The sequence below is a fragment of the Arthrobacter sp. FW306-1B-F12A genome (genome assembly GCF_058781865.1).
On sequence record NZ_JBYSXD010000001.1, the window covers coordinates 113,572 to 169,128 of the forward strand.

Below are 55,557 nucleotides of genomic sequence, written 5' to 3' on the forward strand. Positions count from 1 at the left end.
TCCGGGAAGCAGCAGAAGCAATCGCGGTGTCATGGTTGAGCACGGACAAGATGTACGTTTCCAGGATGCAGGCTTCCGCGAACGTTGATTCGACGATCAGGATGGGCGAGCCGGGGAAGTAGGCCTCGCCCTCCGGATAGCCCCAGATGTCGCCGGAAAACCTGTAGTCGGCGAGGAAGTCCAGTGTTTGCCTGTCAACGACTTTGTGCTGATCGAGGAACGCGAGCTCGGCATCGCCGAAACGGAAGTCCTTGATTCCCTCAAGCAGCCGGCCGGTGCCGGCGACGATGCCGTAGCGGCGGCCGTCGGGCAGGCGGCGGGCGAAGGCCTCGAAGACCGAGCGCCGGTGCGCCGCGCCCGAATGGAGGGCGGCTTCCAGCATTGTCAGCTCGTAGTGATCGGTATACAACGACGTGCGGGGGTGGTCCCAGGCGACGGATCTACTCACGAATTCACTCTAGTCCCCACCGCCTCCCACGTCTCGCTTCGCTCAACGCGGGGCCCTCGGCGGTGTGGGCCCACCCACCGCCTCCCACGTCTCGCTTCGCTCAACGCGGGGCCCTCGGCGGTGTGGGCCCGTCATTAGCTCGCCCATCCATCACCATTAGAATGGACAGATGACCACTACCGTCGCCCCCGGCATTTATGCAGCCACCTGCACAGTGACAGACGCAGGCTTAAAGGGAGAAGAACGGACGGACATCTCGGAGCAGTCGTCCACCGACCTCCTCAGTGCTGCTGATATCCCTTGGAACCTGGTGGTCTGGAACGACCCCGTCAATCTCATGAGCTATGTGAGCTACGTGTTCCAGAGCTACTTCGGCTATTCCGAGGCCAAATCCAACAAACTCATGCTCGAGGTCCACAAGAAGGGCCGTTCCATCGTGGCGCACGGAGGCAAGGAACAAGTGGAGCAGCACGCGGTTGCCATGCACGGCTACGGTCTGTGGGCAACGGTTGAAAAGGCAAGCAGCAGCGGCGACGGCCGGGGACGCAAGGGCGGCGCACGTGGCTAAGGCTTTCAAGTACGGACTCAAGGGCATCACCGGCTATCTTGAGCCCGCCGAGCGCGAACTCCTGCGCGGACTCGTGGATGATGTCATTTCGATGCTGGAACCGGAGCTGTCCAGCAACGAAGATCCCCTGACGGCTTTGATCGGCCTGGATATGAACGTCAAGGAACCGTCCGATCGCGCCCTTTTGCGGCTCTTGCCGAACGTTATGAAGAATGACGACGCCGCGTCCCTCGAGTTCCGCCAGCTCACCGAGCGCTCGCTGCGGGAAGGAAAAATCGGCGCCCTTCGAGCCGCTGCCATGGGCCTGGACCGCAACGAGCTCGTCCTCACCCCGGAGGAGGCGAAGCTCTGGTCCATGGCCCTCAACGATGTTCGTTTGGTGCTGGCGGAGCGCCTCGATATCCGCGACGAAGCGGATGCCGACCATGTCCATGCCATGCAGGACTGGTCCCAGGCCGAAGACGTGGAGAGCTACCTGGCGCTCGTCTACAACTTCACCACGTGGCTCCAGGAATCGTTGGTCCAGGCCATGATGGCCTCGATGGACCGGAAGCCCTGAGTGGGGCTTGTGGGCGTCCGTGTGACAAAACAGACACGAGGCCCCCGCCACATGTCGTCGCTGCAGCACATGCCTTGGCTTATTCTCTAAGAATCATGAACTCAGCATCGGACGCGGTATCGGATGGGGAGAGCGCCGCAGCGGCGTTGGAATCCCAGCGCACGCCGGAAACACTGAACAGCACAGCACCCAACCCCTTGCTGGGATCACGCCCCATCGGTGTCTTCGATTCCGGAGTCGGCGGACTCACCGTGGCACGGTCCATCATCGACCAATTGCCCCATGAGTCGATCATCTACGTGGGAGACACAGCCAACGGACCCTACGGGCCGCTCCCCATCGCCGAAGTCCGGGCCAATGCCCTCGGCGTCATGGACGAGCTCGTGGACTCCGGCGTGAAACTCCTGACCATCGCCTGCAACTCAGCCTCGGCCGCCGTCTTGCGCGATGCCCGCGAACGCTACACGGCCCGCTACGGGATTCCCGTCATCGAGGTCATCCAACCCGCAGTCCGCCGGGCGGTGGCCGCGACGAGATCCGGCAGGATCGGCGTGATCGGGACATCGGCCACAGTGGGTTCCCGCGCTTACGAGGACACCTTTGCCGCAGCCCCGGACCTCAGCATCACCTCGGTAGCCTGCCCCGAATTCGTGAGTTTCGTGGAGGCCGGCATTACGACCGGCCCCGAGCTGCTGGCCGCGGCCCACGAATACCTGGAACCGCTCAGGGAAGCCGGCGTGGACACCGTGGTGCTCGGCTGCACGCACTATCCCTTGCTTACTGGCGTGATCTCCTACGTCATGGGGGACGACGTCACTCTTGTGTCGAGTGCCGAAGAGACCGCCAAAGACGTTTACCGCGCCTTGGCCACCCACGGGATCCAGCGGACCGATGCCGGCTTGCCCCGGCACGACTTCATGGCCACCGGCGACGCCGTCCAGTTTGAGACCCTGGCGCGCCGTTTCCTCGGCCCGGAGGTCCTGTCCGTGCGCCACGTGGACCATGTGGCCGCCCAGTACCCGACCGGAAGCCTCGCCCGCATCACCCCGGAAATGTTGGAGGCCGCCCGCGCGGGCGGCCATCATGCGAGGACGTCCAATTTCGTTGACCCCGCAGCCTTCACAGTGAACGAATTCGGCGCGGCCCGCGGAGGCCGCATCCAGTGAAACTGACCATTGTTGGCTGCACGGGTTCCTTCCCTGGTCCCGGCTCTCCGGCGTCGTGCTATCTGCTGACCGCGCACGACGGTGAACGCCAGTGGAAGATCGTCATGGACCTCGGCAGCGGTGCCCTCGGGGCCATCCAGCGGTACACGGACCTCGAAGACATCGACGCTATCTTCCTGACCCACCTGCACCCGGACCATTGCATGGACCTCTGCGGACTGCACGTAGCCGTCCGCTGGAAGCCGGGCGGTTGGGGACGGGACAGGATCCCAGTCTGGGGTCCCGCCGCGACGGCCGACCGCATGGCCACCGCCTACGGCCTTGAGCTGGACCCCGGAATGCACGAGGAATTCGACTTCAGCAACTGGAGCGAACGGCAATCCGTGCAGCTCGGACCCTTCATCGTGACCCCGTATGCCGTGAACCACCCGGTGGAAGAGGCCTACGCCTTGCGCGTCGAGGTCACCGAGCCGGACAAAGAAGGCAAAGCGGTCAGCAGGGTCCTCACGTACTCGGGGGACACCGACTCGTGCCAGGGCCTTGAGGACGCGGCGCGCAACGCCGATCTCTTCCTCTGCGAGGCCGCCTTCGAAGAAGGGCGCGACGACGACATCAAGGATGTGCACTTGACCGGCAAGCGCGCGGGCCAGGCAGCGACAGCCGCCGGAGCCCGACGCCTCCTGTTGACCCACATCCCGGTCTGGACATCGCAGACCAAGGTCATGGCCGAGGCGCGGCCCGAGTTCGCCGGCGATGTCGCCGTCGCGGTTGCCGGAGTCCACTACACCGTCTGAACCCGCAGTCCAGCGGAGGCCGGGGGATCGCTAAGCTTGCAGTATGACTTCCGAAGCCACATCTGTCCCCGTCATCCGTGCCGACGGCCGCACACCCGATCAACTCCGTCCCATCAGCATCACCCGCGGTTGGTCCAAGCAGGCCGAAGGTTCGGCCCTGATCGAATTCGGCAACACCCGGGTGCTGTGCACGGCTTCCCTGACCGAGGGCGTTCCGCGCTGGCTCAAGGGCGAAGGCCGCGGCTGGGTCACGGCCGAATACGCCATGCTGCCGCGGGCCACGAACACGCGTTCCGACCGTGAGTCCGTCAAGGGCAGGATCGGCGGACGCACCCACGAAATTTCGCGTCTGATCGGCCGCTCGCTGCGTTCCATCATCGACACCAAGGCCTTGGGCGAGAACACGATCGTCCTGGACTGCGATGTCCTGCAGGCCGACGGCGGCACCCGCACCGCCGCGATCACCGGGGCCTACGTGGCGCTCGCCGAAGCGATCCGCTTCGCCCGCGAGAACAAGATGATCGCCAAGAACGCACAGCCGCTGATCGACACCATCGCTGCCGTTTCTGTGGGAATCATCGACGGTATCCCGATGCTGGACCTGCCCTATGTCGAGGACGTGCGCGCCGAAACCGACATGAACGTGGTGGTCACGGGCTCCGGCAAGTTCGTGGAAGTCCAGGGCACCGCCGAGGGAGCCCCCTTCGACCGCGATGAACTGAATGCCTTGCTGGACCTTGCCCTTATCGGCACGGGCGAGTTGGCAGCCATCCAGCGTGAGACCCTGGCCGAGGCCCCGTGAGCGGGGCAACTGCGCCGCGGCTCGTCCTCGCCACGCACAACAAGGGAAAACTGCGCGAACTCAGGGAACTCCTCAGGGGGCAGGTTCCGGGACTCGACGTCGATACGCAAGTGATTGACGCGGCCGCGGCCGGTGCTCCCGATGTTGCCGAGACCGGCGTGACGTTTGCCGAGAACTCCCTGCTCAAAGCACGGGCCGTGGCTGAAGCCACGGGAATAGTGGCGATTGCCGATGACTCGGGGCTGGCCGTGGACGTCCTGGGTGGAGCTCCGGGTATCTTCTCGGCACGCTGGTCCGGCCGGCACGGTGACGACGCCGCCAACCTGCAGCTCTTGCTGGCGCAACTCTCGGACGTCCCCGACGCGCACCGGGGAGCCGCGTTCGTCTGCGCGGCGGCACTCGCTGTACCGGCCGCCGTCGACGGCGGGGCACGCGAGGTGGTCGAGTACGGCCAGTTGGAAGGCACTCTCTTGCATGAGCCCCGCGGCGCGGGTGGATTCGGTTACGACCCCGTGCTCCAGCCGCAGGGACTGGACCGCAGTTGCGCGGAGCTGAGTTCCGAGGAGAAGAACGCCATCAGCCACCGTGGCAAGGCGTTCAGGGCGCTGCTCCCGGCCATCGTGGACGCCCTTCGCTAGAACTTGCGCCAGCATCAACGAGAGAGGCACCCCGCAGACAAAGTGCGGGGTGCCTCTTCTGTTGAAGCAGCGGGCCTAGCGCTCGCCGTGCTTTCCGGCTTCGCGTCCGTCGACCAATTCTTCGGCGGGTTCTGCTCCGCCGTTCGTTGCCTTGCGCTTGGCCAGCAAGCCGCGGATGACTTCCACGGCCACGGGGACCACCGAGATCAGGACGATGACCACGAAGATGATGTCGAGGTTGTCCCGGACCCACGGAACTTTGTCGCCGAGCAGGTAGCCGAGCAGCGTGACGCCACCGCCCCAGAGCACCGCCCCGATGACGTTGAAAATGAAGAACTTGCGCTTGTCCATTTGCGCGACGCCAACAATCACCGGGACGAAGGTGCGGATGATGGGCACGAAGCGGGCCAGGATCAGGGCCTTGCCGCCGTGCTTTTCGAAGAAGGCGTGCGCACTCTCGACGTTTTCCCGCTTGAACAGCTTGGAATCAGGCTTGTTGAAGATGGCCGGTCCGGCTTTGGAACCGATGAGGTAGCCACTCTGGTTGCCGAGGATCGCGGACACGATGATGAGGGCCGCGAGTGCCCAGATGTTGAATTTGATGGTATCCGTGGCGACGAGGAGCCCAGCGGTGAAAAGCATCGAGTCGCCGGGCAGGAAGAAGCCCACCAGGAGTCCCGTCTCGGCGAACACGATGCCGCACACGAGAAGGACTACCCATGGCGCCAAGGCGGGGTCGGCCAGGAAGATCTGGGGGTTCAACCAGTCGGGCAGGAGCGCGGACATATGCGGCTGCACCGGTCCTGCACCCACCAAAGCGGATACGGCAAAGTCGTTCATCGCAGAAAGGGTCACCCTTCAAGGGTACGGGACAACCGCCGTCGGGCCCTTGACACATCCGGTGGGGGTGTCTGACAGACACTGCCTCCACTCGCCCGACATGCGTAGCGTGGTGGACGTGGGCAGAAATGACGAGAACTTCTGCGTCCGCAGCTAACTGAGCATGAATGACGAGGAAGAACTTTTTGATGCGCGACGTAGCTATACCCGAAACAGCGGCGACGGCCGCTCCTGCGTCAGCCCCGGTGTTCCCGTGGGGCGGTCTCCTGATCCTCGCGGCAGCAGGCTTCACCGCGGTGACTACGGAACTCCTCCCGTCCGGGCTGCTGCCCCAGATCAGCCGGGACCTGGGAGTAGACGAATCGGCCGTAGGTTCCCTGACTGCCGCCTATGCGGCAGTTATCGTCTTCACGGCGCTTCCGTTGTCCAGGCTGCTCGGCGGACGAGTTCCCCGCAAGGCGTTGTTGATCGGCACCGTGCTCGCGTTCGCACTCAGCAATGTCCTGTTGGCGTCGAGCCCGAGCCTGGGATTGGCAGTTGCCGCGAGGCTCCTCGGAGGCGTGGCCCACGGGATGCTGTGGTCAAGCATGGCCCCCTACGTTGCCAGGATCGTCCCGGCGCACTCAGTAGGAAGAGCAATGGCCATGGTCTTCAGCGGTAACAGCATCGCGCTCGCCGTCGGCGCTCCGATCGGCACGCTCATGGGCTCGGTCCTCACCTGGCGCGCCTCTTTCCTGATCCTGGCCGGAGTCGGCGCGGTTCTCGCTTTGCTGGCCATTTGGGTACTCCCCGCAGCCCCCGACGAGGACGGCCATGCGACGCCGACCCTCCGCGGAGCCCTGAAGCTGCCCGGCGTGATCGCCGTGGCCACAGCGTGGCCACTCTTGCTTTTGGGCCACTTCACGCTCTTCACCTACATAGCGCCTTTCCTCCACGTCTCCGGACTGCCGGATGCCTTCACGAGCATTTCGTTGTCCGTGGTGGGGGCTGCCAGCCTCGTGGGGATCTGGATCGCCGGCCTCACCGCCGATTCCCATCCGCGGCGCTCCCTGATTTCCGCGGTCGCCCTGCTGGTGCTGGCCTTCGGCCTCTTGCCGCTGCTTGGCGGCACGTGGGTGGGTGAGCTTGTGCTGGTGACCGTGTGGGGAACCGCCTTCGGGGCCATCGGCATCTACAACCAGGCAGCTATCCTTCGCGCCGGCGGAGAGCACAAGGACGCCGCGAACGGCTTGACCGTGGTGACCATTCAACTGGGCATCGCCGTGGGCGCCGGATATGGCGCCCTGGCCCTGACCACTGTCGGCGCGCTGTGGGTGCCCTTAGCCGCAGCCGTCCCGACGGCGGCAGCGCTCGCAATCATCCTGGCGAGCCGCCGCGGCGGCTACCCCGCCGGTCCCCGGGAGACGAAACTGATGAGACGTCGGTAAGTCCGACCGGTGCTGCGCACGGCGTCGCAGGCACGGCCCGCATCGGGGAAGAGAAGATAAGCATGCTGATAATCTTGTGTCCAGGCGGCTGCGTTGACGTATTTCCCAGCCGCGGACCACACGTCTGGCCACAATCGGAGGAACGAGATGAACGTCCTGATCAAACTACTTGGCCTGGTGGTGGGCATGGGCGCCGGAGTTGCGGCGAACAAAGCCCTCGAGGCCATCTGGAGCAAGTCGACCGGAAAGCCCGCGCCGAAGGATGCGACCAATCTGGAGGACTCCTTGCCTGGAGTGCTGCTGTTCGCCTTCGCCGGGGGCGCGGTAGGGGCGGTCATCCATGTCCTGACCCAAAGAACAACCAAGAAGGCCCTGACCAAGCTGCAGGAGACGGCGGACGAGGTCTGAAAGACGCTCCGGGGCAGGGGGCGGCCGTCACCGGCGCCATTGGGGCCGCTTTCCACCTGTAACCTTGACCAGTGGCATTGGACTTTACGGCGATCGACTTTGAAACTGCGAACGGCTTCAGGGGTTCTCCGTGCTCGGTCGGCCTGAGCAAGGTCCGCGGCGGCGTCGTGGTGGAGGAAGCCTCCTGGCTCATGCGGCCGCCGGAAAACCACGACCACTTCGAGTACCACAACACCCGGATCCACGGCATTCGAGCCGAGGACGTCGCCGGGGCTCCGCGCTTCGGCGAACTCTTCCCTGAAATCGGGGCTTTCATCGGCGGGGATATCCTTGCCGCCCACAATGCCGCGTTCGATCTGGGCGTGATCCGTTCCGGACTCGAAGTTTCCGGCCTGCCTGGCCCCGCTTACGAGTACGTCTGCACGGTGATGTTGTCCCGGCGCTGCTACTCCTTGGTATCCAATTCGTTGCCCTACGCCGCGGAGGAGGCGGGCGTGCCCCTCGTGAACCATCACGACGCCGCGGAGGACGCCCGGGCCTGCGCCGGAATCCTGGTGGACATCGCGCACAGGAACAACGCCAACAGCATCGCAGAGCTCTACTTGTCCCTCGGCCTGGCCATTCCCAAACAGCAGGCCTTCCAGCCAGGAGACGGACTGTCCAAGCAAACGCTCGCTGCGCTCGCGGGGGCCAGTGGAGGGCGCGACGCGGCCGCGGGCCGGTCCGGCGTCGGGAATGGTGCCGGCCAGCTTGGACGCGCCTGGAGCAATTGGCCTGAGGAAGGCGACAATCCGGAGCCCAACCCTGCAGCGGAACCGGGCCACCCCCTGTTCGGGCAAACGGTCGTTTTTACAGGTGAGCTTGCGATTGCCCGGCCGGAAGCGAAACAGCGGGCAGCGGAGATGGGTGCGCGTCCGGAGAGCCGCGTGACCGGGAGGACCACGGTCCTGGTGGTGGGCGACGGCTTCGTGGCAGGCGATCTCCGGAACGGTCGCCTCACTGGCAAAGCCAAAAGGGTCCTGGAATTGCACAGCCGCGGCCAGCAGATCGAGGTGCTGTCCGAGGGGGAGTTCCTGCAGATGGTCGGCGGACGCTAGCCGCGCCAATATTCACACGGAGCAACAAAGCTTCCCGTTGTGTCGCGGCGCTCCTAGCCTTGAGCCATGACACAGGGAAGACAGGCTGACACTGCAGCGTTCGCCGTAGGAACGCCGGCTCCGGCGGCCACCGGATGGCGCGCCGTCTTCGCTTTCCCCAATCCGGTCAACGAATACGCCGCGAGGATCACGGCCGGCCTGGTGGTTGTTGCCGCAGTGGCCACCCTCGTGAGCGGCGTCGGCTGGGGACTCGTGCTGATCGCGGCCGGCTTCTGGCTGCGGGTGTTGTTCGGGCCGAGGATCTCGCCGTTTGCCTTGCTATCCGTCAAGGTTTTGGCTCCCCGAGTTGGCCCCGCCAAACTCGTCCCGGGGCCGCCCAAGCGTTTCGCACAGGGAATCGGCGCGGTGCTCAGCACGGCGGCCGTGGTCCTGTTCTTCGCCGGTTTCGCCTTAGGTGCCTGGATCCTGCTCGCCTTGCTGATCGTCGCGGCGTCCCTCGAATCGTTTGTGGGATTCTGCCTGGGCTGCGCCATTTTCGGGATCCTGCAGAGGCGCGGACTCATTCCCGCGGACGTCTGCGAAGCGTGCAACAATATCGCGCTTCGCAGGCTTTGAACCGTTTGGCTCTTAGCCCACTGTGACGGCGATGAGCCGTTGCGCCATCCCGCGGATCACTTCCGGGGCTTCAAGGGCTTCAAGCCAGTCCGACGGCAGTGCCTCTTCGCCGTGGAGCGCCCCAAGGATATTGCCTGCGATCGAGGCGGTGGAGTCGCTGTCACCGCTGTGGTTCAGCGCCACGGTTATGGCTTGGCGGAAATGGGCGGCCGGATCACTCCGTGTCTCCGCTGCCCGCGCGGTCGCCAGCACCGCATAGAGCCCGACGGCGAGTGCCTCCTCCGCGACCCAGCCCTCGCCCAGTTGCGCGGTGAGTTCTTCCGGGCTGAGCAGCGTGCCGGTGGAAGACAGTTCCAGCGCCTCCCGGAGGCGCCCCAGGAGCTCGGGGGCTGGATCCGGCAGTGCTGACACCACGCTCAGGGCATGCTCAGCCGCAGTCCGCACATCTGAGCCCGCGGTCACCTTGTGCACGAGCACGCTGAAGGCACCCGCGCTTTGCCGTGCCGAAGGGTGCCCGTGGGTCAAGCACGCGGCATCGGTGCTCAGCTTGTAGACCGCGGCCTCGGAAATATGCGGGACCAGGCCAAAGGGAGCCGAGCGCATGACCGTGCCGCAGCCCTTCGATTCCGGATTGACGGGCCGGAACTTGGTTCCCATCTCGCCCGTAGAGAGTCCGCTCAGGCACGCCTTTCCCGGGTGCCTGCGGTGCCGGAGCACTTCTTGGCCGTCGATCCACCGCGGTTGGGGAACGGGGGCGGATGCCGGCAACGCGACGCCCTGGCTCGCGAGCCATCGCAGGTAAGCCAGCCAGAGACATGCAGTTTCATCCGCGGCTACGCCGTCGTTGGCCCACTCCAGGGCTTCCACGAGGCCGTCGACGGTGTACAGCGTCATCTGGGTGTCGTCCGAAAAGTGGGTGCCGCCGTCGAGCTGGCCGAAAGAGGTGAGGCCCGCTGCGCCGAAGCGGGTGCGGATCGTGGCTACGTCGTCGAACTCGACGGCGTAGCCGAGCGAATCGCCCAAGGCACCGCCCAGCAGGCAGCCGTTAACCCGGGACTCGAAGGATGGCACGGCGGAGGGGGATGGTTCAGCGCTCATAGTGGTAATTTACCGTGGCTGCCCGGCCGGTCTTCACCTGCCCGCTGATACGGTGGCTCGTGAACCAGGAGGCATGATGCGTGAACCCGCGTGGCGGAAAACCGGAAAGACCCCGGACTACAGATTCTCCCTCGCAAATGAGCGGACCTTCCTCGCGTGGATCCGTACGTCGTTGGCCCTGTTGGCCGGTGCCGTCGCCATCGACCAGCTTGCTCCGAACATCGCGCCCCAGCCCGTGCGCATCGTTTTGTGCGTCGTTCTTTCCATGATCGGCGCGGGCCTCGCGACGCTCGCCTACCGCCGGTGGGCGCAGATGGAGGCGGCCATGCGGAACGACCAGGCCCTGCCGTTCTCACGGGTCATGCTGCTCATGACCATCGTGGTTGCGGTGGCGGCATTCACTTTTGCCGTGCTGATCCTGGTGGCGCGTTGACCGTTGAATCCAGGGATCCGGGGCTGCAGCCGGAGCGTACAACGCTCGCTTGGCGCCGGACCCTGATTTCGCTTCTGGTGGTGGATCTCTTCATCTGGCGCAGGTGGTTGACGGCCAAATCCGGTGCGGGGCAATTGCCCACCGGGATACCGGGGCTCGACTACCAGGGAATCTGCGCCTTGACCGCCGCCGCAGCGACGATCGTCCTCGGCTGCGTTGTGTGGGCCAGGTCCCACCAGTTGCACCATGGCGCGGAGGAAGCGTCGGCTGTCTTGATGCTTGCAAGCGCCGTGTCCATCATCGCGCTTGCCTGCGCTGCGGTCGCCGCAATCGCCTTGGGCGGCTAGGCTCGGATTCAGGAAGCGTCCAGACTCGGCTGACAGGATGCTGCGGGGCAAGAAAGCGGTCCGCCGCACGGCTTCTTGCCTTGCCCGGAGTGTCCGCCTCCGCAACAGACCACCCGAACTTCGAACAAAGGAATCCCTCGACATGACCACAACTGTGTCCGCTCCCTCCTCCCGCGGAACCCGGCTCCTAGCCCGGGCGTCCGCTGAAGCTCTGGGGACGCTGTTCCTTGTGGTTATTGGCTTGGGTGTGTTGATCTTCATCAACCCCCAGGCGGTTCCGATGCCGGCGTCGCTGGCCAGCGGCCTGACCGTCACTGCTGCCATGTTGGCCTTCGGTTACCTGTCCGGCGGCCACTTCAACCCGGCCATCACGGTTGGTCACCTGGTTGCCGGCCGGATGAAGCTTGTGGATGGGGCCGCGTACCTGGGGGCCCAGATTGTGGGCGCTTTGCTGGGCGCGTTGGCGATTTTCGCCGTCGTCCGAACTGTACCGGGGATCACGGACAGCCGGACTGTGTTTGACACGGCGACCTCCGGCTTCGGTACGCACTCCAGCTTCCAGGTTCCCGTGACCGGCGTGATGCTCATTGAGGTCCTCGGCGCCGCGCTCCTGGTAGGGGTCTTCCTGGGTGTCACCGCTCGACGCAATCCCAGCAAGCTCGCAGCACCGTTCGCGGTCGGCCTGACAGTCGCGGTCTTGCTGCAGCTTGGCCAATCCACGGGCAACCTTGCCTTCAACCCCGCACGTGCCACTGCCTCCGCCATCTTCAGCTCGAGCTGGGCAGTGGAGCAGCTCTGGCTCTTCTGGGTCGCACCGCTGGTCGGAGCGGCGATCGCAGGCCTCATCTTCCGCGGTTTCGGCGAAACCACCCCGGTTGCCGTGGCTGAGGTCGAGGAGCCGTTGCCGGCCGACGGCTGGGAGGAAAAGTCCGACGACGACGCTGAAGCGGCTGTCCCGGAAAGCGCGGCCGAGGTTTCCACGCCCGCTGCGGAGTCCGCCGTGGCACCCGTCGAAGAGAAGCCCGACGTCGACCCGGCCCGCGATTTCTTCGACGGCAAGCGGGGCTGACGCAGGAATTCAGCTGTCCGGAAGGCCCTGTTACGGCCGGTGCCGCCGCGCCGCACCAATAATGTCGGGGCCTCCAGTTAGCTTGAAAACATGAGGCTTTTGCACACTTCGGATTGGCACCTGGGACGCTCGTTCCATGGCGTCGGGATGCTTGACGCCCAGCGCAACTTCATTGAGCAATTGCTCGCAGTCGTCCGGGAACAGTCGGTGGACGTCGTCTTGATCGCGGGCGACGTCTACGACCGCGCCCTTCCGGGTCTGGACGTCGTGAAGCTCCTCGACGACGCCCTCGTACGGATCACGGATGCTGGAGCCAAGGTGGTGCTGACCAGCGGCAACCACGATTCCGCGATCCGCCTTGGTTTCGCTTCACGCCTGCTGGAGCGCGGGGGAGTCCATGTGCGGACCCGCGTAGAGGATCTCGATTCGCCTGTCCTGTTTCCCCTGGATAGCGACCACGGTGCAGCTCAGCCGGGTGCGCCCGTGGTTGCCGTCTATGGAATTCCGTACCTTGAACCGCGGCTTGTCGCCGAACGGCTCGGCACCCAAACCCCGAGCCACTTTGACGTCACGCAGGCCGCGGTGGAGCTCATCTGTGAGGACATTGCCCGGAGAAGCGAAGCAGGGCCGGTGCACTCCGTTGTGCTGGCACACACCTTCGCGAGCGGCGGCATCACCTCGGACAGCGAACGCGATTTGAGCATCGGCGGTTTGGGGGCTGTGCCCCTGGATCTCTTTGATGGCTTCGGCTACACGGCCCTCGGACATCTGCACGGGCGGCAGGAACTTTCGGAGCGCGTCCGGTATTCGGGTTCGCCGCTGGCGTATTCGTTCTCCGAGGCCAGGCATCGGAAGGGTGCGTGGCTGATTGATATCGGCGTCGGCGGTGTTGAGAGCGTCGAGGAAGTTCTGTGGAAAGCACCACGGGAGCTGGCGATTCTCCGGGGGAAGCTCGCTGAGCTTCTGGAGTCGGAGGAGCATTCCTGGGCTGAGACTGCGTATTGCCAAGTCACCCTCACAGACTCCTCGCGGCCTGCGCAGGCCATGGAACAGCTGCGTGCCCGGTTCCCGGACACGCTGGTGCTGGGCTTTGACCCTGAAGACGCCGCGGGAAAGGTCAAAGCCAGCTACAGCAGCCGGCTTGCGGAGGCCGAAGACGATCTTGGTGTTTGCTGCGGCTTCCTCGACCATGTGCGCGGGAGGCCGGCTGATGAGACTGAACTTTCCGCCCTTCGTGAAGCCTTGGAAGCGGTCCGGTTGGAAGGGGCAGAGCTGTGAGAATCCACCGCCTTGAAATTGAGGCTTTCGGGCCGTTTGCCGGGGTTCAATCGATTGATTTCGATCTGTTGGGCGCCCAGGGCCTGTTCCTCTTGAACGGTGCCACCGGCGCGGGAAAGACGAGCGTGCTCGACGCCATCTGCTTTGCGTTGTACGGCTCGGTACCGGGCGCCCGCCAGGACGGAAAACGCTTGCGCAGCGACCACGCGGAACCGGCTGCGGAGCCGCGGGTCGTTTGCGAATTTTCGGCGCGCGGAAGACGCTTTGAGGTCACCCGCTCACCGGCGTGGGACAGGCCAAGTGCCCGTGGACGCAAGGGCTTCACCACCCAGCAGGCCAAGACCCTCCTGCGTGAACGGGTTGATGGCTCGTGGGAAGAAAAGACCTCCCGCAACGACGAAGCCGGCATGGAAATCGGAGATGTCCTGGGGATGGATCGGGAACAATTCACCAGGGTGGTCATGCTCCCGCAGGGAGACTTCGCGGCTTTCCTGCGTTCCAAGGCGTCCGACCGGCTGGATCTTCTGCAGAAGCTCTTCGGAACCCAGCGTTTTGAAGCGATCGAGCAGCAGTTGGCACTCCAAGCAAACGCCGCGCGCGCAGAAGTGCAGGACAACCAGAACGGACTTAAGCTGCTCGTGCAGCGGGCAGAGTCCGAGTTCGCGCAACTCGGCATTGACGAGGCGGCTGACCCGGATCTTGATGACGCAGGCTCCAACGATTCCACGCCCGAACTCCGGCTCGGGACCCTCGAGGCCCGGGCCCGTGCCGAATCTCTCAAGCGGCAACAAGCCGCCGGTTCTGCCGAAGCCGTCCGGCTTCAGCTTGCCGACAAGCTCAACTCCGCGCGGGAACGGGTCCAACGGCACGCGAAGCTCGACGCCGCCACTTGCCGGCGCGAAGTCCTCGCCACACGTGCGGCTGAAGTGCAGGAATTCCGCGAGCGGCTTGGACGCCACCGTAAAGCCGCCGTCCTCGGCGGACAGCTCGACGCCGTCGACCGCGCTGCCAAGGCCTTAGACATCGCGGGCGCGAAGGCGGAGTCGGCGACGGCGAAGCTGCTTGCCGCCTCTCTTGACGCAAGCGAGCCGGGCACGTCGCTGGCGAGGATTCAAGAGACCATGGCTGTCGTTGAGGCCCGGGTCGGGGACGAACAGAAGCTCGAGGACATCACTGCCAGGCTTGATGCCCTCGACGTCGCTGCACGGCAGCGCGAGTCGGCCAAGGCAGAGCGGTCCCTTGCTCTGGCCGGGCTTCGCTCGGATGCGGCTGTTTTGGAAGGTGAGCTGGGCCCGCTGGAAGCGGCCGCTGTGGAGCTGCCCCTCCGGGAAAGCGAAGCGGCAGCAGCGCAGAACACCGTCAAAACCGTAGCCCGTTACACAAGCGCCCTGGATTCCCAGTCCGCGGCAGTGAAGCGTCACGCTTTTGCACGCGCGCTTTCCCAGGACCTCCGGCAACTCTGGCTGGATCTCCGCGAATCCCGGCTGGCCAATGCCGCCGCCGAACTCGCCGCAAAGCTGAACGACGGCGATCCATGCCCCGTCTGCGGAAGCGCCGAACACCCGTCCCCGGCAGCCGCAGGGCTAACCGCACTGGCCCTTGCGGAGGAAGAGCAATCCGCCCACGAACGCTACGACGAAAGCGAGCATGAACTTCTCCAAGCGGCAGGCGAGCTGGCGGCCGCCGAGCAGGAAGTTGCCGTGCTCACCGCCCAGGGCGGAGGCATCGATCCCAAGGAAGCCGCTTCGGCGGAGGCCCTGGCCAAAGACGCCCTGGCCTTGGCGCGTTCCGCCGTCGACAGCCTCAAACGTGGCAAGGCAGAGCTCGCCCGCATGACGGAGCGGATTGCCCGCTTGGAGGAAGAACAAGTCCAAGAGGACACCGCTGCGGCGCAGGCCGGGTCCACCATGGCCCTGCTGGGTGAGCAACGTGAGTCCCTGGAGACCTTGCTTTGCGGGCTGCGTGATGGCTTCGACACGCTGCACGAGCGGATCGATGCCCTGACCGGGCATCGCGAACTCCTGCAGTCCGCTGTCGCCGCCGGAGTGCAACTTGAACGTGCCCGGGAGGCTTTGGACGATGCGTCTGCGGCCTTGGAAACCGCCCTTGCAGCGAACGGATTCGACACCGCGGATGCTGCGCGCCTCGAAATCCTCGACGAGCAGCACGCTGCAAGGCTCGACGAAGCCATCAGGTCCGCGGAGACCGAGAGCGCCCGGCTCGCAGAGCTCTTCGAGTCCGAGGATCTCGTTCTCGCGGCCAAGGAAGCCCAGATCGGTGAGGTGCCACTGACCGCCGTCGAGCTCGCAGCCCTCGAACAAGACGCCGGACGGGCGGAAGAAACAGCCCGACGGCTGGATCTTGCTGCAGGACTCGCTGCCCGCACGGTGACCAGCCTGGCTGCGATCCGCTCGCAGTACGAGGAAGCTGCGGCCTCCGGGCGCGGCCCCCGGGATCGCGCCCGGGTACTCAACGAGCTCGCAGAAACCGCAAGAGGGGCGGGCGACAACGGCTACAAAATGAGCCTCAACAGCTATGTGCTGGCCGCCCGCCTCGAACAGGTCGCGGCGGCGGCGTCGGAGCGGCTGATCGCCATGAGCGATGGTCGATACACCCTGCAGCACACAGACGCCAAGGCAGCCCGGGGCGCGAAATCAGGCCTGGGACTGGAAGTGGTGGATGAGTGGACTGGCCAGCGGCGGGACACCGCAACCCTGTCCGGCGGGGAGTCGTTCATGGCTTCGCTCGCGTTGGCCCTGGGGCTCGCGGACGTGGTCCAGCAGGAGGCCGGCGGTGTGGACATCGAGACCTTGTTCGTGGATGAGGGCTTCGGAAGCCTTGATGAGCAATCGCTCGAGCAGGTCATGGATGCGCTGGAGGGGCTGCGCGACGGCGGCAGGGTAGTGGGGCTAGTCAGCCACGTTGCGGAGATGAAGCAGAGAATCAGCAGCCAGCTGCAGGTAATCAAGAACCGGAACGGTTCCACCGTTCGAATCGTCGACACCGCGGCCGCCTAGGCACCGGTTTTGGGGCGCTTCGTCGTGTATGGGCCCGCTTGAGCAGGCGCGGCCGTCCGGTAGACTTGGAGGGTTACACCGGGTCGCGCGCATCGGGAGGAGGGACGATGCGCACCATTCAGCGAACCCGGAATCATGAACTCCTCCCCACAGCACTCCGCGGCGAACACCGCGCTTAAGCTTCACCCTGAATTTCCTTCCGCGCCGCCTTCGGCACTGCCCCCGTCGGCCGCGCCGCGCCGTTCGTGTCTGCCCGGCCGCTTCGCCCGCTTGCCCGAACTCGCAGGCCGGAACTTCCTCCCATTGGGTCTCTTCGCGAGGCTGCCACTCGCGATGCTGACCGTTGGCACCCTCACCCTTGTCACAGCTGTCAGCCATTCTTACGCCATCGGTGGCCTGGCCGCCGGAGCGGTCGGCATTGGCTCGGCCTTGGGCGCGCCGGTGCTTGGCTCCCTTGCCGACCGCTCAGGCCAGCGCCCTGTGCTCCTCGTGGCCGCGGTTGTCAACGCCGTGACCGTCATCGCCTTGCTCGTGGCCGCCTACCTGACGCCCGATTTCAACGCCCCCACGGACGCGATTGCCATTTTGGTGACGGCTTTCCTGGCTGGAGCGAGTTGCCCGCAGGTGGGGCCCATGGCCCGTGTCCGTTGGATGGCCCTGACCACGAGGAACCTGAACACCAACGGTCCTGGAATTGTGGCGTCCAGCCGCGCAGACCTGGACACCGCGTTGTCCTATGAAGGAACCGCGGACGAGGTCACGTTCGTCCTGGGGCCGGCGCTGGTCGGTATTCTGGCGAGCCTCGTAGCCCCCTGGCTTCCGCTCGCATTGGCGGCCGTCCTGACGGCCACGCTCGTGCCGGCCTTCGCCGTCCATCCCTCGCAGTTGGCCGTGGTGCCTGCAAGGCGCAAGGCGCGCGCCGCCGTCGGGAGCGTCCCTGCACAGCGGCAGTCAAGTGTCCGATCCGTGGCCTGGCTGAAGGTCGCCGTTCCGGTGCTGGCCATGGTCTGCATGGGTACTTTCTTTGGGGCAACCCAGAATGCGTTGAGCGCCTTCTCCGCCCAGTTCGCCACGGCTGAAATTGCGGGGCTGATGTATTCCGTCATGGGCCTGAGCTCCGCCGTCGCGGCGTTGTCCGTTGCCTATTGGCCGCAGCGCTTCGGGCTGGCCATCCGCTGGGTGCTCGCCGCGGCCGCGATGACGGCGTTCTCCCTACTGTTGTTCCTTCCCGCCGGGATCTGGCCGATGGTCATCGTTCTGTTGGTGCTCGGAATTCCCGTGGGACCGGTCATGGTGACGGTCTTCAGCATCGGGGGAGTCGTGGCACCGGCCGGCCGCATGGCGACCGTCATGACCGCCTTGGCTAGCGGCATCGTGGCGGGTACGGCGCTGGGCGCCTACGTTGCCGGCCAGTTGGCCCAGACGCAGGGTCCGGGCACCGCATTTGTGGTGTCCACGTCCGCTTCCGGCGCGCTTTTGCTGCTCGGCATCGTTGCAGGACTGGTTCTCCGGCGCCGGCCAAGCACGCAACCATAACGACGCCCGCTCACTAATGGGCCACTTTTGGGAAGCCCTCGCTCAGATCATCTGAGCGCGCGTTTCAGGTTTTGGCCCTATAAGTGAGCGAGCGTCGGAAACAGGACGAACGCGCGCACCAATGGTGAAAAGCCCACGAGTCCATCGGCGGGTCCTTACGCCAGCTGGGACTCTATCCGGGACGCGCTCGCTGCCAGTGCTTCGCCGACGGCGGCCTGGTCCTGTTCGCGGCGGATGTAGACGACGGCGATCGCGGCGGGCCGCCCGCCTGGCACCCGGATCGGGGCGGCCAAGGATGACAAGCCGGCGATGACTTCGTCGTGGCTCGCCGCATAGCCGAGCCGGCGCGCTTCTGCCGCTTCCGGACGATACGGCAGGCCCGGCGCGCGGGCGGCCCATTCTTCTTCGCTCATGGTGGACTGGATCGCGATTCCAGGCGCCCCGGTGTTCACGGGGTGGCGGGTGCCGGGATGCTGTGCCAGGGTCGCGGCTGAGTGTCGGGGCTCGACCGTGACCAGCGTGACGCAGTCCTGATGATCCCAGACCGCGACGAATGCCGTCATGTTCAGGGCGTTGGCAAGCTGGGTCAGTTCCGGTAGGGCGGCCGTCTGGAGGTCGCGGGAGACACCCCGGGCCAGCACCGCAAGGCCGGGACCTGGCTGAACTCGGCCGGCGTCGTCGCGCACCAGCAGGGAATGATCCTCCAGCGTGCGAAGGATCCGGTAGGCCACCGAGCGATGAACGCCCAGGGCGCCGGCGAGTTCTGCAATGGTCAATGGGCGCTCTGCTGCCGCCAGGATTTCCAGGGCCTGGATTCCGCGGGAGAGGGTCTGCGAAGGCGAGACCGTCGCCGTCGTGTCCTGCAGACTTTTTGCGGCGCTGGGAGACATCATGCGCTCCATCCTATGTTGGGGCCTAATGCGACCGGCCCGCCGTCTTGTGCTGTCACTCACAAGAGACTATGGTTCTGTATGAGAATTTGTTGTTCAAATATAGAACAAATTCACATATAGAACAATCGCTAGCCAGGAATCAACGATGATTGCCAAGTCCAGCCATAATGCGGAGCCCGGTCCCTTGAGCCGCACTTCGCGGCCGCGGGCACATCATTTCCGCGGCAGCCTGGGCCGCTTCGCCACAGGTGTCGCTATCGTGACGTTCGACGGCGCCACCAAGCGGCACGGTATCACCGTCAACTCTTTCACCGCCGTATCCATGGAACCGCCGCTGGTCCTGGTCAGCATCGCCCGCAACGCCAAAGCCCACGATGAGCTGGCCGGGCGCCCCTTCAGCGTCAATATTCTGGGTGCCGAACAGAAGCAACTCGCCCTGCATTTCGCGGGCCGACCCGGGCCCGAGCCCCTTTGGGTAGAAGGCGACACGGCGCCCCGGCTATCCAACGTCCTCGCTTATTTCGAATGCACGCCCTGGGCGGCTTACGACGGCGGAGACCACACCCTCTACGTGGGTGAAGTGGTGGACTTCAACTACCGCAGCGGCGACGCGCTCGCGTTCGCCAACAGCTCTTTCACCACTATCCCTGAAAGCCAATTGGGAATGGAGGATCTTCTGTAGTTGCCGGCGCCCGTCGACGCCGCATCCGTATGCCGTTTCAGCACAACCATCATTGGAGACAACCATGGGAATCCGGACCGGACAGCAGTACCTGGACAAGCTCAACTCGATGAACCCCCACGTCCTGATCGACGGCGAAATGGTCACCGGGAAGATCGCCGACCACCCGTCCTTCAGGAATGTGGCCCGCACGTACGCGAAGCTCTTCGACATGCAGCATGACCCGAAGTATGCGGACGCCCTCACCTACGAGTCCCCGACGACGGGTGACCGGGTGAACGCCTCGTTCCTGGTGCCGCGCACCAAGGAAGACCTCGAACATCGGCATTCGGCCATCCGCACTTGGGCGGAGTACTCCCTTGGGTTCCTGGGCCGGACGGGTGATTACATGAACGGCGCCCTTACGGCACTCGCGGCCGCAGAAAAATGGTTTGCCCAGGCCGATCCGATGTTCGGCGAAAACATCCGCAAATACTATGAGCATTGCCGCGAGAACGATCTCCTTGCGACGCACACGCTGATCCCGCCGCAAGTCAACCGTTCGGTGTCAGGTTCCGAACAGCTCGGCGGGCAACTCTCGGCCAGGGTCGTCGAGGAGCGGGAAGACGGCATTGTGGTCCACGGCGCACGTATGCTCGCCACCATCGCGCCGATCGCCGACGAGCTCCTCGTGTTCCCTTCGACGCTCCTACGCTCGACGCCGGAAGATGCTCCCTACTCCTACGCGTTCGCCCTCCCGAACGATGCGCCGGGCATGCGTTACCTGTGCCGGACCTCGCTCTACAACGGCGGAGGCACCCACGACGAGCCGCTCGCCAGCCGCTTCGAGGAGATGGACGCCGTCGTCGTTTTCGACCACGTATTCGTTCCGAACGATCGCATCTTCATGCTCGGCCATCCCGAGCTGTGCAATGCCTTCTACTCCGAGACCGGCGCCGGGGCCCTCATGACCCACCAGGTGGTCACGAGGACCATCGCGAAGAGCGAGTTCTTCCTCGGCCTGGCCTCGGAGATTGCGGCGTCGATCGGGATTGACGGATTCCAGCACATCCAGGAAGACCTCGCGGAGCTGATCGAGACCGTCGAAATCGGCAAGGCCCTCATGGTGGCCGCGGAGGCCCAGGCAGCTCCAAGCCCGGATGGCGTGTTGTTGCCGCATTGGCCCACCCTGAATGCGGCACGCAACTGGTACCCCAAGGTTGCCCAGCGGTTCCCCGCGATCATCCGGAAGTTCTCGGCGTCGGGCCTCATGGCCCTGCCGGGCGAAGCGGACGTAGCCAGCGAGGCATTGCCGGACATCGAGCTGTACCTGCAGGCGAAGACCCTGACCGGCCCGGAGCGCGTGCGCCTCTTCAAGCTCGCTTTCGATGCCAGCATTTCCGCGTTCGCCGGGCGCCAGGCCCTCTATGAGTACTTCTTCTTCGGCGACCCCGTCCGCATGGCTGCCGCCCTCGTGAACAGCTACGACCGCGAGCCGGCCCGCGCCCGGGTGCGGGAGTTCCTCGAGCGGAAGGACTGAACGCGCCACGGCGCGTCCGACGACGACGGCGAGCTATCGCCGTCGTCGTTCGCACTCCGACGCTCGCTCAGCTATGACGGGAAATTCATCGACGCTCGCTCGCGTTTGGCGCGAACAAGCGCAACCCAGCGGCTTGCGAACTACCCCGCCTGCTCCAAAAGCCGCACCGCGTCGTCGTCGGTCAATTGTTCGAAGTGCTCGTAGAACGCGCCCACGGCATGGAATTTGCCCGGCGTGTGCAGGCACATCATGAAATCGCACACCCGGCTGATGGACGCTTGGGCTTCGAGGGATGACACGGGGACGGCGGTTACCACAGTCGCCGCGCCTCCCGCGCGGACGGCCTCGACGGCAGCGCGCATCGTTGCGCCCGTGGCGAGTCCGTCGTCGACAAGGACAACAGTCTTGCCCGAAAGATCGAAGCTGATACCCGGGTAGGTCTTCACTCGCCGCAGGAGTTCTCCGCGCTCGCGTGCCTCCACAGCGTCGAGCGAAGCCTGGGTGATTCCATGCCGAAGCATGCGCTCGGCGAGGGGCCGGTTGAGGATGCGGACGATCCTGCCGTTGGACCAGGCGAGGGCGCCGAACGCAGTTTCCTCGCGGCCCGGGATGCCGAGTTTACGTACCAGCATGGCGCCGTAGGGCTGGTGGAGCTCGACGGCGGCAGCGGCCGCCACGGGGACTCCACCGCGGGCGAGGCCCAGCAAGATGGTGTCCGGGCGATGCCGGAGCTGCGGGAGCCCTGCTGCCACGCGGCGTCCGGCGTCCGCACGGTCCTTGAAGCGCATGCCCATTCGTCTCACTTCCACGTCATCCAGCGCTGAATCAAGCCTACCTTTGTTGCCGGGACCGCTCTGCGCTGCCACGATGGGCCATGTGAACAAGCCGATCGGTTACTGGACCAAACGCCTGGACGCCGCTTTGGAGGCTCACCTGGACAGCACCTTGGCGAGGTTGAAACTCAGCCGGAGGCAGTGGCAGACGCTCAACGTCCTGGCCGAGACAACCATCAGCCCCGAGGATCTTGACGGAATACTCAACCCTTTTTGGGGCGGCGACACGCGACGTCGCGAAAACGAACTCGCCGCCCTGGTCGGCCGCGGCATGATCATCATGGTGGACGATCGCCTCAGCCTCAGCGAACTCGGCCACGCAAAACATACGGAAGCCCAAAAGCTCGTTGAAGAATCCCGGCGGGACCTCTCGATGGGGATCGGTATCGACGAATACGCCATGGCCGTCAGCGTGCTGGAGCGCATGACGCTCAACGCGGAGCGGCTGGCGGGTTAAGGCAGCCGCTCCGCCACTATCAGCCGCTCCGCCACCGCCTAGACGCCGAGGAACGCCACCGCAGCGTCCTTGAAAACCCGGCTGGTCACGGCGTTGCTGTGGTTCCGCCCCGGTACGAGCAGTTGTTCAACCATGCCCCCGGCATGGGAAGCGATCGAAGCGAGCTCCGGCATGGTGACGGCGCGCTCGTCCTTGTCGCCGGCCACCAGGAGCATCGGCATGTGGGGCACGGCTTCGGCAGGATCGAAGGGTTCGCCCTTGATGGCCTCGATGAGCGACAAGAGCGCAAAAAGATCGTTGCTCGGCAAGAGCTGTGCCATTTTGAGCAACCCTGCCGTGGACTCGTCTTCAATGGGTGTGCCGTCCGCGAGGTAGCGCTGGGCTGCTCCGAGATCGAACGACGCCAGGGGGTCTTCCTTGTTCGGGCCGCCCAACACCAGCCGGTGCACGAGTTCGGGCTGGGTTGCCCCGAATTCCCAAGCGAGCCGGGAGCCCAAAGAGTAGCCGATGACGTCGAGCCCGCTGGTAGGGTCACCGGCGCGCACGGGGCGCGCACCGGCGTCGGCGACTATCTGGAGCAGGTCCGCGCGGATCCGGCTCGGCGAGTAGGAGTCCAGGTCCTCGGGCGAGCTGCTCTGGCCGTGCCCTGGAAGGTCCACGGTGATGACACGCCGGCCCGCGGACTTGAGGGTGGAAATCCAGCCTGTGTCGCCCCAATTGAGTTTGGTGGACGAGGAGAAACCGTGCAGCAGCAGCACGGGGCGCAATCCGGCGTCGGTCCCTTCGGCAGGCTCATGGACTTCCACGAACAGATGCGGATCTGTCCCTTCCACAGTGTGGATGTGCTCTTCCTTGTGCCTGCCGCTCATGGTGTCAGTCCTCATCAAGTACGGCGCTCAGGCGGACCCGGCGCTTCGGTGCGTCATCCTTGGGAACGGTGCCCACGATACCGGCAGTATTGTCCGGCACCTCGAACACCACCAGCGGTTCACCGACGTTGATGGTCTCGCCCGGCGCTCCGTGGATACGGATCACTTTACCCGCCTGCGGGCTCGGCAACTCGAGGGCGGATTTACTCGTTTCCAGCTCCACGAGCGGCTGGTTCCGTTCCACCTGGTCGCCGGGGGAGACGAGCCAGTCCAGGACGGTCGCTTCGATGAGGCCTTCGCCAAGATCGGGCAGGGGGAAGCTGATTTCAGCCACGTCGATACTCCAGTACTCGTTGGATCCCCAGGAGGATGCGGTCAATGCTCGGAATGTATTCGTCCTCCAGGTCGCCGGAGGGATACGGCACATCGAAGCCGGTGACCCGTTCGACGGGCGCCTTGAGCGTGTCGAAGCAGCTTTGCGTGATCAGCTGGGCCACTTCGGCCCCCAGCCCGGAGGTCAGCGGAGCCTCATGCACGACGACGGCGCGCCGCGTCTTTCCGACGGAAGTCGCCAGTGCTTCGGCATCGATCGGCTTGAGCCAGCGCAGATCGAGGACCTCGACGTCGATTCCGTCTTCCGCGGCGAGTTCGGCAACCTGCTGGCACCGGGCAACCATGGCACCCCAGGCTACGAGGGTCAGGTGGCGGCCCGGCCGGACAACGCGGGCGCCGGTGAGGGTACCGCCGTCGGAGGCGTCCACGTCGCCCTTTTGCCAGTACCGGGACTTCGGTTCCATGAAGATCACCGGGTCAGGCCGCGAGGCGGCGTACTTGAGCAGGTGGTAGGCATCGTGCGGGTCCGACGGCGAGACCACCTTGAGCCCCGGAACGTGCGCGAAGAGTGCCTCGAGGCTTTCGCCATGGTGTTCGGGGGCGCGGATGCCGCCGAAGCTGGGTACGCGGAGCGTGATCGGCATCGGAAGCTTGCCCCGGCTGCGGTAGTTCATCCGGGCGATCTGGCACACGATCTGGTTGATGGCGGGATACGCGAAGCCATCGAACTGCACTTCCGGAATGGGGTGGAAACCGGCCATGGCCAGGCCCACTGACATCCCCAGGATGCCCGATTCCGCGAGCGGCGTGTCAAAGACCCGGGATTCTCCGTGCTTGGCCTGCAGTCCGTCGGTGATGCGGAAGACCCCGCCCAATCGGCCGCAGTCCTCGCCGAAGACCACCGTCTTCGGATCGGCCGAGAGGATCTCGTCCAGGGCGCGGTTGAGTGCCTGCTGCATGGAAAGCTTGACGGACTGGTTCTCTGTGGCTGCCCTGGCTTCGAGGGTGGCTGTGGTGCTTTCAGACATGTTCTGACTCCTCGCGCCAACGGGTGGCCTGGTTTTCAAGGGCGGGGGTGGTTTCCTGGAAGACGAAATCGAACATCTCGTTGCCGGGCCGGGGCCCGAGGGCTTCGATTCCGGTGCGGATGGCTCCTTCCTCTGCCCGGGCTGCTTGGTTGGCGGCGGTGAAGAACGCCTCGTCGGCTACGCCTTCGGCCAGCAAACGCTTGCGGAGGCGTTCCAGCGGATCCTCGCCGGCGTCGATGCGCTCGTCGTCGAGGCTCCTGTAGCGGCCGGGATCGTCGGCGGTGGAATGCGGACCGCGGCGGTAGGTCATGGCTTCGACCACAACCGGACCCTTTCCTGCGCGGCAGTGGGCGAAGGCGTTGCGGGTGGCCTCATGGACGGCGACCACATCGTTGCCGTCCACCTGGATGCCCGGGATTCCGTAGCCCGCGGCTCGGGCAGCTACCGAACCGCCGGCCACCTGCCGCTCGGTGGGGACGGAAATCGCCCAGCCGTTGTTCTGGATGAAGAAGACAACAGGTGCCTTCATCACGGCGGCAAAGTTCATGGCCTCGTGGACATCGCCCTGGGAGGACGCACCATCGCCGAAGTAGCTGAGGGCCACTCCGTGCCCGCCGCTCAGGGTCTGGCCGTGGGCCCAGCCGACGGCATGAAGCACCGAGCCTGCCACCACGGCCTGGATGGGCGCGAGGCGGCTAGCCAGGGGATCGTACATTCCGCCGTGCCACGTTGCCTTGTGGGTGGACATGTACGCCACCATGTCCACGCCCATGGTCCTGGCGACACCCATCTCGCGGTACGTCGGGAAGGCGAAGTCGCGGGCAGTGTCGAGGGCGTAGGCGCTGCCGACCTGGGCCGCTTCCTGGCCGAGTTCCGGAGCGTAGCCGGGGATGATTCCCTGGCGCTGCCAGGCAACGGCCGAGGTATCGAGGTATCGAACGGCAGCCATCAAGGAATAGAGCTCCCTGAGCTGTCCGGGGGACAGGGGTGCGGCGTCGGCTGCGGCCACGACGGGAAGAGATGAGTCCATGGACGTGACCGTAGTCACTGTTCGGAACGTAGGCAATCCGCCTATTCGGGGCTAGTCAAACTGCCATGAACTGCCAGTCTTCCCTGGGGAACACATAGCAATTTGCGCACCTCCCAACCAACTCCCCACCGCCACCCTCGCCTCGCAAGCTCGGCCAGGGAATCCTGGCGGCGTGGGCCCAGCAGTTGTTGTCGTTATGAGGGCTCAAAACGACAACAACTGCTAGTTAGTTGGGTTTGCTTAGGCGCTTCGTGCGGACCTCACCTTGGCGCCGATCCGGCAGGCCACGGCGATGCACGCGATCAACAGGAACGTTCCGATCAGCTGGCCCGCGCTTTCGGCGTTCGAGAAGCCCACCGCGAAGATCAGGGCAAGCAGGGCCAGTCCGAATACCGTAAAGAAGGGGAATCCCTTCATGCGAAGCGGCAGTTCGGTTCCTTCGCGGTCGGCGCGCCGGCGCAGGATGAACTGGGACACGAGCGCAGTTCCCCAGACTACGAGGCACGTGGACCCGACAAGGTTGAGCAGGGCGGGGAGTACGTGGTCGGGGAACAGCAGTTCCAGGATGGTGGCGATGAAGCCGAATGCAACGGAAACCCCGACGGCGGCCATGGGCACCTGGGCGCCGCGCAGCCGTGACAGGAAGGCAGGTGCTTCGCCGCGTTCAGACAAGGAGAAGACCATGCGTGAGGCGCCGTAGAGGTTTGCGTTGAGCGCGGAAAGCAATGCCACGACGGCGACGAGCGTGATGGCAGCGCCGGCTCCCGGGATGCCGGCAAGGTCCAGGACGCCGGCGAACGGCGACTTCAAGCCTTCGGAATCGGAGGGCAGTACTGCTGCAATGACGAAGACCGAACCAATGTAGAAGACCAGGATGCGCCACACCACCGTGCGGATGGCTTTGCCAACGCTGTGTGCCGGGTTCTGCGTCTCCGCAGCAGCCACGCTCACGATTTCGGTGCCCCCGAAGGCGAAAATCACTACGAAGAGGGCTGCGGCAATTCCGGACCAGCCGGACGGTGCAAAGTTGCCGGTCAGGTTTGCGAGGCCGGGGGAAGCTACGCCGGGCAACCAGCCGAACAGCAAAGCTGCGCCGATGACGAGGAAAGCGACAATGGCCGCGACCTTCAGGATGGCGAACCAGAATTCGAACTCACCGAAGTTCCGGACCCCGGCAAGGTTGATCGCGGTAAATGCCACCATGAATACCAACGCCAGCGCCCACACAGGAATGACTGGCCAGACGGAGAAGAGCAGCCCTGCTGCGCCGAGTGCCTCCGCGGCGATGACCACTACCAACTGCAGCCACCAAAGCCAGCCGACCGTGGACCCGGCCGTCCTGCCCATGGCCTTTTCCGCGTACACCGAGAAGGCGCCGCTGTTCGGGTTGGCGGCTGCCATCTCGCCTAGGGCCCACATCACCACGATGATCAAGGTGCCCGCCACAAGGTAGGAGATGAGCACTGCCGGACCGGCGGCGTGGATTCCGGCGCCCGAACCGAGGAAGAGTCCCGCGCCGATGGCGCTGCCCAAGCCCATCATGGTGAGCTGGCGCGGCTTCATCGAGTGGCCAAGGCCTCGCGAAGGAATGGAGGGTCGAACAGCGGTGGACTTCGTTGTCATTCGTGTTTGCCTTCTTGTGGATGGTTTGTTCGCTGGTCCTCGTAGGACTTATCGAATTTACCGCTTCCGGATGAAAGTGGCGAAAAACACTCGTGAGAGGATGGTTACAAGCTGGAGCGGCATCTGGGCATGAAGTGCCGATTTGTACATCCCCTTGGGCGGAAGCAGGAAAAACTGATGGTTGTGGACGAGTTGGATGCCAAGATTGTCCGATTTTTCACAGACTCCCCGCGGGCGTCCGTTCTGGAGGCATCGAGGGTCTTGAAGGTCGCCCGTGCCACGGTCCAGTCGCGGCTGGACCGGATGGCCGAGCGCGGAGTGGTGGCTCCCTGGGTTCCGCAGCCCGATCCTGCCGGCTTCGGCTTTCCGGTGGTCGCCTTCTGCTCGCTGACCATCAACCAGGACCTGGGGCACGACGCCGTCGTCGAAGCTTTGGCAGCGATCCCTGAACTCATTGAGGTCCACACCGTTTCCGGTAGTTCGGACCTCATGGTGCGGGTGGTGGGCAAGTCGAACTCGGACCTGCAGCGCGTGCTGGACAAGCTCATCGCCACCAAGACCGTGCTCCGTTCGTCCTCGGTGATCGTGCTGAATACGCATTTCCAAGGCCGCACTTTGCCCCTCCTGGAAGCTGCCGCCAAGGAGAACGCGGGCTGAAACATTTGGACACTGTCCGCCGACAGTCGTACCATTAGTTCTAGTCAATTTGACTATAACTAGTTTTCTGATCCCTACGGCAAAGAAGCGGGGTGAATACCGTGTACGCCACCTCCGCGAATGTCGCAGAGCGCAGGCTCGCGCCGCCGTCGTTGGCCATATCGACGGTGATCTTCGCCCTCCGCCCCAGTGAAAGCTCCGGCCGCCCAACGCTGTGGTTGCCTCTTGTGCGCCGCATCCGCGAACCGTTCAAGGACATGTGGGCATTGCCCGGCGGACCGCTCCAGCACGACGAATCCCTCCAGGATGCCGCGTCCCGCAACCTGCGCGAAACCACGGGGCTGGCTCCCCAATACCTCGAACAGCTCTACGCTTTCGGCGGCCTGCACCGCTCGCCCGCCCAGCGGGTCGTGTCGATTGTCTACTGGGCCCTGGTACAGCCCACGGAAGCCGCCCTGGCCGACGAATCCGAGAACGTCCGGTGGTTCCGGGCCGATAGGCTCGCGGAATTGGCCTTCGACCACAACGCGATTGTGGACTACGCCTTGTGGCGGCTGCGCAACAAAATGGCCTACGGGTCCATCGCCTATCACTTGCTGGGTGAATTCTTCACCCTGGCACAGGTCCGCGAAGTCTACGAGGCTGTCCTGGACCGTCAGCTGGATCCGGCAAACTTCCGCCGGCAAATCAAGGGAACACCGGAAATCGAGGAAACCGGTGAATACCTCCAGGGCGGAAAACACCGCCCGCCCCGCCTCTACCGCTTCACCGGCACGCCCGGACTCGGGCCAGACAACAGGAGTACACCATGAGCAGCGTCAATACAGCTATCCAGCTGATCACCCGGGAAGAAGCCGAAAACGGCCGTTCCGCGGCCGGGTCGACGTGCAGCCCCGCTCTGGCCAAGGGCCCCTGGGAGTACGACCTCGCCGAAGCCCTCGCCGGCATCCCCGCTTACGGTCCCGGTGCGTCCAGCGCCGACGACGCTCCGAAGGCCACCCCCCGCCAAGGCCAGTTGCCCGAAGAGTACAAGCTGGCCAGCGACGCCGAGCTCGACGCCCGGATCCGTGCCGCCAAGGAGACGCTGGGGGACCGGGCTGTCATCCTGGGCCATTTCTACCAGCGCGACGAAGTTGTCCAGTACGCGGATTTCGTGGGCGACTCCTTCCAGCTCGCCAACGCTGCCCTGACCAAGCCCGACGCCGAGGCCATCATCTTCTGCGGTGTTCACTTCATGGCAGAAACAGCCGACATCCTGTCCAGCGCAGACCAAGCCGTGATCCTGCCGAACCTGGCCGCCGGCTGCTCCATGGCCGACATGGCGGACGAGGATTCGGTGGAGGAATGCTGGGAGCAGCTCGAGGAGCTCTTCGGGACCGCCCCCGATTCCGAAGGCCGTGCCCCGGTCATCCCGGTGACCTACATGAATTCCTCGGCCGCATTGAAGGCCTTCTGCGGACGCAACGGCGGCATCGTGTGCACGTCCTCCAACGCCAAGACGGTGCTCGAATGGGCCTTCGAACGCGGCCAGCGGGTCCTCTTCTTCCCTGACCAGCACCTGGGCCGCAACACGGCCAAGGCGCTAGGCGTCCCGCTGGAGCAGATGCCCATGTGGAACCCGCGCAAGGAACTCGGCGGAAACGACGAACAGACCCTGCTGGATTCCCGCGTCATCCTCTGGCACGGTTTCTGCTCCGTCCACAAGCGTTTCAACGTGGGCCAGATCGAGAAGGCACGCGCCGAATTCCCGGGCGTGAACGTCATTGTGCACCCTGAGTGCCCCATGGAGGTTGTTGACGCGGCAGACGGCGCAGGCTCCACGGACTTCATCAAGAAGGCCATCGCCGCCGCGACCGAGCCCACCACTTTCGCGATCGGCACCGAGATCAACATGGTGAACCGCTTGGCCGCGGAGAACCCGCAGCACACCATCTTCTGCCTCGACCCGGTGATCTGCCCTTGTTCCACGATGTACCGCATCCACCCCGGCTACCTCGCCTGGGTGCTCGAGGAACTGGTGGAGGGCCGCGTGGTCAACCGCATTACTGTGGACGATTCGGTCAAGGACAACGCCAAGATCGCCCTTGAACGCATGCTCGCAGCTCGGCCGCTCTAGGCCACATCCCGTACCAACCAGTCGAATCGAGCCTCACATGACTGCAGAACGCATTCCCGGCGCCCCGGCGCGGCGGCGGCTCGTCGTCGTCGGGAGCGGCATCGCCGGCCTCTACTCCGCGCTGCTGGCCGCCGAGGCCGGTGCGGAGGTCGTCCTGCTCAGCAAGGGCGCGCTCGCGGACAGCAATACCTTCTTCGCCCAGGGCGGGATTTCGGCAGTGCTGGACGAACCGGCCCCCGGCGATACCGTCGCCGCGCACATCACGGACACCCTCACAGCCGGCGCGGGCCACTGCGATGAGGAGGCCGTGCGGGTTCTGTGCTCCGAAGCTCGCCTCGACATCAGGGGGCTGGAGCGTTTCGGCGTCCGTTTCGACGCGGACGACGACGGCGATCCCGCCTTGGGGCTCGAAGCCGCCCACTCCGCGCCAAGGATTCTCCACGCCGGTGGAGACGCCACGGGTGCCGGGGTGGCGAACGCACTCATCCTGGCAGTCCTTGACGCACAGGACGCCGGGAAGATCCAGGTGCTGGGACATTCACAGGCGACGTCACTGATCCAGTCCGAGCGTCGCGTGACGGGCGTTGAATTCCTGCGCAACGGCCGCCTTGAGAGCGTATTCGGCGATGCCGTGCTGCTGGCCACCGGCGGGGCGGGGCAGCTGTTCGCCCAGACCACCAACCCCTTGGTGGCAACGGCTGACGGACTCGCGCTCGCATGGCGGGCAGGCGCGGAGCTCGCGGACCTGGAGTTCTTCCAATTCCACCCCACGAGCATGGTCCTCTCCGCTGCAGGAAAACCGGCTCCCTTCGGCGCCGATCCGCTCCTCATTTCCGAAGCCGTCCGCGGCGAAGGCGCCATCCTGGTGGACGCGAACGGCGAACGGTTCATGCCCCGCTACCACCCCGACGCCGAACTGGCGCCGCGCGACGTCGTCTCCCGCAGCATCGCCCTCCACCTTGCGTCACTTGGTGATCCCAACGGCCACGTCTTCCTTGACGCCCGGACCGTGGAAGCGAACAAGGGGAAAGGCTTCCTTGAGAAACGCTTCCCCACGCTCAGCGCCCGGACCCGCGAAGCCGGAGTCGACTGGACCCTTGAGCCAGTTCCGGTCGCCCCTGCCGCCCACTACTGGATGGGTGGGGTGGTCACGGATCTCCACGGCCGGACGTCTGTACCTGGCTTGCTTGCCGCCGGCGAAGTTGCTTGTACCGGGGTGCAGGGCGCCAATCGCTTGGCTAGTAACTCGCTGCTCGAAGGGCTGGTCTTTGGACGGCGGGCTGTTGAAGGGTTCCTTGGGTGGGCGCCGCCGAACGGCGGGGGGACCGACTCGCTAGTTCCCTCGGCGCCTGCGCTCCGGTCTCTCGCCGGCGAACGCCTCGCAAGCTCGGAGGCCGGCGTGGACCTCTACGCAACAACGGCGCTTTCGGGAACCACCGAGCCGACCGGGGCGCTCGTGTGGCAGCCTGAGCTCGTTCCGGAGCCCTTTAGCCGGGCCGCCCTTCGGCGGTTGATGACTGCCAAAGCCGGGGTGCTTCGGACCGGGGGGTTGCTGCGGGAGGCCGCTGAGGCACTCAACGCTTGGGCCGACGTCGTGCTTCCTGAGAATGTGCCGGACTCGGTGGATTCCGTGGTTCACGAGGATGCCAATTTGCTCCTGGCTGCGCAGTTGTTGGTGCGGGCTGCGGGGGCGCGGCGGGGGTCGTTGGGGGCGCATTATCGGAGTGATGCGGTCGAAACCCCGCGTGAAGAAATTGTTCAGAGATACACGATCCGCCGGAAAGCGAGCCTCGTCAATGACTAGCCTGACCCTCCCCGCAGCACCCGTCCGGGACATCCTGGAGCGGGCATTCGCGGAGGACGCGCCGAGCGGCGATATCACCTCGCAGCTGCTCATTCCCGCCGAAGCCCGGGCCACCGCCGTGCTCAATGCTCGGGTTCCGGGGGTGTTCAGCGGCGGAACGGTGTTCCGTGACGCCATGTTGCTCGTCGACCCGGACACCGAAGTGGAGCTGCTGCTCGCGGACGGTGAAGCGTTCGACGCCGGAACCCACCTGGCGCGGGTCAGCGGCCGGGCACGCTCGGTGCTGCTCGCCGAACGCGTCGGGCTCAACCTTGCCCAGCGCATGAGCGCCATTGCCACCAAGACCGCGGAATTCGTCAAGCTGGTCGACGGTACCAAGGCCCGCATCACGGACACCCGGAAAACTACTCCCGGGCTGCGGGTATTGGAACGCTACGCCGTGCGATGCGGCGGAGGAGCCAACCACCGCTACAGCTTGTCCGATGCCGTGCTGGCGAAGGACAACCACTTGGCAGTGATGACCGGTGGCGATTCCGCGAAACTCACTGCACTGCTGAAGGCCGCCAAGGCCCAACTGGGCCACACCACGCACTTCGAGGTGGAAGTGGACCGCGCCGAGCAGATCGAACCCGTGCTGGCGGCCGGTGTCGACACGATCATGCTGGACAACTTTTCGCTTGAGGAGCTCCGTGCCGGCGTGAAGCAGGTGGCGGGCCGCGCCGTCGTCGAGGCGAGCGGCAACGTCAACGTCAACACCGTGGCGGACATCGCGGCCGCGGGAGTCGATGTCATTTCGATCGGCGGACTCACCCACAGCGTCAGCGCGCTGGATCTCGGCCTGGACGTGACGCTCGACGTGGCGCCGGACCCATCCCTGGCTCTCGGCTGACACCATGATCTTCCTCGACGCCGCGGCGACCACACCGGTCCGCAGGGAAGTCCTCGAAGCCATGTGGCCGTATCTGACGGGGGAGTTCGGCAATCCCTCAAGCCATCACAACCTCGGCGAAGCAGCCGCGAACGCGTTGTCCGGGGCACGCGCGGCGGTAGCGAAGGCTCTGGGCTGCCGGCCGGGGGAGATCACCTTCACGTCCGGCGGCACCGAGGCGGACAACCTGGCGGTGAAAGGAATTGCCCTCGCGAGACGTGCGGCGGATCCTGCCCTGAACCGCGTTGTCATCAGCGCTATCGAGCACCCTGCCGTCGAGGAATCCGCGCTCTACCTGCAACGCGTCCACGGGTTCGAGGTGGACGTGGTCCCCGTGGACCGGAACGGTGTGGTGACGGTTGAGGCGCTCCGGGCCGCGCTGAGCCCGGAGACGGCCCTCGTCAGCATCATGTATGCGAATAACGAGATCGGGACCGTGCAGCCCGTGCGGCAACTTGCCGAGGTTGCCGCGGAACATGGTGTGCCGTTTCACACGGACGCCGTCCAGGCTGCGGGCTGGCTCCCGATTGGCGTCAAAGAACTGGGGGTCGACGCGCTGAGTATCTCAGGCCATAAGCTCGGCGCACCGAAGGGCAGCGGCGTGCTCTATGCCAAGGGCAGGCTGAGACTTGAACCGCTCGTCCATGGCGGCGGACAGGAGCGGGGCAGGCGCTCCGGGACCGAAAACGTGGCGGGAGCCGTCGCGCTGGCCACCGCAATGACTCTTGCCCATGCCGGGCAGTCCGGACTTGCCGGACGTGTCACGGAGTTGCGGGATGCCTTCATCCGCGCTGTCCTCGAGGCTGTGCCTGGTGCCGTGTTGACCGGCCACCCCTCGCAACGCTTACCGTCCGTCGCGTCTTTCTGTTTCCCCGGCACCAGCGGGGAGTCGGTATTGCTTGAGCTTGAGCGGCTTGGGGTGGTGTGCTCCAGCGGATCGGCGTGCGCCGCTGGATCCGACGCCCCCTCTCCGGTCCTGCTGGCCTTGGGAATCGAGCCCGAGGTGGCCCACACAGCTGTGCGTTTCAGCTTCGACTCCACGGTGACGTCAGCGGAACTGGACCAAGCCGCGGAAGCCGTGGCTGCCGCCGTCGGGAGCGTCCAGGGGCTCGGCCGCCGCTGACGGTCCCCACCCCAAGTAACTCGCATTTGTTGTCGTTCTGAGCCCTCAAAACGACAACAAATGCGAGTCAGTTGGGAGTCAAACGTGGCGGGCGCGGCGGAAAATCCAGTGCCGCAGCATCGTGAACCGCACGGCCGTCGCGACGAATCCGGACAGCGTGGTGGTCCAGAGGTCCTCCTCGAGGGTTGCCTCGGGCCGGAACGCATGCAGCACGCCCAGGCTCCCGCCAGTGATGACCAGCGCCACGGCGATCACGATCAACCCGTTCAAGTGGTCCCGCGTCCTCTTCCGGTTGCCACTGATCTTGAAGGTCAGCCGACGGTTCAGGGCCGTGTTCATGAGCGAGGTGATGATCAGCGCTGCGGCGTTGGCAGGTTGGGGTCCCACCCACGGCCTGAACAGCGCGTACAGTGCCAGCGAGGTGACGGTGCAGATGATCCCGACGCCGGTGAAACGGATGAGCTGCCTGACCACCGGATAGCGCAGCACGCCTTTGCGGCGCTTGCTTGTATTTGGCCTGGAAAGGGACGTCTGCCGCGTCTCAATTGCCGGCACGGCAGGAGGCTCCATTGCTCAAGCCTGTCATATCAAGCTGGGAATTTTCTCCCAAGTTGCTGCGATGACGGGGTTGGTGAGCTCTCCGATGCCCTCAATGCGGCAGCTCACAAGGTCTCCTGGCGCGATCCTGGCACACTCGGCGGGGAAGCCGGTGAGGACCAGGTCTCCGGGGTGCAAAGTCATGAACGACGTGAGGTAGACAAGGATCTCGTCCACTTTCCATCCGAGGTCGGCGGTGCTGGCCGTCCGCAATTCCCTGCCGTTGTGCACGATGCCGATCGAAAGATCACTGTCATCGAGGTCAGTGACGATCCACGGTCCCGCAGGGGTAAACGTGTCCTGGCTTTTCGCGCTGATCCACAAGTCGTCGGTCTTCTGCAGGTCCCGCGCCGAGACGTCGTTGCCGATCGTGAAACCGAGGATGGCGTCGCGCGCGTTGTCGAGTGTGAGGCCGCGGACTTTGCGCCCGACGACGACGGTCAGTTCCGCTTCGGGGTCCACGTATCCGACGCCGGAGGCGAGTTCGATGGCGTCGCCTGGTCCGATGACGCTTGTGGCGGCCTTGTGGAACGCCTGCGCAGGCAAATCCCGGCCTGGCTGGCCGGTGTTGTGCGCCATGCCGAAGACGTTGGCGGGAACAGACGGCGCCAGGAACGTGAACACATCCTCGGAGACACGAGAGCCTGCAACCCAACCTGGCCGCCCTGCGCTGCTGCTATTTGCCGGCGAGCCTGGGAACGGACTGTCCACCACCGTCCAGCTCCGGCCTTCCGCGGAAGCGAAGTCGGCGGCGTCGTTCGCTACGAAGAACTGTTCGTCCGGTGAGGTGGGGGAGAGCGGGCGGACGCGGGCGATCCGGCGTGCACGTGAGGAAGTCATGAAGACATCCTACGTCCTTGAACCTCTTGAGGCGGCAGGTTTAGACGGGCAAGTAGAGCTCGCCCACGGGGATATCCGCGGCCAGGCGATTCGCGGGCCCGGCCAAGGGGCAGGCCCAGGCCTCGTTGTAGGCACAGGATGGGTTGTAGGCGAAATTGAAGTCGAGCACGAACTCCTGTTGCCCGGATCCTCGAAGGCCGTGGAAGGCTCCCTTGATGGTGTCCAGCAAGTAGCGGCCGGCGCCGTAGCTTCCTCCGGGTTTGCCGGCCGTGGCGTCGCGGAAGGGCACGAAGATGCCGCCGCCGTAGCTGCGCAGGCGCCACACGGCCAGCGAGCCGAGCTCGTCGAGGTCGAAGGTGCCGAGGCGGACAAACGGCACCACGCCGTCGGTCCCGGTCTGGACGTTCATCTCCTGGCCCGCGCCTTCCGGCGAAAGGGCGGCATAGCGGCGGAACCGGGGATCGTAGTCCGCGGTGCGCAAGCCCGAAAAAGCCTGCTTGCTGGCGGGAGTCAGCGCCGAGGCCGGGTGGGTACCGAACATGCGGTCCCGTTCCTGGCGCCAGTACACGTGGGCCTGGAAGGGATCGTCCATCGCGATCTTGCGGACGTCGTCGTACAAGGCGAACGTGCGCAAACGCCAGTCTGCGATGTCCACGGCGGAAATGTCCGCCACACTGTTTTCGTCCTCATCGAGCAGATCGGGAGCCATGCGTCCAGCCTAGTCCTACCGCACGGGCCGAAGCGGCGGCCCGTAGGGCATCGGCTGGGTTTGCAGGCGCGAAACGCCGATCCGGAGGGACGGGCAGCGGCTCGGCGCCGCTAGGCTGGTGCGCATGAGAGCAAAGCGGATCCCGTTGAAGTTTTCAGTCGCCGTCCTCGGTGCGCTCATTGTGGTCGCCGCCGCCGGCTGTAGTTCCGAGGGCAAGGGCGGTGCCGTCTGGACAGCCGGGTCCAGCAGTGCGGCTCCCGGGAGCGCAACGCCGTCGGGCCCAAGCACAGCCGCGCCGTCGGGCGGTTCCAGTGCCAGCCCTTCCGCGGGAAGCACCGCGACGGCGGGGGCGACTGCCGCGGCGTGGAAAACGTACTCGGATGCGGCCAAGAAGGTCAGCTTCGATCTTCCGAGTGACTGGATTGCGCAATCGGTCACGCCCGACGCCGGTTCCATGCCGGGCGCCCTGAAGATCGAGGTCAAAGACGCCAAGGGAGGGTACCTGGCGACCCTTCACACCGGGCTGCCCTCGGCGAGTCCGGCTGACTGCAATCCGGCCGCCAAGCGTCCTTACGTCGTGGTCAGCAGCGTGCCTATTGACCTGCCCCATGCCGACGGTGATTCCACGATCCCCCCGCACGTGGTGTTCCGGGTCATCCAGGGCTATAAATTCTTCGGTTCGTACGGCATCACCAACCTGGTGGCCGGAACCGATGGGCAGGCCTGCCAACTGCGGAACCTTGTGGTGGGACCTGCAGGAAAGGGCAACTACTACTTCGGGGACATGCAAGCCGTGCATGCCTTCGCCACGGATGAAGTAGTTGCTCCCGCGAAGTCCTTCGACACCTTGGACCAGGCCGCCAAGTACGTTGACCAGAGCTCGGAATTCGCCAACGTCCAGCGGATGCTATTGTCTCTGAAGGTCAATCTGTAGAACCAAGGTTGATAGACATTCGTCGGCGCCAACTCTGCCCAATTACTGGGTTGTCCAGCCGCAACACTCCGGAGATCCATGGAACGCAACGTTGCTGCCCAGCTCGTTTTCAAAACCGTCGCCAACACCAAAGTGGCCATGGCAATCGCCGTGGCCAGCAATCCGGGCTATGACTCGTTGACCGAAGAGCTGTCCGTCACGGTGGAGGGCGAAGCGGTTCCGTTCACTGAGTTGAGGGACCATCACGGCGGACGCTTCCAGTACATGGAGTTCGAGGAACCCAGCGAGGTAACGGTTGATTACCGTGCCTCGGTGGAGGGCTTGGGTGCCCCGGATGAGTCCTCCCGTATGGAACTCATCCGCTACGTGCGGCCCAGCCGTTATGCCGAGTCCGATCGGCTCCTTCCGACGTCGTACGCCGAGTTCGGCGGGCTCCACGGCGAAGAACTGTTGCAGGCAGTCCGGAATTGGGTCCACGACGAGCTCCGCTACGTCAGTGGTTCCTCGCGCGGGACGGATGGAGCGGTGGAGACGCTCCTGCACCGCAAAGGGGTTTGCCGGGACTTCGCCCACCTTGCCATTGCCCTCCTGCGTTCCAAGGACATCCCCGCCCGGCTTGCGGCGGTGTACGCGCCAGGACTGAGCCCCATGGACTTCCACGCCGTGGCTGAGGCCCACATCGACGGAACGTGGTACGTGATCGATCCCACCGGCCTGGCTCCGCGCGGGTCCATGCTGCGCATCACGGCCGGACGCGATTCCTCGGACACCGCGTTTCTGTCCACCGTGGGCGGCAGCCTGTCATTGAAGAGCCTGAAAGTCACCGCGGTGGTGGCCGACGAGCTGCCGGATGAGGATCCGGCAAAGCTCGTCGTCCTCCGCTAGCCTTCGCGCGGCTGCTTGTGCGCGACGAACACTTGCAGCTTTTCCGTCAGGCGAAGAAGCTCACGCTGCTCCTCGGCTGTCAAAGCCGGAGCCACAAGTTCGGCGATGTCGCGGACGTGCTCGCGCCCGATCTCCTTCTGCAGCTCCTTCCCGGCCGCGGTAAGCCCCAGTAGGATGCCGCGTCCGTCGTCGGGAGCGATGCTGCGCTCCACGAGCCCGCGCTTCTCCAACCGGTCAACCAGCCGGCTCAGGCTGGACTGGCTGAGCAGGACGTGATCGTTGATCTCGTTCAGCCGCAGCTTGCCCGTGGGGCAACGGGAAAGAGTGAACAGGACGTCGTACTCCTTGATGGGCAGCTTCTTGAACGCCTGCCCGGCCTGGAGGCGGCGCATCACCGCCACCTGGGAGCGGAACAAGGACTCCCAGGTTTCGGCGGCGAGGCGCACGGCGGACGAGGTGGGCGCTGTGGTGGTCACGGGGTCCGCCCGGCGGAATCGGCAACCGCCTCGCTGGCCGAGGCGATCACGGACGCTGCCACCCGGGATGCATGGGTGGGTGCGTCGGGCACGTGGGCCGGCTTGCGGTCCTCGAATTCCTTGCGCAGAACGGGCAGGACTTCCTCGCCGAAGAGGTCCAGTTGTTCCAGGACGGTCTTGAGCGGGAGGCCCGCATGGTCCACGAGGAACAGCTGGCGCTGGTAGTCGCCGAAGTATTCGCGGAAAGTCAGGGTCTTTTCGATGACTTCCTGCGGACTGCCGACGGTCAGCGGTGTCTGGGACGTGAAGTCCTCGAGCGAGGGCCCGTGGCCGTACACCGGTGCATTGTCGAAGTAGGGGCGGAACTCCTTCACGGCATCCTGGGAATTCTTGCGCATGAAGAACTGCCCGCCGAGGCCGACGATGGCTTGGTCTGCGTTGCCGTGGCCGTAGTGCTCATAGCGCTCGCGGTACAGGCCGATCAGCTGCTGGTAGTGCTCCTTGGGCCAGAAGATGTTGTTGGCGAAGAAGCCGTCGCCGTAGTAGGCGGCAAGTTCCGCGATCTGCGGGCTGCGGATGGAGCCATGCCAGACGAAGGGCGCGACGCCGTCGAGCGGGCGGGGCGTGGAGGTGAAGTTCTGCAGCGGGGTGCGGAACTTGCCGCTCCAGTTGACGGTGTCTTCATCCCAGAGCTTGCGTAGCAGGGAATAGTTCTCGATCGCGAGCTCGATCCCGTCCTGGATGTTCTTGCCGAACCAGGGGTAGACGGGGGCAGTGTTGCCGCGGCCCATGATGAGGTCCACGCGTCCATCCGCCAGGTGCTGGAGCATCGCGAAGTCTTCGGCGATCTTGACGGGATCGTTCGTGGTGATCAGCGTGGTGGACGTTGACAGCGTGATGCGTTCAGTCTGCGCTGCGATGTACGCCAGCGTGGTGGTGGGGGACGATGAGAAGAAGGGGCGGTTGTGGTGCTCGCCGATCGCATAGACGTCCATGCCGATCTCTTCGACCTTCTTGGCGATCGCCACGGCGGCCTTGATGCGCTCGTTCTCCGTGGGGGTGTGGCCCGTGGTGGGGTCAGTGGTGATGTCGCTGACGCTGAATACGCCGATCTCCATGATGTGCCTTTCTGCCTGCCCGATTTGGTGTCCGGGCTCTGCCAACAGTCTATCCCAAAATAGATGCATTTGCATGTATCACTGCCTGCAACAGGGTGAGGCATCATTTTGTTCCCGGTGTGTCGCCCTACTCGGCGGGGCTGGAGGCGGATCGGCGGCCGGAGACTTTGGGAATCATTCCGGTGGTCCAGTCCAGGTGGTCGCCGTCGCCGTGGCCCGCGACCCCGTCCTGCGCGACGTCGGGGCGTTGCGTGAGTGCCTTGAGGAGCGCTTTCTTCTCCCGCCGGCCTTCGACCAGTTTGTAAAGGACGGGCACCAGGACGAGCGTCAACGCCGTGGACGAAACGAGGCCGCCGATGACCACAACCGCCAGCGGCCGGGAAATGAACCCGCCGCCGCCCGTGAGGCCCAAAGCCATGGGTGTCAGGGCGAAGACGGTAGCAAGCGCCGTCATGAGGATCGGGCGTAGCCGCTGCCTGGCTCCGTGGGTGATGGCGTCTGCCACGCTCATTCCGGGGCTGCCATCGTGTGGTTTGCGGTACTGGTTGATGAGGTCGATCAGGACGATCGCATTGGTCACGACGATTCCCACCAACATGAGCATGCCGATCAGGGAAGGCAGTCCCAGCGGAACGCCCGTGACCAGGAGCAGAGCGATGGCGCCCGTCGCCGCAAAAGGCACGGACACGAGCAGGATGAGGGGCTGGATGAGGGACTTGAACGCGGCCACCATGATGACATACACAATGGCGACGGCGGCCAGGAGCGCGAGCCCGAGCTGTCGGAAGGAGTCGGCCTGCTGCGTCGTGGCGCCGCCGATGGTGGCGGTAACGCCTGCCGGGAGCTGCACCGAGGCCAGCCGGTCACTGACTGCCGTGCTGACGGCTCCAAGGTTGGAGCCCGACGGCGTGACGGTCACCTTCGCGCTCCGCTGGCCGTTGCTGCTCGTGATGGAGACCGGGGTGTCAACTTGATCCACGGACGCGATGCTCGACAGCGGAACGGGCCCGGCCGGCGTCGGGAGATTGATGGCCCTGACATCGGAGATGCTGGTGAAGTGCGTGCCTTCGCCGATCTGCACCGGGAAGTCCGTGGTGTCGATACGGACGGTGCCTGCGGGGATCGGGCTGACCGTGGACGCGAGGACCCCGGCGACTTGTTCCTCGTTCAGCCCGGCGGCGACGGCCTTGGCGCGATCTACCTTCACCTGGACTACGGACTGGCTGGCATCCAGGTTGGTGGCTACCTCGGCACTCCCGGGCACGCCGTCCATGGCCTTCGCCACGGCGTCGCTTGCGGTCTTGAGATCCGCCGAGTTGGCGGCGTTGATAGTGATGTCGACGCTGGAAGAGGTGCCCAGCCCGCCTTGCTGTGCACCGACAGTGACCTTCCCGGGAGCCGAGGCACTGGCGAGCCGGGACCGGACCGTGTCCTGCAATTTCTGCTGGTCAGCCTTATCGTCAGTCACCACGGTGAACGTCGAGTTGGAAGCGCCGCTCGAGGTGAGCGCGGCGAATCCCGTTTGGGCGTTGCCTGACGTGACCTGGACGTCCTTGATGCCGTCTATCCCGCGGAGGACCGATTCCACCTGGGCGGCGGCGGCGCCGGTCTGTTCCAAGCTGGTGCCGGCAGGAAGGACCTGCCGGACGGTCATGCTGTTTTGGCCGGAGTTACCCAGCAAGTCGGTAGCGAGTAGGGGAGACATGGCAGCAGTCCCGCCCAAGACCAGCACAGCAGCGACGATCGTGATGACCGGGTGCTTCTGGGACTTGGCCAGGATGGGCAAGTAGCCGCGCTGCAGGCGGCTGCGTTGCTCCGCCTCGTGCGCCTTGGATCGGGCGGCCTCGGCGATACGGGCATCCTCCGCAGCCGAAGCCGGCGACGGCGACTTGAGGAACCAGTAAGCCAGGACCGGAACGATGGTGAGGGAGACGAGCAACGAGGACAACAGGGCGATGGTCACCGTCAGGGCGAAGGGCCTGAACAGCTCGCCAGCCAGGTTGCCCACAAAGGCGATCGGCAGGAACACGGCAACCGTGGTGAGGGTGGACGCTGTGATGGCGCCGGCAACTTCGCGGATCGAATTGAGGATGGCCCCGAGCTTGTGCTCGCCGTAGCTGAGGTGCCGTTTGATGTTCTCGATCACCACGATCGAGTCATCCACCACGCGGCCGATCGCGATGGTCAACGCGCCGAGGGTGAGGATGTTGAGCGAGTAGTGGGTCGCCGATATTCCGATGAACGTGATCAGGAGCGACAACGGAATGGAGACCGCCGTCACGAGCGTTGAGCGTACGGACATCAGGAACACGAGGATGACCGCTACCGCGAAGCCCAGCCCAAGAAGGCCTTCCGTCGTGAGGTCCTTGATGGACTTTTCGATGTACGGGGCTTGGTCGAACACTGGCGTGAAGTGCGCATTGGAGCCGAGTTCGGCTTCCACCTGGGCAATGGAATCCTTCACGGCGTGCGAAATGGCAACGGTATCGCCGTCGGGCTTTTTCGTGATGGACAGGGCCAGCGTCGGCTTCCCGTTGGTCCGGGTAATCGAGGTTGCGGCGTCGTCCTTGATGCTCACGTCGGCAACGGAGCCGATGGTGGTTCCGCCCTTGGCGCCGGTGAGCGGCAAGCCCTTGATGACGTCGAGGGAGTCCACCGGGCTGCCGATTTGCAGGGAAAGGGTCTTGCCCTGGTCCTCGATGGTTCCTGCCGGTACCAGGGTCCCGTTGTTCTTGAGGGCGTTCGTGAGCGACTGGATCGTGGCGCCGCTCGCGGCCATGGCTTGGGCTTTGGGCTGGATCAGGATGTGTTGGGTGGCCCCGCCTGTCACGTCAGCGCTGCGGACCCCGTCCAGTTTCTGGAGCCGGGGAACGCTCAATCGCTGCAGGTCCGTGTTCAGCTCGCTGAGAGGCTTGTCCGAAGACACCGCCAGGTACACGATCGGGAAGTCGCTGATGCTGCCGGCAAAGGATCGGGGCTCGACGTCGGCCGGCAGCACACGCTTGGCGTTGGAGATGGCGCGGTCGATCTGGTTGCGCGCGCGGTCCAGGTTCGAACCGTAGGTGAACACCATGGAGATCTGCGAAACACCGTTCCGCGACGTCGACGTGGTCGATTCCAGGCCCTCGACGCTGTTCAGTGCTGCTTCGAGCGGGCGGCTGAGCTGCTTGTCGACAACTTCCGGCGACGCGCCCGGCATCGCCGTGATCACCGAGATCTGCGGGAACTCGATCGAGGGAATGAGTTCCTGCTTGAGGGACGACATGGTGATCACGCCGAACACCGCCGCGAAGACGGTGATCAGCGCGATCAGTGCCCTGTTCGCCAGTGAAAGCTTTGCCAGACGGAACATTGCACTGTCTCCTGGGATCTACGGTCTGTCTCTTGTCGTGAACCGGCCGCAGCCCGGACGGTTGCTAGTGCTGGACGGCGTCGGCGGGCTCGAGTTGGAGCGAACGGGCAGTGCTCGCTTCCAGCTCGGCCGCAAGGTCGGGATTGTCGTTTAGCTTGACGCCGTAGCCCGGCATCATTTCCTTGAGCTTGGACTGCCAGCCTTTGAAGTTCTTCGGGAAGGACCGCTGGAGCATCTCGATCATGATGGGGACGGCGGTCGAGGCGCCGGGGGAGGCGCCGAGCAGTGCTCCGATGGATCCGTCACGGGCCGTGATGACCTCGGTGCCGAACTGCAGCACGCCGCCCTTCTTGGAGTCCTTCTTGATAATCTGAACCCGCTGGCCTGCTGTGATGAGCTCCCAGTTGCCGCCGTCGGCCTGGGGGTAGTACTCGCGAAGGGACTCCACCTTGGCGTCGTGGCGCTTGGCCACTTCCTTGATCAAGTACGCGGTCAAGTCCATGTTGTCCTTGGCCACGGCCAGCATCGGGATGATGTTGCTCGGGCGGATGGACAGCGGAAGGTCAAGATAGCTGCTCGTCTTGAGGAAGTTGGTGGAGAAGCCGGCGTACGGGCCGAAAAGCAGGGAACGCTTGCCGCCGACGTAGCGGGTATCAAGGTGCGGCACGGACATGGGCGGGGCGCCGACGGAGGCCTGGCCGTACACCTTGGCGCTGTGCTGGCTGGCGATGGCCTCGTCGGTGCAGCGGAAGAACTGTCCGGATACCGGGAAACCGCCGTAGCCCTTGCTTTCCGGGATGCCCGATGCCTGGAGCAGGTGGAGTGCTCCGCCGCCCGCGCCGACGAAGACGAACTTGGCGTGGATCCGGCTGTGTTCGCCGGAAGCGGGGTACTTGAGTGAAAGGTCCCAGCCGCCGTCGGAGGCTTTGCTCACATTGGTGACGTCGTGGCCATAGTTGACTTCAACGCCGTTCGCGGCGAGGTAGCCGGTCAGTTCGCGGGTCAAGGCGCCGAAGTCGACGTCGGTGCCTTCAGCGGCGCGGGTGGCGGCAACGCGCTGCTTGGCGTCGCGGCCCTTGACGATCAGCGGAGCCCACTTGGCGATCTGTGCCTGGTCTTCCGTGTATTCCATGCTGCGGAAGAGCGTGTTGGGCTTGAGTGCCTCGTAGCGGGTCTTGAGGAAGTCTGCGTGCTTGTCGCCGATGACGAAGCTCATATGCGGGACGGTGTTGATGAATCCCTTCGGGGAGCCGATCAATTTGTTGTCCACGAGGTGGGACCAGAACTGCCGGGAGAGCTGGAACTGCTCGTTGATGTGGAGGGCCTTGGACGGGTCTACCGAGCCGTCCTTGGCTGCGGGCGAGTAATTAAGCTCACAGAGCGCTGCGTGCCCGGTTCCCGCGTTGTTCCACGGTCCGGAGCTTTCCAGGCCGGCTTCGTCGAGTCGCTCAAAAAGGGAGATGGTCCAGCTGGGTTCGAGTTGCTTGATGAACGCCCCCAGGGTTGCGCTCATGATCCCGCCCCCAATAAGGACGACGTCAGCGTGGTGTGTCTTGGAAATGAAGGTCACGATCTATCTCCGATAGCGGCGGCACTGGCTGTCACAGAATATCCCCGCGTGGGCACATAACTGAAATTGCGGCGGGACGTCAAGACTTCAGGCGAACGTTTGTAAAAACTTCGTTTAAGACAGGCGATGCCGGGTACTTCTCGACGCGGTCGGAAAGGGCCAAAGCCGAGATCGGGAAGGCGATGGGTACCGCCGGGACGGTGGCAGCGATCTGCGCATTGATGGTCTGGTACTGCGAGTTGCGGTCAGCGCCGTCGGGGAGTCCCCGGGCCCGGTCGATCTTTGAGAAGACTTGGGGATCGCTGTAGCCGAACTCACCGTTGTTTTCACCGAAGAGGGTTCCAACGAAGTTGTCCGGGTCCGAGTAGGCGCCATTCCAGCCGAGCAAATGCAGCGCATGGTCACCGGGTGATTGGACCTTCTGGAGGTAGCCGTCGTCCCAGTTCACGGGCACCGGCTTGATGTTCAGTCCGATGGCGGTGAGCTCCGCGCTGATCTCCGCGTAGATCTTCTCCGGAGTGGGAAGGTAGGCGCGCGTGACATTGAGCGGGTAGTAGAACTTGAGCTCCTCGCCTTTGTAGCCCGACTTGGCGAGGAGCTGCTTGGCCTTGTCCGGGTCGTATCCCAAGGACGGTGCGTTGTTGTTGAAGCCGCTCAGCTTGGGGGGAACAAACTGGGTCGCAGGTGAGGTGTTGTCGATGAAGAACTTGTGGATAAGGGTGTCTTTGTCGATGGCCATCTCTATTGCCTGCCGCACGCCAAGGTTCTGGAGGGGCGCCACGGACTCGTTCATCCCCAGGTACATCACGGAGAACGGATCCCGTTGGACGATTTGCATGCCCTTCTTGACCAGTTGGTCGAAGGTGCCGGCGGTAACAAGGTCGTATCCGTCGATGGTTCCAGCGAGCAAGGCCTGGAGCCGGGCCTGCGGATAGTCGAACGGAATGAAGTTGACCGTGGCTATCTCTCCCCGGTCGCCCCAGTAGCCCTTGTAGCTGGTCAGCGTAATGCGGTCCTGGCTCCAGGAGGAGAAAACGTAAGGTCCCGTGCCCACGGGGTGGGAGGCATAGGCTGACGCCGGCTGGCCTGACAGCTTCTTGTCCAGGACGTCGGCCTTGCCGTCGGCCATTGCTTTCGGGGAGGACATCGCGAACGCCGGCAGGGTCAAAGCCTGAAGGAAGCCTGTGAAGGGCTTGGCCAGGTTGATTTGGACGTGATCGGGGGAGATGACCTTGCAGTTCTTGAAGAGCGAAAGCGAAGCGTCGTCCGCGAAGGATTTGAAGACGCTCTTGAATGCGATGCCCGGTGCCTGCTGACGCATGGTCGCCGGGAAATTGAACCAACGGTTGAAGTTGCTGCAGACGGCGGCGGCGTCAAAGACGGTGCCATCGTGAAAGGTGACTTTCGACCGCAACGTGAAGTCGTAGCTGAGTCCGTCGTTCCCTTGTGACCAAGAGGTGGCAAGCAGGGGAGTTGGTTGGCCGGTGGACGCGTCGACCCCCACAAGGCCTTCCATCACTTGCCGGGTCACGCGATAGGACTCGGAGTCGTTCGTCACGGCGGGATCGAGCCCAAGCGGCATCGACGGGGTGCCGAAGTTGAAGGTCTTGCTCGGCTCTGCCTTGGTGCTGCCCGCGGCCGAGGCTGACGGTGCCGGTCCAGGACTTACCGTGCACGAGGTCAAGGCCAGGGCCAGAAGGCCTGCGCCGATTTGTAGCGTGACTCGGCGAAGCTTGCTGCTTACCACTCTTGTCCCCTCAAGGCAGTTGGACGGGCTTGGGGCCCGCGGCAGCCGGACCGCGGTCCAGTCTAGTTCAGGGCCCTGAGTCCCGGCTGGAAACTGGAAGTGCCCCGGCCAAGGACCGGGGCACTTCCTGAATGTGCGCAAGGGGGGACTTGAACCCCCACGCCCGAAGGCACAGGAACCTAAATCCTGCGTGTCTGCCAATTTCACCACTCGCGCTGGTGTTGGTCTCCGGACCGGGATTCAGGGATTCCCGCCCCGGTCTTCTACCGGCCTCCATTGTACCCGCGGTTTCGCGCCACCCATTCCAGCCGCGCCTATGCGGCGATGCGGTGGCTACTTGTCGAGTTTGAGGTCCCTGCGGAGTTTGGCCACATGGCCGGTGGCCCGCACGTTGTACTGGGCCAAGGCCACCTTGCCGTCGGGGTCCACCACGATCGTTGAGCGGATCAGCCCTTGGTAGGTGCGCCCGTAGTTCTTCTTTTCGCCCCACGCCGCATAGGCCTCAGCCACGTGGTGCCCCTCGTCGGACAGCAGTGGGAAGGTCAATGATTCTTCGGCCACAAACTTCTCCAGATCCTTCACGGTGTCCGGAGAGATGCCAAGAACCTCGTAACCGGCGGCCTGGAGGGTTGCGAGGGAATCGCGGAAGTCGCAGGCCTGCTTGGCGCATGCCGGGGTGGAAGCCGCGGGGTAGAAGTAGATGACTGTATTGCGGCCACGGTGCGAGGCCAGGCTGATCTCGCGGCCCGCGTGGTCCTTGAGGGTGAAGTCCGGGGCAATGTCGCCTGGAATGAGTCGTTCAGCCATTTGTGCTCCTTGCTAGCGTTCGCGATCACTCAGCTTAGTGATCGGCTGGCCGCTTCACGAATTGAACCCCGGTCCTGCTCCGCGCGCAGCGGTCTATATACTGGCCCTTATGCCTGATATGGAACGGTGGCCCACTGGGCGCCTGCTCTCCACGGCCGCGCGACTCGTGGAGCATGCCTGGAACGAGAAACTGCGCGGTATGGACCTGACCCATGCCGGGGTCATTGTCATGGAAGTACTTGCCGTCAACGGACCGACCACCCAGTCGATGCTCGCACAGATCGTCCGGGTTCAGGCGCAGACAATGGGGAAGACGCTCACCAGGCTGGAGGCACACGGCCACGTCAGCCGTGCACGCAGCGTGTCCGACCGCCGTAGCCAAGTGGTCAGTTTGACCGAGGCGGGGGAGCGCACCCTCGGACTCGCCACGCAGCTGGAACGCGAAGTGCTTGCACCCGTGCCCGTGGACACCGCCAAACTGCGGCGGGAGCTCCAGTCGCTTGTACGCGAACTGGCAAACAATCATTCCTCGGCAGTCGTGAACGACATTGTGGCCGCAGCGGATTCAGCTGTGGCGCCGGGCGAGCCCTCCAACTAGGCCTCCGCAGGTCCGGGCGGAAGCGGCTCCGGGCCGAGTCCGGGGGAAAATAAAAAAGATCCCTGGACGGCCATTCAGCCATCCAGGGATCTTCCCTTTGGTGCACCCCCCGGGACTTGAACCCGGAACCCATTGATTAAGAGTCAATTGCTCTGCCAATTGAGCTAGAGGTGCATTTGTCGATTTCGATCGGCTGAGGGCTTTTCTTCCCTCGTTGATCTCCGCAACGACATGTAACTCTACACGACACTTGCCGAAGTGTGAAATCGGCCCGGGCCTCCTGCGCGTCACTGGCGGGGAGGCTTCAGGAGCAGTGCAAAGTCGGGGTTTTGGTTGTTGCTGAGGGCCCACAGTGTGCCGTCCGGCGCTAGCGAAACGTCCCTCAGCCGTCCGTACTGGGCCGTGAGGTACGCCACGGGATTCCCCGCCGTTTCTCCGCGCAGCGGTACGGTCCACAAACGCTGACCGCGCAGCGCGCACGTGAACGCCGTTCCGTTCACGATTTCCAGACCGCTCGGTGAGGCATCCGCCGTCGACGGCCAGACCACCTTGGCGTCGATGTAACCGGCGCGGCCGGGCGCACCGGTCACTTGTGGCCAACCGTAGTTGCCGCCCGCTTCGATGAGGTTGAGTTCGTCGTTGACGTCGGGTCCGAATTCACTCGCCCACAGCCTGCCGTCACTGTTCCAAGCCAAACCCTGCACATTGCGGTGTCCGTAGCTGTAAACGGGATTGCCGAACGGGTTGCCCGGTGCCGGCTTTCCCTCGGGGGTAAGCCTCAGGATCTTCCCGCCAAGCGCAGTGCGGTCCTGTGCTTGCTCCGGGTGCTGCGCGTCTCCCGTGCCGACGTAGAGGAACCCGTCGGGACCGAAGCGGATGCGCCCGCCGTTGTGGGTGGCGGCTTTGGGAATGCCGGTGAAGATGACTTCGGGTGTGCCGGGGCTCAACCGCCCGTCTGCGGCCTGCTCCAGCCGGATGCGCGAAATCCGGTTGTCCGATTCAGCGGTGAAGTAGGCATAGAGCAGGCGGTCGCTGGCGAACGTCGGGGAGAGCGCCAGCCCCAGCAGCCCGCCTTCGCCCCCGGGTACGACGCCGGGAACCTCGCCTACCGTCGTGGCCCGATCGTTCCGGACCGATTTGATCAGCTTGGTGTCGCGTTCGGAGATGACGGCAGTACCGTCGTCGAGGAACACGATCGACCACGGAATTGTCAGATTCAGGTCAAGCTTCCGATTCAACTCGGGTCCGTTGCCTTGGGTAGGCCCCGGTCCGGGGGCACTCCCTGTACAGGCGCTCAGCAACAGGGCCACGAGGCAGGCCACCGCTACGGGAGCCCGGACGAGCGCAAGGCGGGACCGGAAGACGCTCCCGGATCCCGCCTTTGCCTGGTTCATTGCTTGGGTCCTGGTTGCAGGGCTGCTTGCCGCCCTGGGTCAGCTCCTTGGGGCTCTCAGCGGCGGTTCCTGCGAGGAGGTCGGAAGCCGGCTGCCTCGGCGTGGGCGCTGGAAACAAACCAGACGTCGGCCTTGACCTCGTCGTACGACGGGCTGTCTTCATCGTGATAGGTCATGGTGTCCGCGTTGCCTTTGACGGTGTAGCCATCAGGGCCACTCCCGTCAGCGTCGGCCGCGGCGGAGCCTTCGCCATACGGCTGCTCGGCTGCGAGATGCCCGCCCAGCGGCGATGCGGCTGCGGAATCCTGGGCCACGGTGGTTGACTCAACCGGCGAAGGTGCCGCGTCGGGATTTTCGGCCCGGTCTTCCTGCGCCCCTTCGGCTGCAGTGTCGACTGCCTCCGCCGCGGCGGATTCCGCGCCGGGAAGCGTCGGTGCATGGGCGTCCGTGTATTCGCGGTGGTGGATCGGGGCGGGAGCCACTGGTGCGCCGCCTTCGCTCCAGGTCGCTTCCCATTCGGCGCTGTCGGCCAACTGTTCGGGGGTGGCTGGTTCCGAGCCCGACGACGCCGGAACGCCGGCAGCCGCGGGAACGGACGGCCCGGCGTCGGCCGCGGTAACGTCGTCGGCCGTCACGCCCCCTTCAAGTTCCGGCTCGGCAGCCAGCGGTGCGGCGGTCTCTGAGGCTGTAGCCTCGGAAACCGCGTCCTCGGACAGTACGGGTTCCGAGAGCGTGGGCTCCTCGAACACGGGCTCCACCACCGAGGGGCCGGCCGCTGAGGATTCTTCTTCCGGGGCGGCCATGCCGGTTTCGAGGGGAGGGCCGGGGCGCTCCCAGTCGTCGACGTCGACGCCGCCTGCCTCAGTTTCGGCTTCCGGCTCCGGCTCGGGTGCGGCTGCGCGCGACTCGGCTAGCTCTTGATCGGCGGTCGCGGTTGCGGCGACCAAGGGGGCGGAGCCTGTCAATGCGGCTGCTGTGACGTCCATTTGTGGTGACGAGGCGGCCTGCGACGGCGAAGCCCCGGAGCCCGAAGAAGACTTCGCGCTATTGCGGCTCAGCAGCCACCAAACAATCGCGACGATCAACACGATGACGATGACCCAGATCAACCAATCCATGGGAGGAGCCCTTCTGTCTGTTCAATTGGCGCATGTCTGTTCGAGTGGCGCAGCTGTCGTGATTTGACGTTACGTCCGTGTCACGGGGCTGTCTAGGTTAGTCAATCGATTCGCGGCCCTTCAGCGCATCAGCGATCCTGTCGGATGGGCCAGCAGCCGACAATGAGACCCATGTCTCACATAGCGAGACGACTGTCCATTATTTGAATGAAATATTGGCTGAAATAGTGCCAAATTCGCCTTAACCCGCCGATCATGTTCGTTGGCCACAGCCCAAGAGTCATAGACTCGTGCCCATGAGTGACCACACCCCAATTGCGACAGACAACCAGCCGGACATCAAGCCACGCAGCCGGGTCGTAACGGACGGCATCCATGCCGCCCCCGCGCGAGGCATGTTCCGGGCCGTAGGCATGGGCGATGATGACTTCGCCAAGCCCCAGATCGGCGTCGCGAGCTCGTGGAACGAAATTACCCCCTGCAACCTCTCGCTGAACCGGCTCGCCCAGGGCGCCAAGGAAGGCGTTCACGCCGGCGGTGGTTTCCCCATGCAGTTCGGCACCATTTCCGTTTCGGACGGCATTTCCATGGGCCACGAGGGCATGCACTTTTCCCTTGTTTCGCGCGAAGTCATTGCCGACTCCGTTGAAACGGTCATGCAGGCCGAGCGCATCGACGGCTCCGTTTTGCTGGCCGGCTGCGACAAATCCCTCCCGGGCATGCTGATGGCAGCCGCCCGCCTGGACCTCGCCAGCGTCTTCCTCTACGCCGGTTCCATCATGCCGGGCTGGGTCAAGCTTGAGGACGGATCGGAGAAGGAAGTCACCCTCATTGACGCCTTCGAAGCCGTGGGTGCGTGCGCTGCCGGAAAGATGAGCCGGGGCGACCTGGACCGCATCGAACGCGCGATCTGTCCTGGTGAAGGCGCCTGCGGCGGTATGTACACGGCCAACACCATGGCGTGCATCGGTGAAGCCCTGGGCATGTCCCTGCCGGGCTCGGCTGCCCCGCCCTCGGCAGACCGCCGTCGTGATGACTTTGCCCGCAAGTCCGGCGAGGCAGTGGTCAACCTGCTTCGCCTCGGCATTACCGCGCGGGACATCATGACCAAGAAGGCGTTCGAGAACGCCATCGCCGTCACCATGGCCTTCGGCGGTTCCACCAACGCCGTCCTGCACCTGCTCGCGATCGCCCGGGAAGCTGAGGTCGAACTGACCCTGGACGACTTCAACCGCATCGGCGACAAGATCCCGCACCTGGGCGACCTCAAGCCCTTCGGCCGCTACGTCATGACCGACGTCGACAAGATCGGCGGCGTGCCGGTCATTATGAAGGCGCTGCTCGACGCCGGCCTGCTGCACGGCGACTGCCTGACGGTCACGGGCAAGACCCTTGCCGAAAACCTGGCCTCCATCAACCCGCCGGACCTCGACGGCAAGATCCTGCGCGCGCTGGACAACCCGATCCACAAGACCGGCGGCATCACCATCCTGCACGGTTCCATGGCCCCGGAAGGTGCCGTCGTGAAGAGCGCCGGCTTCGACGCCGACGTCTTCGAAGGAACCGCCCGCGTGTTCGAGCGCGAGCAGGGTGCGCTCGACGCCTTGGACAAGGGCGAGATCAAGGCGGGGGACGTCGTCGTGATCCGTTACGAAGGTCCCAAGGGCGGCCCGGGGATGCGTGAGATGCTCGCCATCACCGGCGCCATCAAGGGCGCGGGCCTTGGCAAGGACGTGCTCCTGCTGACCGACGGCCGCTTCTCGGGCGGTACCACCGGTCTCTGCATCGGGCACGTTGCGCCTGAAGCCGTCGACGGCGGACCCATCGCCTTCGTCAAGGACGGCGACAAGATCCGCGTGGACATCGCTGCCCGTTCGTTCGACCTCCTGGTGGACGAAGCCGAGCTCGAGTCCCGCAAGATCGGCTGGGAGCCCCTCCCGGCCAAGTTCACCAAGGGCGTCCTCGCGAAATACGCCAAGCTGGTGCACAGCGCCTCCACAGGCGCCTACTGCGGCTGAAGCTAAGTACCCCGTGCCTCCAGTGGTGACAAGGCCGCTGGAGGCGGCAGGGCTTAATAAGGGCTGGTCCGAGGGCCCCGGCCGGACGGCGTTCACGCCGGAGGGTGGGGTAGGACCAGTCCGTGGACAATGAGGTCCACATAGTGAGATGACATCTTCATCGTTTGACACCTATCTCACTAAGAGGGAACACTGAACGCATGATCGCATTCGTTACTGTCGGCGCCACCGTGGGCACTGTCGTACTTACCAAGCGCGTGGCCTCCTAGCCCGACTGGTAACGAACCGTCACGCGCAACCCCTCGAAGAGCCGCAAGGCTGAGGGGTTTTTTTATTTCCCGCAGGGGACGGCGCATTGAGCAAGAACCAGCATGAACGCAGTACCCACGCAGTAACTTTCACTAATTGAAGATCCCCAAAGGAAGAGTCCGATGAGCAAAGGATCGCCGATCAGCCCCTCGCTGATGGCTGCAAAGTCCGCTGGAGCCCCCAAGGCTCCGGAAAAGGTCGACCGTCCGGCTGACGCCGTCGTCGACAATGCTGCAACTCTCTCTCCTGTACTCGGGCCGAACAACGTTGTACCCCCAACGGTGATGACCGGCTCGGAAGCTATTGTCCGCTCGCTCGAAGAACTCGGCGTGGACGATATTTTTGGTTTGCCCGGTGGCGCGATCCTCCCCACCTATGACCCTTTGATGGCCTCCAAGATGAATCACGTCCTGGTCCGTCACGAACAGGGAGCCGGCCACGCAGCGCAAGGCTACGCCATGGTTACCGGACGGGTCGGCGTCTGCATCGCCACCTCGGGCCCCGGTGCCACCAACCTCGTTACCGCCATCATGGATGCCCACATGGACTCCGTGCCCCTCGTGGCCATTACCGGCCAGGTATCGGCTTCCGTCATCGGCACTGATGCCTTCCAGGAAGCGGACATCGTCGGCATCACCATGCCGATCACCAAGCATTCCTTCCTGGTGACGGATCCCAATGACATTCCGCACGTCATGGCCGAGGCTTTCTACCTTGCGAGCACCGGTCGTCCCGGTCCCGTATTGGTGGATATCGCCAAAAATGCCCAGCAGGGCACCATGACCTTCTCCTGGCCGCCCAAGATCGATTTGCCGGGTTATCGTCCGGTGGTCCGCGGGCACAACAAGCAGGTCCGCGAAGCCGCCCGGCTGATCGCTGCGGCAAGCAAGCCTGTCCTGTATGTCGGCGGCGGAGTGGTCAAGGCCCACGCATCGGCCGAACTGCGCGAGCTCGCGGAACTCACCGGCGCTCCCGTGGTGACAACGCTCATGGCCCGCGGCGCGTTCCCGGATTCCCACCCCCTGCACGTCGGCATGCCCGGCATGCACGGCACGGTTTCCGCGGTTACCGCACTGCAGCAGTCCGATCTGTTGATCACCCTTGGTGCGCGCTTCGATGACCGCGTGACGGGTGTGCTCAGCACGTTCGCTCCGCACGCAAAGATCATCCACGCGGACATCGACCCCGCGGAGATCTCCAAGAACCGCACGGCCGACGTTCCGATCGTGGGCTCCGTCAAGGAGATCATTCCGGAACTGAGCGAGGCTGTCCGCAACGCTTTCGAGCAATCCGGCACCCCGGACCTCGACGGTTGGTGGGCGTTCCTCAACAACCTCCGCGACACCTACCCCCTTGGCTGGACCGAGCCGGAAGACGGACTCAGCGCCCCCCAGCGGGTCATCGAACGCATTGGTGCGCTCACGGGTCCGGAAGGCATCTACGTTGCAGGCGTTGGCCAGCACCAGATGTGGGCCGCCCAGTTCATCAAGTACGAGCGTCCCCACGCCTGGCTCAACTCGGGTGGAGCCGGGACCATGGGTTATGCCGTGCCGGCAGCCATGGGCGCCAAGGTCGGCGAACCCGACCGCGTGGTCTGGGCGATCGACGGCGACGGCTGCTTCCAGATGACCAACCAGGAACTGGCCACCTGCGCCATCAACAAGATTCCCATCAAGGTTGCCATCATCAACAACTCCTCGCTGGGCATGGTGCGCCAGTGGCAGACCCTCTTCTATGAAGGCCGCTACTCCAACACCGACCTGAACACCGGCCACGACACCGTCCGTATCCCGGACTTCGTCAAGCTGGCGGACGCCTACGGCTGTGCCGCGTTCCGCTGCGAGCGGGACGAGGACATTGACGCCACCATCCAGAAGGCCTTGGAAATCAATGACCGTCCCGTGGTCATCGACTTCGTGGTCAGCCCGAACTCCATGGTGTGGCCGATGGTCCCCTCCGGAGTCTCTAACGACCAGATCCAGGTTGCCCGCAACATGACCCCGGAATGGGAAGAGGAGGACTAGCCATGAGCCGCCACACATTGTCCGTTCTGGTCGAAGACAAGCCCGGCGTGCTGACCCGCGTGGCCAGCCTCTTCGCCCGGCGGGCCTTCAACATCAACTCCCTGGCCGTCGGCCCCACCGAGGTCTCCGGGATTTCCCGGATGACCGTCGTCGTCGACGCCGATGGCGACCTCATCGAGCAGGTCACCAAACAGCTCAACAAACTGATCAACGTGATCAAGATTGTGGAGCTGACTTCAGAATCTTCCGTGCAACGTGACCACATCCTGGTCAAGGTACGTGCGGATGCCGCGACACGCCTGCAGGTCACCCAAGCTGCAGACTTGTTCCGTGCCTCAGTGGTTGACGTTTCCACAGACTCGGTGGTCATCGAGGCAACCGGTACCCCGGAAAAGCTTGCAGCGCTGCTTTCAGTGCTCGAGCCGTTCGGCATCCGCGAAATAGTGCAGTCCGGCACCTTGGCCGTTGGGCGGGGATCCCGCTCCATGAGTGACAGGGCGTTGCGCAGCGCTTAGGCACTGTCCTAGTACCGCGTAGTAGCCCGATACCGAACCACAGACAATATCTACAAAACCACTCAAGAGGAGTTACGCAAGTGACTGAAATGTTCTACGACGACGACGCAGACCTGTCGATCATCCAGGGTCGCAAGGTTGCCATTGTCGGCTACGGTTCCCAGGGCCACGCCCACGCGCTGAACCTGCGCGACTCCGGCGTCGAGGTTGTCATCGCGCTCAAGGAAGGCTCGAAGTCGATCGCAAAGGCCGAGGACGCAGGCTTCACGGTCAAGAACGTTGCCGACGCCGCCGAATGGGCCGACGTCATCATGATCCTGGCACCGGACCAGCACCAGCGCGCGATCTACAACGACTCCATCAAAGACAAGCTGACCGCCGGCAAGGCCCTTGCCTTCGCCCACGGCTTCAACATCCGCTTCGGCTACATCGAGGCGCCCGAGGGCGTTGACGTCATCCTGATCGCCCCGAAGGCTCCGGGCCACACCGTGCGCCGCGAGTTCGAAGCCGG

53 protein-coding genes and 2 tRNA genes (2 of these 55 cut by a window edge) are annotated in these 55,557 nt (G+C 64.6%); 32 read left to right on the forward strand and 23 right to left on the reverse strand.

The features are described 5' to 3' along the window. On the reverse strand, positions 1-448 hold the 5' end (the start) of the coding sequence (locus tag AC3WJU_RS00560; protein ID WP_284988398.1) for a nicotinate phosphoribosyltransferase. The gene continues 881 nt to the left of window position 1, outside the view; 448 of the gene's 1,329 nt are visible here — the first part of the coding sequence; the start codon lies at positions 446-448; its stop codon lies off the left edge, out of view. Positions 449-617: 169 nt separating this feature from the next. Between AC3WJU_RS00560 and clpS the strand changes: the two genes are divergently transcribed. The 6 genes from clpS (at position 618) to rdgB (ending at position 4,975) form a co-directional block, all read left to right on the forward strand. Continuing rightward, positions 618-1,016, forward strand: a complete 399-nt coding sequence (gene clpS, locus AC3WJU_RS00565; RefSeq protein WP_059387623.1) for an ATP-dependent Clp protease adapter ClpS — start codon at positions 618-620, stop codon at positions 1,014-1,016. Beyond that, positions 1,009-1,575 carry a DUF2017 domain-containing protein gene (locus AC3WJU_RS00570; protein ID WP_284988397.1) on the forward strand — a complete coding sequence of 189 codons (567 nt, stop codon included), beginning with the start codon at positions 1,009-1,011 and terminating at the stop codon, positions 1,573-1,575. The genes clpS and AC3WJU_RS00570 overlap by 8 nt, the downstream gene beginning before the upstream one ends. 95 nt (positions 1,576-1,670) lie before the next feature. Continuing rightward, on the forward strand, positions 1,671-2,741 hold the full coding sequence (gene murI, locus AC3WJU_RS00575) for a glutamate racemase (protein ID WP_284988396.1): 1,071 nt from the start codon (positions 1,671-1,673) through the stop codon (positions 2,739-2,741). After that, positions 2,738-3,535, forward strand: a complete 798-nt coding sequence (locus AC3WJU_RS00580; RefSeq protein WP_284988395.1) for an MBL fold metallo-hydrolase — start codon at positions 2,738-2,740, stop codon at positions 3,533-3,535. Before murI ends, AC3WJU_RS00580 begins: the two co-directional genes overlap by 4 nt. Positions 3,536-3,578: 43 nt before the next feature. Next, complete coding sequence (gene rph, locus AC3WJU_RS00585) at positions 3,579-4,337, forward strand: ribonuclease PH (protein ID WP_078108499.1); 759 nt, start codon at positions 3,579-3,581, stop codon at positions 4,335-4,337. Continuing rightward, positions 4,334-4,975 (forward strand): RdgB/HAM1 family non-canonical purine NTP pyrophosphatase, encoded by a 642-nt coding sequence (rdgB, locus tag AC3WJU_RS00590; RefSeq protein WP_284988394.1) that lies wholly within the window; start codon positions 4,334-4,336, stop codon positions 4,973-4,975. The genes rph and rdgB overlap by 4 nt, the downstream gene beginning before the upstream one ends. 75 nt (positions 4,976-5,050) lie before the next feature. On the opposite strand, the gene AC3WJU_RS00595 is transcribed toward rdgB, so the two are convergent. After that, positions 5,051-5,815, reverse strand: coding sequence for a VTT domain-containing protein (locus AC3WJU_RS00595; protein ID WP_284988485.1), 765 nt, complete (start codon positions 5,813-5,815; stop codon positions 5,051-5,053). Positions 5,816-6,003: 188 nt separating this feature from the next. Here AC3WJU_RS00595 and AC3WJU_RS00600 point away from each other — a divergent pair, with 188 nt between their 5' ends. The 4 genes from AC3WJU_RS00600 to AC3WJU_RS00615 all read left to right on the forward strand — a co-directional run bounded on the left by AC3WJU_RS00600 (position 6,004) and on the right by AC3WJU_RS00615 (position 9,362). Further along, a complete protein-coding gene (locus tag AC3WJU_RS00600) occupies positions 6,004-7,242 on the forward strand; it encodes an MFS transporter (protein ID WP_332601889.1) in 1,239 nt (412 codons plus the stop codon). A gap of 147 nt (positions 7,243-7,389) precedes the next feature. Next, positions 7,390-7,650: a DUF4235 domain-containing protein gene (locus tag AC3WJU_RS00605; RefSeq protein ID WP_284988392.1), complete on the forward strand. Its 261-nt coding sequence runs from the start codon at positions 7,390-7,392 to the stop codon at positions 7,648-7,650. A 71-nt stretch (positions 7,651-7,721) separates the two neighbouring features. After that, positions 7,722-8,747 carry a 3'-5' exonuclease gene (locus AC3WJU_RS00610; RefSeq protein WP_307054206.1) on the forward strand — a complete coding sequence of 342 codons (1,026 nt, stop codon included), beginning with the start codon at positions 7,722-7,724 and terminating at the stop codon, positions 8,745-8,747. Positions 8,748-8,813: 66 nt separating this feature from the next. Next, positions 8,814-9,362 (forward strand): DUF4395 domain-containing protein, encoded by a 549-nt coding sequence (locus AC3WJU_RS00615; RefSeq protein ID WP_284988390.1) that lies wholly within the window; start codon positions 8,814-8,816, stop codon positions 9,360-9,362. Positions 9,363-9,374: 12 nt separating this feature from the next. Here the strand turns inward: AC3WJU_RS00615 and AC3WJU_RS00620 are convergent, their stop codons facing one another. Beyond that, positions 9,375-10,460 (reverse strand): ADP-ribosylglycohydrolase family protein, encoded by a 1,086-nt coding sequence (locus AC3WJU_RS00620; RefSeq protein WP_441437137.1) that lies wholly within the window; start codon positions 10,458-10,460, stop codon positions 9,375-9,377. Positions 10,461-10,536: 76 nt separating this feature from the next. Between AC3WJU_RS00620 and AC3WJU_RS00625 the strand changes: the two genes are divergently transcribed. The 6 genes from AC3WJU_RS00625 to AC3WJU_RS00650 all read left to right on the forward strand — a co-directional run bounded on the left by AC3WJU_RS00625 (position 10,537) and on the right by AC3WJU_RS00650 (position 18,140). Then, complete coding sequence (locus tag AC3WJU_RS00625; protein ID WP_059387628.1) at positions 10,537-10,893, forward strand: YidH family protein; 357 nt, start codon at positions 10,537-10,539, stop codon at positions 10,891-10,893. Then, positions 10,890-11,240 (forward strand): DUF202 domain-containing protein, encoded by a 351-nt coding sequence (locus AC3WJU_RS00630; protein WP_307054201.1) that lies wholly within the window; start codon positions 10,890-10,892, stop codon positions 11,238-11,240. Before AC3WJU_RS00625 ends, AC3WJU_RS00630 begins: the two co-directional genes overlap by 4 nt. 142 nt (positions 11,241-11,382) lie before the next feature. Further along, positions 11,383-12,309, forward strand: coding sequence for an MIP/aquaporin family protein (locus tag AC3WJU_RS00635; protein WP_306960883.1), 927 nt, complete (start codon positions 11,383-11,385; stop codon positions 12,307-12,309). A 90-nt stretch (positions 12,310-12,399) separates the two neighbouring features. Beyond that, entirely contained in the window at positions 12,400-13,587 is a 1,188-nt protein-coding gene (locus tag AC3WJU_RS00640; RefSeq protein ID WP_492258893.1) for an exonuclease SbcCD subunit D, read from the forward strand. Beyond that, positions 13,584-16,604 (forward strand): AAA family ATPase, encoded by a 3,021-nt coding sequence (locus AC3WJU_RS00645; protein WP_492258894.1) that lies wholly within the window; start codon positions 13,584-13,586, stop codon positions 16,602-16,604. Before AC3WJU_RS00640 ends, AC3WJU_RS00645 begins: the two co-directional genes overlap by 4 nt. A gap of 135 nt (positions 16,605-16,739) precedes the next feature. Beyond that, positions 16,740-18,140 (forward strand): MFS transporter, encoded by a 1,401-nt coding sequence (locus tag AC3WJU_RS00650; protein WP_492258895.1) that lies wholly within the window; start codon positions 16,740-16,742, stop codon positions 18,138-18,140. A gap of 155 nt (positions 18,141-18,295) precedes the next feature. Here the strand turns inward: AC3WJU_RS00650 and AC3WJU_RS00655 are convergent, their stop codons facing one another. Then, the gene (locus tag AC3WJU_RS00655; protein WP_284988484.1) at positions 18,296-19,030 is read right to left on the reverse strand and encodes an IclR family transcriptional regulator; all 735 of its coding nucleotides are present in this window, start codon (positions 19,028-19,030) and stop codon (positions 18,296-18,298) included. Between the two features lie 148 nt (positions 19,031-19,178). Here AC3WJU_RS00655 and AC3WJU_RS00660 point away from each other — a divergent pair, with 148 nt between their 5' ends. Then, entirely contained in the window at positions 19,179-19,715 is a 537-nt protein-coding gene (locus AC3WJU_RS00660) for a flavin reductase family protein (RefSeq protein ID WP_059387630.1), read from the forward strand. Positions 19,716-19,779: 64 nt separating this feature from the next. Next, on the forward strand, positions 19,780-21,234 hold the full coding sequence (gene hpaB, locus AC3WJU_RS00665; RefSeq protein WP_492258896.1) for a 4-hydroxyphenylacetate 3-monooxygenase, oxygenase component: 1,455 nt from the start codon (positions 19,780-19,782) through the stop codon (positions 21,232-21,234). A gap of 140 nt (positions 21,235-21,374) precedes the next feature. Here hpaB and AC3WJU_RS00670 read toward each other — a convergent pair whose 3' ends face one another. Continuing rightward, a complete protein-coding gene (locus AC3WJU_RS00670) occupies positions 21,375-22,028 on the reverse strand; it encodes a phosphoribosyltransferase (protein ID WP_492258897.1) in 654 nt (217 codons plus the stop codon). 82 nt (positions 22,029-22,110) lie between these two features. Between AC3WJU_RS00670 and AC3WJU_RS00675 the strand changes: the two genes are divergently transcribed. Then, positions 22,111-22,524, forward strand: a complete 414-nt coding sequence (locus AC3WJU_RS00675) for a MarR family transcriptional regulator (RefSeq protein WP_284988383.1) — start codon at positions 22,111-22,113, stop codon at positions 22,522-22,524. A 38-nt stretch (positions 22,525-22,562) separates the two neighbouring features. Here AC3WJU_RS00675 and AC3WJU_RS00680 read toward each other — a convergent pair whose 3' ends face one another. From AC3WJU_RS00680 to AC3WJU_RS00700, 5 genes are all read right to left on the reverse strand, one after another. After that, the gene (locus AC3WJU_RS00680) at positions 22,563-23,393 is read right to left on the reverse strand and encodes an alpha/beta fold hydrolase (protein ID WP_284988382.1); all 831 of its coding nucleotides are present in this window, start codon (positions 23,391-23,393) and stop codon (positions 22,563-22,565) included. Between the two features lie 4 nt (positions 23,394-23,397). After that, positions 23,398-23,727, reverse strand: a complete 330-nt coding sequence (locus AC3WJU_RS00685) for a biotin/lipoyl-containing protein (RefSeq protein WP_234747729.1) — start codon at positions 23,725-23,727, stop codon at positions 23,398-23,400. Beyond that, complete coding sequence (locus AC3WJU_RS00690; protein ID WP_492258898.1) at positions 23,720-24,754, reverse strand: alpha-ketoacid dehydrogenase subunit beta; 1,035 nt, start codon at positions 24,752-24,754, stop codon at positions 23,720-23,722. Before AC3WJU_RS00690 ends, AC3WJU_RS00685 begins: the two co-directional genes overlap by 8 nt. Then, complete coding sequence (locus AC3WJU_RS00695) at positions 24,747-25,784, reverse strand: thiamine pyrophosphate-dependent enzyme (RefSeq protein ID WP_492258899.1); 1,038 nt, start codon at positions 25,782-25,784, stop codon at positions 24,747-24,749. The genes AC3WJU_RS00690 and AC3WJU_RS00695 overlap by 8 nt, the downstream gene beginning before the upstream one ends. 240 nt (positions 25,785-26,024) lie before the next feature. Continuing rightward, positions 26,025-27,407 (reverse strand): amino acid permease, encoded by a 1,383-nt coding sequence (locus AC3WJU_RS00700; protein ID WP_492258900.1) that lies wholly within the window; start codon positions 27,405-27,407, stop codon positions 26,025-26,027. A gap of 177 nt (positions 27,408-27,584) precedes the next feature. Here AC3WJU_RS00700 and AC3WJU_RS00705 point away from each other — a divergent pair, with 177 nt between their 5' ends. The 6 genes from AC3WJU_RS00705 to AC3WJU_RS00730 all read left to right on the forward strand — a co-directional run bounded on the left by AC3WJU_RS00705 (position 27,585) and on the right by AC3WJU_RS00730 (position 34,035). Continuing rightward, the gene (locus AC3WJU_RS00705; RefSeq protein WP_492258901.1) at positions 27,585-28,064 is read left to right on the forward strand and encodes an Lrp/AsnC family transcriptional regulator; all 480 of its coding nucleotides are present in this window, start codon (positions 27,585-27,587) and stop codon (positions 28,062-28,064) included. A gap of 101 nt (positions 28,065-28,165) precedes the next feature. Continuing rightward, entirely contained in the window at positions 28,166-28,876 is a 711-nt protein-coding gene (locus AC3WJU_RS00710; RefSeq protein WP_113990543.1) for an NUDIX hydrolase, read from the forward strand. After that, complete coding sequence (nadA, locus tag AC3WJU_RS00715) at positions 28,873-30,180, forward strand: quinolinate synthase NadA (protein ID WP_492258902.1); 1,308 nt, start codon at positions 28,873-28,875, stop codon at positions 30,178-30,180. The genes AC3WJU_RS00710 and nadA overlap by 4 nt, the downstream gene beginning before the upstream one ends. Before the next feature lie 37 nt (positions 30,181-30,217). After that, entirely contained in the window at positions 30,218-31,984 is a 1,767-nt protein-coding gene (nadB, locus tag AC3WJU_RS00720) for an L-aspartate oxidase (protein WP_332601879.1), read from the forward strand. Next, positions 31,977-32,873: a carboxylating nicotinate-nucleotide diphosphorylase gene (nadC, locus tag AC3WJU_RS00725; RefSeq protein ID WP_284988376.1), complete on the forward strand. Its 897-nt coding sequence runs from the start codon at positions 31,977-31,979 to the stop codon at positions 32,871-32,873. The genes nadB and nadC overlap by 8 nt, the downstream gene beginning before the upstream one ends. Before the next feature lie 4 nt (positions 32,874-32,877). After that, positions 32,878-34,035 (forward strand): cysteine desulfurase family protein, encoded by a 1,158-nt coding sequence (locus AC3WJU_RS00730; protein ID WP_284988375.1) that lies wholly within the window; start codon positions 32,878-32,880, stop codon positions 34,033-34,035. 78 nt (positions 34,036-34,113) lie between these two features. Here AC3WJU_RS00730 and AC3WJU_RS00735 read toward each other — a convergent pair whose 3' ends face one another. Genes AC3WJU_RS00735 through AC3WJU_RS00745 form a run of 3 tightly spaced genes read right to left on the reverse strand, consistent with a single transcriptional unit; the run spans position 34,114 to position 36,181 of the window. Next, the gene (locus tag AC3WJU_RS00735) at positions 34,114-34,605 is read right to left on the reverse strand and encodes a GtrA family protein (protein ID WP_492258903.1); all 492 of its coding nucleotides are present in this window, start codon (positions 34,603-34,605) and stop codon (positions 34,114-34,116) included. 12 nt (positions 34,606-34,617) lie between these two features. After that, positions 34,618-35,472 (reverse strand): fumarylacetoacetate hydrolase family protein, encoded by an 855-nt coding sequence (locus AC3WJU_RS00740; RefSeq protein WP_284988373.1) that lies wholly within the window; start codon positions 35,470-35,472, stop codon positions 34,618-34,620. A 40-nt stretch (positions 35,473-35,512) separates the two neighbouring features. Further along, positions 35,513-36,181 carry a DUF1684 domain-containing protein gene (locus AC3WJU_RS00745; RefSeq protein ID WP_307054181.1) on the reverse strand — a complete coding sequence of 223 codons (669 nt, stop codon included), beginning with the start codon at positions 36,179-36,181 and terminating at the stop codon, positions 35,513-35,515. Positions 36,182-36,305: 124 nt separating this feature from the next. On the opposite strand from AC3WJU_RS00745, the gene AC3WJU_RS00750 reads away from it, so the two are divergent. Both AC3WJU_RS00750 and AC3WJU_RS00755 read left to right on the forward strand, forming a co-directional pair. After that, positions 36,306-37,115: a hypothetical protein gene (locus tag AC3WJU_RS00750; protein WP_307054178.1), complete on the forward strand. Its 810-nt coding sequence runs from the start codon at positions 36,306-36,308 to the stop codon at positions 37,113-37,115. 78 nt (positions 37,116-37,193) lie between these two features. Next, positions 37,194-38,000 carry a transglutaminase-like domain-containing protein gene (locus AC3WJU_RS00755; protein WP_307054176.1) on the forward strand — a complete coding sequence of 269 codons (807 nt, stop codon included), beginning with the start codon at positions 37,194-37,196 and terminating at the stop codon, positions 37,998-38,000. Here AC3WJU_RS00755 and AC3WJU_RS00760 read toward each other — a convergent pair. The 7 genes from AC3WJU_RS00760 to bcp form a co-directional block, all read right to left on the reverse strand. Further along, positions 37,997-38,476 carry a MarR family winged helix-turn-helix transcriptional regulator gene (locus AC3WJU_RS00760; protein ID WP_307054174.1) on the reverse strand — a complete coding sequence of 160 codons (480 nt, stop codon included), beginning with the start codon at positions 38,474-38,476 and terminating at the stop codon, positions 37,997-37,999. The genes AC3WJU_RS00755 and AC3WJU_RS00760 overlap by 4 nt on opposite strands. After that, a complete protein-coding gene (locus AC3WJU_RS00765) occupies positions 38,473-39,594 on the reverse strand; it encodes an LLM class flavin-dependent oxidoreductase (RefSeq protein WP_059387638.1) in 1,122 nt (373 codons plus the stop codon). Before AC3WJU_RS00765 ends, AC3WJU_RS00760 begins: the two co-directional genes overlap by 4 nt. A 127-nt stretch (positions 39,595-39,721) precedes the next feature. After that, entirely contained in the window at positions 39,722-42,946 is a 3,225-nt protein-coding gene (locus tag AC3WJU_RS00770; RefSeq protein ID WP_492258904.1) for an efflux RND transporter permease subunit, read from the reverse strand. Between the two features lie 64 nt (positions 42,947-43,010). Next, positions 43,011-44,516: a malate:quinone oxidoreductase gene (locus AC3WJU_RS00775; protein ID WP_059387639.1), complete on the reverse strand. Its 1,506-nt coding sequence runs from the start codon at positions 44,514-44,516 to the stop codon at positions 43,011-43,013. A gap of 79 nt (positions 44,517-44,595) precedes the next feature. Beyond that, a complete protein-coding gene (locus AC3WJU_RS00780; protein WP_492258905.1) occupies positions 44,596-46,263 on the reverse strand; it encodes an ABC transporter substrate-binding protein in 1,668 nt (555 codons plus the stop codon). A gap of 134 nt (positions 46,264-46,397) precedes the next feature. After that, positions 46,398-46,479: transfer RNA gene (locus AC3WJU_RS00785), tRNA-Leu, on the reverse strand. Positions 46,480-46,596: 117 nt separating this feature from the next. After that, positions 46,597-47,070: a thioredoxin-dependent thiol peroxidase gene (bcp, locus tag AC3WJU_RS00790; protein WP_059387640.1), complete on the reverse strand. Its 474-nt coding sequence runs from the start codon at positions 47,068-47,070 to the stop codon at positions 46,597-46,599. Positions 47,071-47,179: 109 nt separating this feature from the next. Between bcp and AC3WJU_RS00795 the strand changes: the two genes are divergently transcribed. After that, positions 47,180-47,668: a MarR family winged helix-turn-helix transcriptional regulator gene (locus tag AC3WJU_RS00795; RefSeq protein ID WP_084784340.1), complete on the forward strand. Its 489-nt coding sequence runs from the start codon at positions 47,180-47,182 to the stop codon at positions 47,666-47,668. Between the two features lie 98 nt (positions 47,669-47,766). Here the strand turns inward: AC3WJU_RS00795 and AC3WJU_RS00800 are convergent. The 3 genes from AC3WJU_RS00800 to AC3WJU_RS00810 form a co-directional block, all read right to left on the reverse strand. Further along, a tRNA-Lys gene (locus AC3WJU_RS00800) sits at positions 47,767-47,842 on the reverse strand. Positions 47,843-47,955: 113 nt separating this feature from the next. Then, positions 47,956-49,062: a PQQ-dependent sugar dehydrogenase gene (locus AC3WJU_RS00805; RefSeq protein WP_492258906.1), complete on the reverse strand. Its 1,107-nt coding sequence runs from the start codon at positions 49,060-49,062 to the stop codon at positions 47,956-47,958. Between the two features lie 56 nt (positions 49,063-49,118). Continuing rightward, a complete protein-coding gene (locus AC3WJU_RS00810) occupies positions 49,119-50,180 on the reverse strand; it encodes a sunset domain-containing protein (protein ID WP_492258907.1) in 1,062 nt (353 codons plus the stop codon). Positions 50,181-50,476: 296 nt separating this feature from the next. On the opposite strand from AC3WJU_RS00810, the gene ilvD reads away from it, so the two are divergent. From ilvD to ilvC, 4 genes are all read left to right on the forward strand, one after another. Continuing rightward, complete coding sequence (ilvD, locus tag AC3WJU_RS00815; protein ID WP_492258908.1) at positions 50,477-52,198, forward strand: dihydroxy-acid dehydratase; 1,722 nt, start codon at positions 50,477-50,479, stop codon at positions 52,196-52,198. Positions 52,199-52,629: 431 nt separating this feature from the next. Beyond that, positions 52,630-54,531 (forward strand): acetolactate synthase large subunit, encoded by a 1,902-nt coding sequence (locus AC3WJU_RS00820; RefSeq protein WP_284988363.1) that lies wholly within the window; start codon positions 52,630-52,632, stop codon positions 54,529-54,531. Between the two features lie 2 nt (positions 54,532-54,533). Next, entirely contained in the window at positions 54,534-55,046 is a 513-nt protein-coding gene (gene ilvN, locus AC3WJU_RS00825) for an acetolactate synthase small subunit (protein WP_028264679.1), read from the forward strand. Between the two features lie 80 nt (positions 55,047-55,126). Next, positions 55,127-55,557, forward strand: the start of a protein-coding gene (gene ilvC / locus AC3WJU_RS00830; protein ID WP_059387645.1) for a ketol-acid reductoisomerase. Its footprint extends 595 nt past the window's final position; the window shows 431 of its 1,026 coding nt (coding positions 1-431); its start codon is at positions 55,127-55,129; the stop codon falls past the right edge of the window.

What these genes read in the sequence shown, in the direction of transcription:
- clpS (WP_059387623.1), top strand. Translation starts at nt 618, where the DNA reads ATGACCACTACCGTCGCCCCCGGCATTTATGCAGCCACCTGCACAGTG.
- murI (WP_284988396.1), top strand. Translation starts at nt 1,671, where the DNA reads ATGAACTCAGCATCGGACGCGGTATCGGATGGGGAGAGCGCCGCAGCG.
- rph (WP_078108499.1), top strand. Translation starts at nt 3,579, where the DNA reads ATGACTTCCGAAGCCACATCTGTCCCCGTCATCCGTGCCGACGGCCGC.
- AC3WJU_RS00595 (WP_284988485.1), bottom strand. Translation starts at nt 5,815, where the DNA reads ATGAACGACTTTGCCGTATCCGCTTTGGTGGGTGCAGGACCGGTGCAG.
- AC3WJU_RS00600 (WP_332601889.1), top strand. Translation starts at nt 6,004, where the DNA reads ATGCGCGACGTAGCTATACCCGAAACAGCGGCGACGGCCGCTCCTGCG.
- AC3WJU_RS00605 (WP_284988392.1), top strand. Translation starts at nt 7,390, where the DNA reads ATGAACGTCCTGATCAAACTACTTGGCCTGGTGGTGGGCATGGGCGCC.
- AC3WJU_RS00615 (WP_284988390.1), top strand. Translation starts at nt 8,814, where the DNA reads ATGACACAGGGAAGACAGGCTGACACTGCAGCGTTCGCCGTAGGAACG.
- AC3WJU_RS00620 (WP_441437137.1), bottom strand. Translation starts at nt 10,460, where the DNA reads ATGAGCGCTGAACCATCCCCCTCCGCCGTGCCATCCTTCGAGTCCCGG.
- AC3WJU_RS00625 (WP_059387628.1), top strand. Translation starts at nt 10,537, where the DNA reads ATGCGTGAACCCGCGTGGCGGAAAACCGGAAAGACCCCGGACTACAGA.
- AC3WJU_RS00635 (WP_306960883.1), top strand. Translation starts at nt 11,383, where the DNA reads ATGACCACAACTGTGTCCGCTCCCTCCTCCCGCGGAACCCGGCTCCTA.
- AC3WJU_RS00640 (WP_492258893.1), top strand. Translation starts at nt 12,400, where the DNA reads ATGAGGCTTTTGCACACTTCGGATTGGCACCTGGGACGCTCGTTCCAT.
- AC3WJU_RS00650 (WP_492258895.1), top strand. Translation starts at nt 16,740, where the DNA reads ATGAACTCCTCCCCACAGCACTCCGCGGCGAACACCGCGCTTAAGCTT.
- AC3WJU_RS00655 (WP_284988484.1), bottom strand. Translation starts at nt 19,030, where the DNA reads ATGTCTCCCAGCGCCGCAAAAAGTCTGCAGGACACGACGGCGACGGTC.
- AC3WJU_RS00660 (WP_059387630.1), top strand. Translation starts at nt 19,179, where the DNA reads ATGATTGCCAAGTCCAGCCATAATGCGGAGCCCGGTCCCTTGAGCCGC.
- hpaB (WP_492258896.1), top strand. Translation starts at nt 19,780, where the DNA reads ATGGGAATCCGGACCGGACAGCAGTACCTGGACAAGCTCAACTCGATG.
- AC3WJU_RS00670 (WP_492258897.1), bottom strand. Translation starts at nt 22,028, where the DNA reads ATGGGCATGCGCTTCAAGGACCGTGCGGACGCCGGACGCCGCGTGGCA.
- AC3WJU_RS00680 (WP_284988382.1), bottom strand. Translation starts at nt 23,393, where the DNA reads ATGAGCGGCAGGCACAAGGAAGAGCACATCCACACTGTGGAAGGGACA.
- AC3WJU_RS00690 (WP_492258898.1), bottom strand. Translation starts at nt 24,754, where the DNA reads ATGTCTGAAAGCACCACAGCCACCCTCGAAGCCAGGGCAGCCACAGAG.
- AC3WJU_RS00695 (WP_492258899.1), bottom strand. Translation starts at nt 25,784, where the DNA reads ATGGACTCATCTCTTCCCGTCGTGGCCGCAGCCGACGCCGCACCCCTG.
- AC3WJU_RS00700 (WP_492258900.1), bottom strand. Translation starts at nt 27,407, where the DNA reads ATGACAACGAAGTCCACCGCTGTTCGACCCTCCATTCCTTCGCGAGGC.
- AC3WJU_RS00705 (WP_492258901.1), top strand. Translation starts at nt 27,585, where the DNA reads ATGGTTGTGGACGAGTTGGATGCCAAGATTGTCCGATTTTTCACAGAC.
- nadA (WP_492258902.1), top strand. Translation starts at nt 28,873, where the DNA reads ATGAGCAGCGTCAATACAGCTATCCAGCTGATCACCCGGGAAGAAGCC.
- nadB (WP_332601879.1), top strand. Translation starts at nt 30,218, where the DNA reads ATGACTGCAGAACGCATTCCCGGCGCCCCGGCGCGGCGGCGGCTCGTC.
- nadC (WP_284988376.1), top strand. Translation starts at nt 31,977, where the DNA reads ATGACTAGCCTGACCCTCCCCGCAGCACCCGTCCGGGACATCCTGGAG.
- AC3WJU_RS00730 (WP_284988375.1), top strand. Translation starts at nt 32,878, where the DNA reads ATGATCTTCCTCGACGCCGCGGCGACCACACCGGTCCGCAGGGAAGTC.
- AC3WJU_RS00735 (WP_492258903.1), bottom strand. Translation starts at nt 34,605, where the DNA reads ATGGAGCCTCCTGCCGTGCCGGCAATTGAGACGCGGCAGACGTCCCTT.
- AC3WJU_RS00740 (WP_284988373.1), bottom strand. Translation starts at nt 35,472, where the DNA reads ATGACTTCCTCACGTGCACGCCGGATCGCCCGCGTCCGCCCGCTCTCC.
- AC3WJU_RS00745 (WP_307054181.1), bottom strand. Translation starts at nt 36,181, where the DNA reads ATGGCTCCCGATCTGCTCGATGAGGACGAAAACAGTGTGGCGGACATT.
- AC3WJU_RS00750 (WP_307054178.1), top strand. Translation starts at nt 36,306, where the DNA reads ATGAGAGCAAAGCGGATCCCGTTGAAGTTTTCAGTCGCCGTCCTCGGT.
- AC3WJU_RS00755 (WP_307054176.1), top strand. Translation starts at nt 37,194, where the DNA reads ATGGAACGCAACGTTGCTGCCCAGCTCGTTTTCAAAACCGTCGCCAAC.
- AC3WJU_RS00765 (WP_059387638.1), bottom strand. Translation starts at nt 39,594, where the DNA reads ATGGAGATCGGCGTATTCAGCGTCAGCGACATCACCACTGACCCCACC.
- AC3WJU_RS00770 (WP_492258904.1), bottom strand. Translation starts at nt 42,946, where the DNA reads ATGTTCCGTCTGGCAAAGCTTTCACTGGCGAACAGGGCACTGATCGCG.
- bcp (WP_059387640.1), bottom strand. Translation starts at nt 47,070, where the DNA reads ATGGCTGAACGACTCATTCCAGGCGACATTGCCCCGGACTTCACCCTC.
- AC3WJU_RS00795 (WP_084784340.1), top strand. Translation starts at nt 47,180, where the DNA reads ATGCCTGATATGGAACGGTGGCCCACTGGGCGCCTGCTCTCCACGGCC.
- AC3WJU_RS00805 (WP_492258906.1), bottom strand. Translation starts at nt 49,062, where the DNA reads ATGAACCAGGCAAAGGCGGGATCCGGGAGCGTCTTCCGGTCCCGCCTT.
- AC3WJU_RS00810 (WP_492258907.1), bottom strand. Translation starts at nt 50,180, where the DNA reads ATGGATTGGTTGATCTGGGTCATCGTCATCGTGTTGATCGTCGCGATT.
- ilvD (WP_492258908.1), top strand. Translation starts at nt 50,477, where the DNA reads ATGAGTGACCACACCCCAATTGCGACAGACAACCAGCCGGACATCAAG.
- AC3WJU_RS00820 (WP_284988363.1), top strand. Translation starts at nt 52,630, where the DNA reads ATGAGCAAAGGATCGCCGATCAGCCCCTCGCTGATGGCTGCAAAGTCC.
- ilvN (WP_028264679.1), top strand. Translation starts at nt 54,534, where the DNA reads ATGAGCCGCCACACATTGTCCGTTCTGGTCGAAGACAAGCCCGGCGTG.